Consider the following 57,671-nt stretch of genomic DNA (forward strand, 5'->3'; position numbering starts at 1 on the left):
AATGACTCCGGCAGCATACCGAAGTCATTTAATCGCTGTTTAATGTAGCAAATGGTCTTTTATTAAACTGTCTACTTTATAGGGTTCAGTTCATATTCGTCCTTCAAGGCTTTTTTTATTTATAATAAGCCAATCCACTTCCAGTATGTTGCTGAGAAGAGTAGTACGAGGAGATAGCCAATAATCGTTAATGGAATACCGGATTTTAAGAAATCCTTACCAGTGAATGCACCTGTACCGTAGGCAAGCATATTTTGAGGTGCGCTAATTGGTAATAAGAAGCCGAAGCTGATGACAAATTGTTGGACTAACACGAAGCCAATTTGGTCAACATCCATCGTAATGGTTGTAGCTAGGGCGATAAATACTGGGATGAGTGCAGAAGAAAGACTTGTTGCACTCGCAAAGCCTAAATGGATTAAAATATTGAAAATAGATACGAGAGCAATTGTTGCTAGAATCGGCATAGAGTCTAGACCAAGTGAACCGAATACAGCGTCAGATAACCATTGTGCTCCTTTTGTATCGAGTAAAATCGTACCGAGTGCAATGCCGACTGCGAAGACGATAATTGTACCCCAAGGAATAACTTTTTCAACATCTTTCCATGTATATACGCCAACTTTTGGTGTTAATAAAATTGCGATGGCAACAATTGTTACAGTAGTGGTATCGAATGGATGTAATTTCCCTTCTGTAGCCCAGAAAAATAATAAAATAATAGATGTAGCGATTAACCGAATTTCTGGTCCTTTTAGTGGCCCGAGTTCAGCTAATTGTTTTTTAATGACATTACGTCCACCCTCAATATTATTCGTTTCAGGCTTAATGAGTGTAATCATAATGAAGAATAATGCAATCGACATAATGATTGAGAAAGGCGCTGCATAAATGAACCATGCGCCCCATGAGATATCAATACCGAATTCTTTTTGAATAAAGTTCAATGCAACCATATTTTGTGCAGCGGCTGTTTTAATACCAATATTCCATATGGAAACGGCCTGAACAGAAGTGATGACGAGTAGGGCAGCAAGTTTACTATCACGTGGTAAACCGAAAGCTGCAACCATTCCCAGTAGGATTGGGACAACTGCGCCTGCGCGAGCAGTTGCGCTAGGTACAAAGAATGCTAATACAATCGATACTAAAATAGCACCGAAAACGATCGCTTTTGTTTTTGTACCGACCATCGATAAAACCCATAAGGCCAAACGTTTATGTAGATTTGTGACTTGCATAGCAGCTGCTAAAAAGAGAGCTGCTGCAACTAGTGCTACAGCAGAGTTACTAAAACCGCCGAGTGCCATTTTTAACGCTGCTTTTGTGCCAAGTTCAACTGAAGGATCTTCCATGGAAGGCGCAAGACCGAGTGATACGGCAGAAATTGCAATAATCATCGCAGAACTGACGGGATAGGATACAGCTTCAGTTACCCAAAGTATGATAGCGAAGGCTAAAATAGCTAAAGCTCGTTGACCAACTACAGGTAAGTCCCCATCGTTTGGTAAAAAAGTAATAATAATAAGTGCTGTGAATGCTAAGCCAATCCATAAGGGTTTTAAATTTCTTTTAGGTACTGCCTGATCGGGATTAGACATAATGATTCATCCTTTCTATTCACAATTATAGTTATAACTACCTATAACTTCGGTTAGTTAAATGTTTTATTAAGAAAGTAATTTGTGAATTTTTTATTAATTTTGAAAGGATATAAGATATGCTCTATTCATAGAAAACATGGGTCTTTACGAGAAAATTCAAGGTCACAGAAATGACAAAAGATCTATTTGAATATTATTTATTTTTCTTAAAGGCAGTCGTTACCTTTGGTTCGGTTCCTTGAACGAGCCGCTTAATATTTTCAATGTGCAGAACAATCGCGATGATGAATAGTCCAATTGCGATAAAGGTAGGACCAATACCAGGAATCCATAGATACGTCGCTGTACAAAAGACCAGATAAAACTCAAGTACACCTACGATTAAATAGTTTGTAGCGAAGGATAATATGACGAATAAAATAAGCGCGAAGAGTCCAATTTTCCAATCGACAGCTAGTAAAATACCGATAATTGAAGCAGTTCCCTTACCGCCGTTAAAACTCATATGGTATGGGAAATTGTGTCCTAAAATAACCCCAGCTGCAATCGTATAGGTTAGTAGCCAAATTTGTTCACCTGTAAATAATGATGAATCTGCGAAATATAGATGTATTCCAATTATTGCTGCAACCCCTTTACCAATATCAATAAGTGCTACTAAAATGCCGTACTTCCAACCAAGAGTAAGCGTAGCGTTCGAGGCACCAGCATTGCCATGCCCAGCTTTTTTTAAGTCTACGCCCGATAAAAGATGCGCTATTTTAGAGCCATGGATACAGCCGATTAGGTAACCAACAAGGATACATATTATTACAGCTTGAATCATAAAAAGCTCCTTTCAAAAATATTTAGTTATTAGTAGTATATGTATTTATAGTACGAGATTTAGAGGACAGAAGGTTCAGAAAATATAAAATTTTAGTGTTGACAGAAAAAAATACTAAGTTTATACTGTGTAACAACGATGGAAATTGAATCACATACTCTTATCAAGAGAGGCGGAGGGATAGGCCCGATGATGCTTCAGCAACCAGCAAGTGACGAACTTGCTAAGGTGCTAATTCCTACAGATTCTTTAATTGGATCTGGCAGATAAGGGGAGGAAAACTTGCAACCGCAACCCTCTTCTTAACTGAAGGGGGTTTTTGTTTTCTACACAAAAATCCTCCTCATCTCCGGTACCATCGTAAAAAAACAACCATTTAGGAGGAATTATTCAATGACAAATCTTAGACCAGAAACACTACTACTACACGGTGGCCAAGAGCCGGACCCAGTGACTGGCTCTCGTACAGTACCGGTTTACCGTTCAACAGCATTCGTATTTAAAGACACTGCTCATGCGCAACGTCTTTTCGCTTTAGAAGAAGCAGGCAATATATATACACGTATCACTAACCCAACTGTAGACGTTTTCGAGAAGCGCGTCGCTTTATTAGAAGGCGGTACAGCGGCAGTAGCACTTTCATCTGGTGCAGCAGCTATCGCGTTTTCAATCTTAAACCTTGCAGGCACTGGTGATGAAATCGTAGCAGCAAGCTCTTTATACGGAGGCACATATAATTTACTAGCCAACACATTACCAAACTACGGTATTAAAACAATATTCGTAGACGAAACAAATCCAGAAAACTTCCGTTCAGCTATTAATGAAAAAACAAAAGCGATATTCGCTGAAGGTTACGGAAATCCAAGCTTAAAAGTATTAGACGTTGAGGCAGTAGCGAATATTGCACATGAAAATGGGTTGCCATTAATTATCGATAGCACATTCGCTTCTCCTTATGGCTCAACTCCAATCGAATTTGGTGCAGATATTGTTGTCCACTCAGCAACGAAATGGATTGGCGGTCATGGAACAACATTAGGTGGCGTTGTCGTAGATGCGGGGAAATTTGACTGGACAAAAGGTCGCTTCCCAAGGTTTACAGAACCAGATGCATCATATCACGGCCTACGTTACGGAATTGATACAGCGGCGGCTGCATTTGCCACAAAATTGCGCGTACAATTACTTCGTGATTTCGGGCCAACATTAAGTGCTGATGCAGCATTCAACTTATTACAAGGTTTAGAAACGCTTCATTTGCGTATCCCTAAACACAATGAAAATGCACAAGCAGTCGCTGAATATTTACGCAACCACCCATCTGTGGAATACGTAAACTACAATGGCTTGAAAGATTTCCCAACCCATGATCTAGCGAAGAAATATTTGAAAAATGGCTTCGGTTCTGTGCTTACATTTGGCATTAAAGGTGGACGAGAAGCAGGTCGTCTATTAATTGACAGCGTAAAATTATTCTCCCACGTGGCGAACGTAGGGGATGCGAAGTCTTTAATTATTCACCCAGCATCTACAACTCACCAACAGCTTTCGGCAGAAGAACTAATTCAAACTGGTGTATCGGAGGAGCTCATTCGCTTATCAATCGGTTTAGAAGCAATTGAAGATATTATTGCAGATTTAGAACAAGCTATTGCACAAGTTGTTGCTGCTCAACAAGTAAAGGCTTAATTCGTACTTTGATTTTTAGATAAACTAGATTGATAGTTGTAACGTTTACGTATTTTCTCATTCGAAATGCCTCATTCGGCAATGCGTAAAACGTTGCTATATCAATAGTTCATTCCATTTGATGAGTAATCTAGATTTTTTTAAAATTAATACCAAGTAATTTTATAAGTATTATTGATTTATTTAAAACCTTGTTGTATACTAGGGATTAAGTTGAACGTTAGAAGGTTACCAACCAAAACGAATAACAATACAAATTACGTTTTCATAAGTGCTCCCCCACTTTTGAATATATAGAAAAAAAGGCGAGTAGTTGCATAGCCAGTAACTACTCGTGATCTTGTAGAACTGAAGAAGAAGGAGTGTTTGAAATGGGAAATGTTTATAGTGCACAAAACGTTGCATCGTATCTGATTTATGAATTAAATGAAAGTAATGAATTTGTAAATAACATGTCCATTCAGCACTTACTTTCGTTAGTTGAGACGAGATGGCAACAAGCTTTTGGACACACAGCCTTTAAAGAATTTGTGCATACAAAAGAAGAAGCATATACAGTGAAGGAAGTATTTGAAACATACGCGGTACATAGTGGAAGTCATATTTCATTACCAGCAACAGAATACTATTTAAAATACGGTACATTTCAATTAGTAGAACGCACATATGCAGTACCAAACTTTACACAAGTTGAAGAAAAAATTGTGCAAGCAGCTTTAGCTCAATATCACTATGTACGATTAACTAAAGCAAGCTAGTAAACTTTCATATAATGAATTTATTACTCGTTCTCTAAAATAGGAGAGCGAGTTTTTTGCTCCAAAAATAAATAGACAATTATATAGAAAGAAATAAAGATAATTGGGCACTCTATATGAATAAATGAATCGTCGATATTTATTCAAAATTATATAAGTGCTAAAGTACGTATAGTACAAGGAATGAAACCGATTTCTATTGCACATCTAGAGAAAACAAATGTCCTCTCTAGAGAGATTTTTCTTGTGTAATGTATTTTTTTACGTTACAATTTTCATTAAGTTAAATTTTGAATTGTTTGAATTTGTGCGATGCACAATTCAAAATCTGGACGCAATTCCACCGAGGCGGAATTGATCAAATTTCGAAGCGTATGTTGGAGGGAATGACGGTAATGGCAACAATAAAGGCAGCAATCTTAGGTTTTGGAACAGTAGGCCAAGGGATTTACCATATTTTAAATGAAAAACGAGAAGAACTTAAGAATAAATTAGGCATTGAACTAGAAGTAGCAAAAATTTTGGTAACGGATGCTAGTCGTGAGCGTGTACCGGGGACAGCCCACTTGATGACAACGAGCATGGAGGATGTGTTAGCAGAGCCAGGCATGCAAGTCGTATTTGAAGCGATTGTCAATGAAGAACCAGCGTACAGCTACCTAAAACGTGCAGTAGAGCATAAATGCCATGTAATTACTGCAAACAAAGTAATGTTTGCTAAACGTGGTCTTGAGCTGCAAGAGCTAGCAAAGAAAAATGGAGTCTTTGTAGGTTATGAAGCAACAACAGCGGGTGGCGTTCCTGTTATCAAAACGATGAAAAATATTCTTCTTGTAAACGATGTAAGTCGTATTCAAGGAATTTTAAATGGTACATCTAACTATATTTTAACGAAAATGCGTGCGGAAGGTTGGTCATTTGCGGATGCGTTAACCGAAGCACAAAAATTAGGCTATGCAGAGGCTGATCCGTATAATGACGTATCTGGCCAAGATGCTTTCAAAAAATTAATGATTTTAAGTGCACTCGCATTTGGTGAACAACCAGATTGGGCTGACGTTGAGGTTATTGGTATCGACAGTATTTCAGCGGAGCAAGTGAAGGAAGCAAATGAAAAAGGCTTACGTTATCGCCATGTTGCAGAGGTTGAAAAGCTAGCAGATGGTAAAGTGGTAGCAAAAGTCGGCCCACTATTAGTTGATAAAGAACATCCACTTTACCCAGTTGATGACGTAAACAACGCAGTAGCGTTAAATACAAATTATATTGGCACATTAACGCTAGTTGGTCCGGGTGCAGGTATGTATCCAACGGCAAGTGTTATGGTCGAAGATTACGCAGAAATTATCGGCAAACGCGCAGGCTTTGTCGTAACAATTTAAAAATTCCCGTGCAGGCAAATTAGCTGCACGGGAATTTTTGCTTCGTATTCTTAGTCTTCATCCTTGACGTCAATATCTTCAGGGATTGGTGTGTTGCGCCAAATTTCGATTTCTTCTTTAATTCGCTCAAGCTGATCAAAATAAGTGCTAAATTGACTGCTGTTTATAAGCAATTGTTCGCCGTCGTAAACAGAACGAATCCGTCCTTCATAGATATAGCGAAGCACTTGATCCTCGGGCATCCCCAGCTCGATGGCGGTTTCCTCTAAAGTTTTATACATAGTGTTCGCTCCTTTTTACTGCTTTTATTATAACTTTTTTATGCCACAACGCCTATTATCTTATTGAAAGTAAATATTATGAAATAAAGAATTGTCTGAATGTATTGAAATGGTATAGTTAGAGTTAATAATCGTAAGGATTGAGGTGCAGTTTTTTGAGTATGTACCCATATTTTTTTGTGTTGGTGGCAGCTATCTTATGGGGTATGACTGGTACAACACAAACTTTTTTAGATGATGGTATTTCTCCAGTAGCGGTAGCTGCAGTACGTTCAGCTATTGGTGGAGGATTGTTATTAGTTGTCGCAATAGCACTAGGTAAAATACGTTTACGCACGTGGTCATGGCGTTGGACATTAATGGCTGCAACGAGTATTGCGTTATTCCAAGGGTTGTTTTTCTCATCGATCCGTTTAACGGGTGTTGCTATTGGTACAGTAGTGACGATAGGTAGCGCACCAGTTTTCTCAGGCGTGTTAGAGTGGATGTTGTGGAAAGTACGCCCTACGAAGGTGTGGGGAGGTGCGACTACGTTAGCAATCGTTGGTTGTGTACTACTATTTGTGAATACCGGTGATGCATCAGTACATATAGGTGGCATTATACTGGCATTATGTGCGGGTGTGTCGTTTGCTTTTTACACAAATGTTAGTAAAAAGTTAATGATGTGTGAGGATGCATTACCGGCAGTCGCTATGACATTTTCGCTATGTGCATTATTGTTATTCCCGTTCTCCATTAGTGAAGGTTATAGCTGGCTAACGCAGTCACATAATTTATGGGCCATGCTTTTCATGGGGGTTATGTGTACAAGTGTCGCCTATTTATTGTTTTTAAGTGGTTTGCAAAAAATAAGTTCATCTTCGGCAGTTACATTATCGTTAGCAGAACCTTTAACAGCGGCAATACTTGGTGTCTTTTTTGTAGGGGAATTTTTAAGTGTAACCTCTTGGGGCGGTGTAGTGATGCTGCTCGGAGGTATTTTGGTATTGACGCTCGGAAGCAAAAATACAAAATGATATACTAGAAAAGGGGGAGCTCAAGATTTTTGTAGCGACCTCTTTTTTTCTTAAGAAATTCTTCATTTTTATGATAACTGGATATTAAGAATTGGAAGGTACAATATTACTTGAGAGCGAGGTGTATATCATGACGAAGTTAACAGTTCTAGTAACAGATGATGATCAGGATATTCGTGATGGTATAGAAATTTACTTAAAAAATGAAGGCTATAATGTGATTAAGGCTGCGGATGGTGCTGAGGCACTCGAAAAGCTAGCTAATAATGAAGTACATTTAATTATTTTAGATATTATGATGCCGAATATGGATGGCATTACAGCAACGTTTAAAATTCGTGAAGAGCGTAATATTCCAATTATTATGCTTAGTGCAAAGGCAGAAGACGGCGATAAAATTCACGGGTTATCTGTAGGCGCAGATGATTATGTTACAAAGCCATTCCATCCATTAGAGCTTTTGGCGCGCGTGAAATCGCAACTTCGTCGTTATGTACAACTTGGGACATATAATGACGGAGCTGCAAAGGTGGAAATTGACGGTCTTGTGCTAGATGAAGATGCCAAAGAAGTGATTCTTGAGGGTGAGCCTGTTCGATTAACACCTATTGAATACAAAATTACAGAATTACTAATGAAAAATGCAGGGCGTGTCTTTTCGATTCGGGAAATTTACGAGCGTGTGTGGAATGAGGAAGCGTACAATGCGGAAAATATTGTGGCTGTCCATATTCGTAAAATACGTGAAAAAATCGAAGCGGATCCGAAAAATCCACGCTATTTAAAGGTGGTGTGGGGCGTTGGCTATAAAATGGAGAAATAAAATCGAACAGTATATAACCGTAGCTGGTTTTGTAGCAGGTGTAATCGGGCTAATTTATTTTGGTGTGTATGCGTACCAAGTGGTAAATGCACGCTCACCAGAAATGCTGAAATTACTTGAGAAAATTTTTTAGAAGAAGGGAGTAAATGCTAATGAAGAAATGGAAATCACTCCTTGCACTCATTTGTTTAATTTGGTTTATCTTTGGCGTGTTTTTATTTGCAAATATTGGCTATAAATATATTGGGAAATCATATTTTGATACTGACGATTTCGGATTTAATTTGGAGCAATTTGAAGAGGAATTAGGGCCTTATGTATTGAATGTTCCAAAAGCGGATGAGCTGAAAAAGAAATTGACGGTGTCACAAGAAGAAATAGAGGAACATCGCAATCGTTATGGCTCTTTCGGTAACCAAGTTGAAAATATTAGACAGCAATACGAGGCGCAAATTCAAGAAGCAATTGCAAATAAAGCAGATGAGTTAAAGGCCAAACTTGAGGCAGAACGAGATGACAAAATTAAAGACATTACGAAAAATTTCGAAGATGATGAGTATGTAAAAACGAAAGTCATGAAAGAAAAAGAAGCTGTTATTGATGAATATATAGCAGCAGCGCGACGAGAAGCGAAAAATTTTAAGAAAAGCTTTAACTACTTTTCGTATGAGTTAGTAAATACTGAAAATGGTAAAAAATATGTTTCAGGAGATGTAAGTGAGGATCTCGCTTATAAAGTGGAATATACGGCGCAAAAGCCATTGCGTACATGGAATATTAGTGAAGGTTTAAATGGGATTTCACACCAAGCTTATGTGTATATTAACACCGATCGTGAATTTACGGATGAACACACGTATGTGGATGAGGACCGAGGAATGTTTACTGACTCGATAAAAACAGAAGAAGTAGCGACTAGTCCATACGAAGAGAATCCAACGATTGCGCAGGAATATACGTATACAGGTACAATTGCAATAACGAAATCTTCATTTCTATCAATGGGAAATGAGGAAGACTACAATAAATTTAAACGCAATCAATATGTATATTCTTTCATTTGGCTCACTAGCCTCGTTGCTGCATTTATAGCGTGGCGTTGGCGTAAATCAATTATCACAATTTCTATATGGGGAGATTTTGAAGCAAAGCTAAAAAAATTACGGTTTGATTGGCAAGTAACGAGCGTTTTCTTAACAGGTATTGTGTACTGGCTATCATTTTATTTACTTTTTGAACCGATTGAATATCAATACCATAGTAATTATGTAGAGTTTATAGCTCAATTCCTGACATCGATGGTAGTTATGAGTATATTGGGGATAGCCTTCTTTATTCAAGCTATTTGGTTATACAGACGTATAAATACACTTGATGAACTAGGGAGGAATCTACGAGAAAGTTATTTATGGCATCTAGGTGATTCGATCGCAGATCTATTTTTAAATCGTTCAATCGCACTACACTCGATTGTTGTAGTAGCTGCTGCATTCTTCGGTGGGGGAAGTTTTGTTGCCTCAATGGTAAATGGAGGATTCCCTGTACTAGTATTTGGAGTTTGTGGGATTGTGGGTGTACCAGCATTTGTTGTCTTCCTATCACGCATGGGCTACCTAAACCGCATTATGAAGGATACGGAAGATATGGCAGAGGGACGTTTAAATCGTGATGTAAAGGTGAAGGGGAAATCACCACTAGCTAAGCATGCAGAGAATTTAAATCATTTACGCGAAGGTGTTCGCACGTCAATGCATGAACAAGCGAAAAGTGAGCGTTTGAAAACAGAGCTTATTACGAATGTAAGTCATGATTTACGCACACCGTTAACATCGATTATTACGTATACGGATCTATTGAAAAAGCCGGATTTAACAGAAGAAGAACGAAAACAGTACATTCACATTCTCGATAAAAAATCAGATCGACTGAAGGTACTGATTGAAGACTTGTTTGAAGTGTCAAAAATGGCGAGTGGGAATATCGAGCTTCATAGAAGTCGTGTTGACTTAACACAACTTGTACAGCAGGCTGTGGGTGAGCACGAGGAAGATTTAGCAAAACAACGCTTAGACTTGCGTATGACGATGCCACCTGAATCTATTTATGCTTATGTAGATGGGCAAAAATGGTGGAGACTTATTGATAATCTAATTGTCAATGTCTTGAAATACGCACTTGAAGGTACACGTGTCTATGTAACGTTAAAACGCCATGCAAATGGTGAAGCGGAATTTACTGTGAAAAATGTTGCAAAGTATGAAATAAGTGAAAATGCAGATGAATTATTTGAACGTTTCAAACGAGCAGATGCTTCTCGTCATACAGAGGGCTCTGGATTAGGTTTAGCTATTGCACAATCTATCGTAGATTTGCATGGTGCACGAATGAGTATTGAAGTTGATGGTGATTTATTTAAAGTCATCGTCACAATTCCAACAGTATAAATTGAGAAACAGCGGTAGAAAGTATCTGCCGCTGTTTTTTATCTATAAATAGCTATAAACCAATGTTTTTTGCAATAATCATTTTCATCACTTCGTTGGTACCTGCATAAATGGACATAACGGGGATATCTCGGAATCGTCTAGCAATTTTATATTCTTCCATATAGCCATAGCCTCCGTGAAGTTGCATACACTGTGCTGAGAGCTCTCGTGCATTTTCTGTAATCCAATATTTTGCCATCGAAACTTTTGTAACGACATCTTTACCAGCAATATGGTCTTCGATTAATGAATTTAAAAAAGATTTGCCTAGTTCAATTTTGGTTGCCATTTCAGCAATCATGAATTGTGTATTCTGGAAGTCACTAATATGTTTGCCAAAAGCTTGGCGTGATTTCACGTAGTCGATTGTTAGAGAAAGCATATCTTCAGCAGCGGTTTGTGCCGCAATAGCAACTATTAAGCGCTCTTGTTGTAATTTCTCCATCATATAGCTGAAGCCTTTCCCTTCTTCACCGAGTAAATTTCCAACGGGTACACGACAGTCATCAAAGTATAATTCAGCTGTATCTTGTGCATGCATACCGACCTTTTCCAGTTTACGCCCCTTCGTAAAGCCAGGCGTATCTCCTTCGATCACCAGAAGGCTGACACCTCGATGCTTTTTCTCTGCGTTTGGATTTGTTTTCACAGCTACAACGACTAAATTAGTATGAATACCATTTGTAATAAAGGTTTTTTGTCCATTCACGATATAATGATCGCCGTCACGAATGGCAGTCGTTTGGATGTTTGCTAAATCTGATTCTGTTCCTGGTTCAGTCATTGCGATTGCTGTAATGAATTCACCTGTTACACATTTAGGTAACCAACGCGATTTTTGTGCAATTGTACCGAAGGCCTCTATGTAAGGCACAACAATATCATTATGCAGACCAACACCGATGAGACTTGAGCCGATGCGCTCTAATTCTTCTTGAATAATGACACCAAAGCTAAAATCTAAATCGAGCCCACCATATTGTTCTTCCACTTGGGGACATAAATAACCCATTTCCCCAAGCTTACGCCAAAATACAAGTGGAATGAGACGGTCTTTTTCCCATTGTTCATAATGCACTTCGGCTTCCTCTGCTAAAAATTTACGTAAAGATTTACGAAATAACTCGTGCTCAATGGATTCAAAATTATATTTAGTCATACCGAAAAAAACTCCTTTCTGTTTTTATCTATGCTTTCTCGTATATATGTATAACTTTACAGAAAATTAAGATAAATTATAAGGGGCTTTTGAAATACGATTGCATATGAAAATGATATAATTAACAATTAATATATGGAAATAGGAGTCTATTAGATGGCAAAAATTATAGGAGCGCTTGTAGTTGTAATATATAGCGGCTTAACATTTTATTTGGGATGGAATGCGAGGCGTTGGCTTGTAGCAATGGATTGGTATTACAATACAATCATTTTTTGGACAATCCTGTATGTTGTGTCGTTTAGTATTGTGATTGGACGTTTACATGAGTCACTAAGAATTTTTTCGGTAATCGGTAATTACTGGATGTTTATATTTGAATATGGGTTGCTCCTTTGTTTAATGGCGCAATTTGTCATGTGGGTGACGCCATTTAAAAATGTTCAGTTGATTGGGTGCATTGTGGTTGCTGTGTTGGTTCTATTATTTATCGTTGGATCGTACTTAGCCTATTCACCCGTTGTGCGTAATTTAACAGTAACGATGGATAAAAAAGATAGTGAATTGACGTCAATGCGTGTAGTTGTTGCGTCAGATTTTCATCTAGGTGTTTTATCGAATAAAAGACATCTACAACGTTTTGTTAATGTATCAAATGAAGCGAAGCCGGATGTTGTCTTTTTAGTGGGAGATCTTGTTGATGATGATCCTAAGTGGTTTGTGGAGGATGGCATGGCAGAGGTGATGAAACAGCTTACCTCAACGTATGGTGTATATGGGGTCCTCGGAAATCATGAATATTACGGCAAGAAGATTCCTAAATTCGTTGAGGAAATGGATAAAGCCGGCGTAAAAATTTTACGAGATGAAACTATTCAAGTTGATAAAGCGTTCTTAATAACTGGGCAAGAGGATACAACGAATAAAGAACGGCAGAAATTAAAGGCATTAAGAGTAGATAATCATTTGCCGTGGTTTGTGATGAATCATACGCCAAATGATTTAGTAACGCCAGCGCAAGAAGGTGTGAATTTTCATATGTCAGGGCATACACATAAAGGGCAAATGTGGCCAAATCAGCATATTACTGCACGTGTTTTTGAGCTCGATCATGGTTATAAGTTAAAGGAGCAAATGCATACACTTGTTTCATCAGGCTTTGGCTTTTGGGGACCACCAATTCGTATTGGTAGTCGTTCTGAACTGTGGGTAGTGGATATTACTTTTCGATGAAAAGTATCGAAAAATGAAGATTCTTTTATTCAACTTATATATAATGTAAATTGTGTTTGATACAAAAAAGGTAAGGTGACAAAGTGGAAATTATAGAATTATTAAAGGCGCTCATTTTGGGCTTTGTAGAAGGAATGACAGAGTTTGCACCAGTATCGTCAACAGGGCATATGATTATTGTCGATGATATGTGGCTAAAAACAGAAGAATTCTTAGGGAAATATCCTGCGAATACGTTTAAAATTGTTGTGCAATTGGGTTCAATATTAGCTGTAGTCGTTGTCATGTGGAAGCGAATATTAAGCTTAGTAGGTTTATATAACATTGGTGGACAGTCTAAATCGATGAAGGGACGCTTCAATTTAGCGCATGTCATTGTTGGGATGTTGCCAGCAACTGTAATCGGTTTTGCTTTCAAAGATTTCATTGACGATCATTTGTTTAAAGTAGAACATGTCATTTATGCATTAGTTGCAGGTGCAATTCTAATGATTGCTGCCGATAAATTGGCCCCGAAAAAGCCGAAAGTTGACTCTTTAGATGATATTTCATACGGCTTAGCATTTAAAGTAGGCTTAGTGCAGTGTTTATCATTATGGCCAGGTTTCTCACGTTCGGGAGCAACAATTTCGGGTGGGGTATTGTTTGGTATTAGTCACCGCGTTGCAGCTGATTTCACATTCATTATGGCAGTACCGATTATGGCAGGTGCAAGTCTTGTCTCTGTACTGAAGAATTGGGACACGCTATCAATGGATTACTTAGGTTTCTATGTTGTAGGCTTCATTAGTTCATTTGTGTTTGCATTACTATCAATTAAGTTCTTTTTAGCGCTTATTTCAAAAGTGAAATTAATGCCATTTGCAATTTATCGTTTAGTACTTGCGGCAGTATTAGCTTTCATTATTTTTCTTTAATTAATAAAAGTCACGTATTCTTAAATAGAATACGTGATTTTTTAGTGGAAAAGATTTATGAAATAGCAGATTGTAAGTCACTATGGAATTATTGTGATATATTAAATGTTCATATTGAAGTTATTATGTAGTTCTTAAGACCTTTTATTTTATGTTTTCTCTATATTTAGCCATTTTAAATTAGCTATTTTTATTCAAACTATTGTCACAAAAATATTGGAACTTTATAATTATATTCATAAAGGCTTACTTGGTAAATTTCCCTTTGTTTCAAATTAGAAAATGTATTTAATTAGTAATAATACACTGTATGAGGTGGAGAAATGTTTCAGTTTAGAAGTAAACCTAAAAAAAATACAATTGTTATTAATGAAGTAGCAAACACGGGCATCGTTATTCAAGATTTTGAGCGATTACAGCAGTTAGAGCTTGTAAATTTAACGGAACGTGATTTACAGTTGATCAAAAGCTTGAAGCCTTATGTAGAACAAAGTGTTGTGGACGTTGTTCAAGGGTTTTATAAAGCCGTAGAGAATGTACCTACTTTACGAGAAGTGATTCAAAAGCATAGTTCAAGTGAGCGTTTACGTCAAACATTACGTCATCACATCATAGAGATGTTTGAAGGTCGAATTGATGAGGAATTTATGGAGAAGCGACGACGTGTAGCCAAGATGCACGTGAAAATTAATCTGTATCCCAAATGGTATTTAGCAGCATTCCAAAACCTTGAGAAATCCTTACGTAGAATTGTATATGATTTACAACTGTCTTCTGATGAAGAGGAAGAAATTTGCGATGCTATAAGTAAAATATGCAATTTTGAGCAACAAATTGTTTTGGAAGAGTATGCCAATTACTCGGCGCAATTAATGGAGCAGCAAAGTGGGGCAGTGAAAACTCATGTCAAAGAAGTGATAGGTAGTATTTCCACACAACTGGAAGTACAATCACAAGACACGAATAAGGCTGTAACAGAGCTGATCGCTAGTGCAAAACAAGTAAATAGTTACTTATCAGAAAGTATTACCGAAGCGGAGGTAATGCAACAGGTTTCAAGTGACGGCTATACGAAAATGATTAATTTGAATGAGCAAACAGGAAAAATTAATGAGAAAACAATTGAGATGGCTGAAATGGTGCAGTTATTGGATTCATCTTCTTCTCAAATTAATGCTGTTGTTGTCATGGTAAAAAGTATTGCAGAACAAACGAATATGCTTGCACTCAACTCAGCGATTGAAGCTGCTCGTGCGGGAGAGCATGGTAAGGGGTTTGCAGTTGTCGCTGATGAGGTCCGTAGATTGGCCAATCAAACGAAAGATTCGGTAGAGCAAATTGCCGATTTGATTGGAAAGTCTAATGGTATTACGACACAAGTTATACATGCTATTCAAGATATTCAAGAACTTGTGAAAAGTGGAATTACTCAAAATGCAGAATCTTTAAGGGCATTTGATGAAATTTCTGGATCGGTTGATACGTCAATTGTAAGCTTCCAAAACGTAGGGGACAAAATAGCTGAACTTGCGTATATTGTAGAGTTAATTGGCGAGTCGTCGGGTGAATTAGAACAGGCTGCAACCCGATTAGATACAACGATAAAAAGTTTTTAACATAATAATAAATGGCTATGTACTAAAAAGTAGGTGCATAGCTTTTTTGTTAATGATACGCTTAAGATACTAAGGGGAACTGACTAAAGGGGTGTACGTATATGAAAAAGAAATTATTCATTACACGCAAATTTCCAGCGCATATTGTGGAACCGTTAGAAGAATTTTATGATATAAAACAGTGGCCAGAAGAAGAGATGGTAATACCACGCGAAAAATTGTTAGAAGCGGTCGCAGAATGTGAAGTATTATGGGTGACGCTTGAGGATCTTGTCGATGAGGAATTGCTTTCACATGCTCCAAACTTAAAGCTTGTGACGAATTTAGCAGTGGGCTTTAACAATATAGACATACCGGCACTTCGTAAATATGGTGTTAAGGCAACGAATACACCTGGTGTATTAACCAATTCAACGGCTGATTTAGTATTTGGTTTACTACTAGCAACTGCCAGAAGAATTCCTGAAAGCGAGCGCTACTTACGTGAAGGTAAGTGGAAAAGCTGGTATCCAATGCAGTTGGTAGGCAAGGATGTGTCGTGCACAACCATAGGTATTATTGGTATGGGTAGGATTGGGCAAGCAGTTGCAAGACGGGCTAAGGGTTTTGATATGAAAGTCCTTTACCATAATCGCAGACGTCGACATGAAGCTGAGGAAATGTACGGATTTAGGTATGCTTCACTAGAAGAGTTATTACTTCAATCGGATTTTGTCGTTATTATGACACCCTATAATAAAGACACAGTTGGTCTTATTGGAGCCAAAGAGCTTGCAATGATGAAAGATGATGCAGTATTAATTAATGCCTCTCGCGGTGGCATAATTGATGAGGCAGCGCTTTATGAAACGATGAAGAGTGGGAAGCTATGGGCTGCGGGGTTAGACGTTTTTGAATATGAGCCAATTCCAATGAATCATCCATTACTAACATTACCTAACGTAGTAGCACTTCCACATATCGGGAGTGCATCAATACAAGCAAGAACAGCCATGCTGACGTTAAATTACAATGCACTTGCCGCATATGGGCAAGGAAAAGCCGTATCTAATCGTATAGACTAATAGAAAAAAGAGCTATCTCAATGGAATTTGAGGTAGCTCTTTTTAGACACAATGCCTAACTTATTTATTAAACATATCGAATAATCCACCGATACCGCCTTCACCAGTAGATCTACCGCCACCACCTTGTGAAATAGGTGCAGCTGCAAAGACACGACTCGCTAAACGGCTAAATGGTAATGATTGAATCCACACTGTACCTGGTCCGCGAAGTGTTGCCAAGAAAATACCCTCGCCACCGAACAATGCTGTTTTTACGCCACCTACAGTTTCGATGTTGTAATCTACATCCGATGTCATCGCTACTAAGCAACCTGTATCGACGCGTAGTACTTCGCCGTGTTGTAACGTTTTTCGATGAATTGTACCGCCGGCATGCACAAAAGCAACCCCATCACCTTCTAGTTTTTGCATGATGAAGCCTTCACCACCAAAGAAACCTACACCAATTTTACGTTGAAATTCAACCCCAACAGAAACCCCTTTTGCTGCAGCTAAAAAGGCATCTTTTTGACAAATGATTTTACCTTTATATTGACTTAAATCCATCGGAATGATTTTCCCTGGGTAAGGTGATGCAAAGTATACATGACGTTTTCCTGTGCCTACGTTTGTAAATGTCGTCATAAATAAACTTTCTCCAGTAATAACACGTTTCCCGGCACCAATTAATTTCCCCATAAGTCCACTTTGTGAACTACCTTTAGAGCCATCGCCGAAGATTGTTTCCATCTGAATTTTATCATCCATCATCATTAATGCGCCGGCTTCAGCCACAACAGTTTCCTGTGGATCAAGCTCAACTTGTACGTATTGCATGTCATCGCCGAATAATTTGTAGTCAATTTCGTGGTTATTCATCTTGTCATTCCTCCAAAATATTTTTTATTGTTACTGTATACGATTATACATCACAATAGTTTCCCATATATTTAATTGTTTTAGAAAAAAAGGTAAAAACATAGCGAATGTCGAATATAAAAAACTAGAATGTGTATTATTTATTTACGGGGGTGGTTATGGTGGATATTAAAAATTATATCAACGGTGAATGGGTAGAGCATACAAATTCACAAAAAATAGCAGTGACAAACCCTGCAAATGGAGAGCAATTAGCAACAATTCCATTATCGTCAGGACATGACGTAGATAAGGCTGTTACTGCAGCGAAAAAAGCACAAAAGAAATGGGCACTAGTTCCGGCGCCAAAACGCGCAGATTATTTATATGCAATTGGTCAAAAGATGAAAGAAAAGAAAGAGTATTTAGCGACAGTATTGACGAAAGAAATGGGCAAGGTAATTGAAGAAGCTAGAGGCGAAGTGCAAGAAGGCATTGATATGGCTTATTATATGGCAGGTGAGGGACGTAGATTGTTTGGGGAAACAACACCTTCAGAACTTGCCAATAAATTTGCGATGAGTGTGCGTGCACCAATAGGCGTTGTAGGTTTAATAACACCTTGGAATTTCCCAGTAGCTATTGCAACGTGGAAGTCCTTCCCTGCAATTGTAGCTGGGAATACGTTTATTTGGAAGCCGTCTAATGAAACACCGATGATGGCATATGAAATGGGGAAAATTTTTGAAGAGGTAAATTTGCCAGCTGGTGTTGCTAATATCGTTTTTGGCACTGGTCCAACAGTTGGGACTGCTTTAATCGAACATCCAGATGTGAAAGTCATCTCGTTTACAGGATCCACAGTAACCGGTAGTAAAGTGGCGGAATTAGGTGGTAAGCATCTTAAGAAAATTTCACTTGAGATGGGCGGGAAAAATGCGGTGATTGTGATGGGTGATGCCGACTTAAACCTCGCTACAGAGGGGATTTTATGGAGCGCATTCGGTACAGCTGGTCAACGATGTACGGCATGTAGTCGCGTTATTGTGCATAAAGATGTGAAAGAAGAGTTAGAAAATCGTCTTCTTGAAGCAATGAAGGATTTAACAATTGGTAATGGCCTAGATGAAGGGGTCAAAATCGGACCGGTCATTAGTAAAGCGGCATTAGAGAAAATAAACCATTACGTACAAATTGGGAAGCAAGAAGGAGCAGTATTACTTTCCGGGGGAAGCATTTTAAGTGATGCCCCTTATGATAAAGGATTTTTCTATGAGCCGACGATATTTACAAACGTGAAGCCAAATATGATTATTGCGCAGGAAGAAATTTTTGGACCAGTCGTGTCGCTTATTGAAGTTGAGAGCCTAGATGAAGCGATAGAAGTAAATAATGGGGTAAAGTTTGGTTTATCGAGTTCAATTTTTTCGCAAGACGTTAATACGATTTTCCGGGCTCAACGTGATTTAGATACAGGTATAGTCTATGTAAATGCTGGTACAACAGGGGCTGAAATTCACTTGCCATTTGGTGGGACGAAGGGGACGGGGAATGGTCACCGTGATTCAGGGGTTGCAGCGCTAGATGTATATACAGAGTGGAAGAGTATTTATGTAGATTTTAGTGGTAAATTACAGAGGGCACAAATCGATACAGAATAACGGATCCATGGAAGGGGATGTTCATGATGAAAGTTGTTGTATTAGGTGCAGGTTTGATGGGGAAAGAGGTTGCACGTGATTTAGTGAAAAGTAACAAAGTGGAGAAAGTATTTTTAGGGGATCTAGATGTAAAAACGGCGCAAGCCTTTGTAGAAACGCTAAATACCGATAAGGTTGAAGTTATAGAACTGAATGCAGAACTTGATGAATCGTTGAAGGCTGTTATTAGTAAAGGTGATGTTGTGGTTAACGCACTATTCTATTCATTCAATGAACGCGTAGCAAGAACTGCTATTGAGGTTGGTGTACATTCAGTGGATTTAGGTGGCCATATCGGTGGAATAACAGAAACAATTTTGGAACTACATGAAGAGGCAAAAGCAAAAGGTGTCACGATCATTCCAGACTTAGGGGTGGCTCCAGGGATGGTCAATATCTTGGCGGGGTATGGGGCGACAAAATTAGATGAGGTAGAATCTATTAAACTATACGTAGGTGGTATACCTACTGAACCAGTTCCACCGCTACATTATACACGTGTATTTTCACTAGATGGTGTGTTTGACCATTATACAGAGCCTTCAAAAACGATTCAAAAAGGCAAGTTAGAAGAAGTGGAATCGTTATCAGGCGTAGAACCGATTTACTTTGAGGATTTTGGAGTACTAGAGGCTTTCTATACGTCAGGTGGCATTTCGACTTTATATAAAACTTTCCCGAATGTGCGAGCGCTTGAATATAAAACGATTCGTTATAAAGGGCATGCAGAGAAATTTAAATTATTAGCAGACCTTGGATTCCTAGATAATAGCAATCTAGTGGAAGTGGATAATAGAGAAATACCTGTGCGTGCAGTTGTTCGTGAAGCGTTGAAAAAGAAGCTAGAGCTTGGCAATAAACAAGATGCAGTGTTGCTGCGTGTCATTGTAGCAGGCGAAAAATCACAACAGCAAGTCACATATGAGTATGAAATGGTCGTACGTAAAGATATGACGATTAATGAAACAGCAATGGCTCGTGCAACAGCAAATACGATCTCGGTCGTTGCGCAAATGATTGGCAATAATGTTATTAACAATCGTGGTGTATTCGCGCCTGAAACAATTGTACCAGGGGATGCATATATCGAAGAAATGGCGAAACGCGGTGTTGTGATTAAAGAAACTTCGCATAAATCAGCGATGATTGTGAAATGGTGAGGTGGCGTGATGAATTTTGAATTTACAACTGAGCAAGAGATGCTACGAAAAATAGTACGCCAGTTTGTGGATGATGAAATAGTGCCTCATATTGCAAAGTGGGATGCGGAGGGAGGCTTTAATGCTGCGCTTTGGTCACAACTCGCTGAACTAGGATTAATGGGTGTTTGTGTGCCAGAGAAATATGGTGGTAGTGGTATGGATTACAATGCCCTTGCTATTGTATGTGAAGAATTAGAACGAGGAGATACAGCTTTTCGCACAGCTGTATCGGTGCATACGGGTTTAAATAGCATGACTTTAATGCAGTGGGGGACAGAGACACAAAAAGTGCAATATTTAGTGCCACAGGCGAAGGGCGCGCAAATTGGAGCGTTTGGTTTAACAGAGCCAGGCGCGGGTTCTGATGTTGCGGCTATGTCGACTATAGCTGTACGTGATGGTGAATATTATGTGCTAAACGGGCAAAAAACATGGATTTCTTTATGTGATATTGCTGATAATTTCATCGTCTTCGCCTATACAGATAAAGCGAAAAAGCATCATGGTATTAGTGCGTTTATTGTAGAGCGTTCAATGCCTGGTTTTACATCAAAGGCGATTAAAGGGAAATACGGTATTCGCGCTGGGAATACTGGTGAATTATTTTTCGAAGATGTCCGTGTCCCCATAGGAAATCGTTTAGGTGAAGAGGGAGAAGGCTTTAAAATTGCTATGTCCGCGCTAGACAACGGTCGCTTTACAGTGGCGGCTGGTGCGGTAGGCTTGATTCAGGCATGTATGGAAGCAAGCGTGAAGTATTGCCAAGAGCGTGAAACGTTTGGTAAACCAATTGGGGAGCATCAATTGGTTGGGCAAATGATCGCGAAAATGGAAGCGGGTTATCAAATGAGTCGCTTGCTTGTTTACCGTGTGGGTGAGATGAAAAATAAAGGTGTGCGTAATACGAGGGAAACTTCTTTAGCAAAATGGCAAGCTTGTGATTTTGCCAATAAGGCTGCGGATGATGCACTGCAAATTCACGGTGCATATGGCTATTCAGATGAGTATCCATTAGCACGTTATTTGCGAAATTCAAAAGCTCCTGTCATTTACGAGGGGACACGAGAAATTCATACGATTATGCAGGCCGATTATGTGCTTGGAAAACGCAATGATAAGCTGTTAGAAAAAATGTTACCAAAATGGCCATTTGAAGAATGATTTATCTTTTACAATAAAATAAGACCGTTGATTTTGGCTATGGGGGCTGCTTCCCTCACTAACGCGTGCCTTTACCGACGTATGGGAAGAGTATGGTTGATTAAAATGAAGAATAATGAAAATGCATTGGGAAGTCCATTCTCGATACCTTTTAACGACATTCTACGAGGGGAGAAAATCCCCTCGTTTTTTGTATGTAAAATAATTTTCAGAAAAATGTAACTTTTATCCTTTACTCTAGTCTAATGAATAAATGAGAATTTGAAGGAGTGAGAATCGATGAAGAAGTGGATGAGTATTGGGTTAATTGCTGTACTTGCATTGTTGCCTGCTCTATTGTTTTTCATAGCGCCTAAATCAGAAGCGAAAGCAACGAATACAGTTTTTGTTACACAAAGTTGGCAGGCTCTTTTCTCAAAAGAATTAAAGGCAAATAGTGCAACAAGTGATGATGTTTATGTGACAAACAGTGAGGGAAATAAGGTCTCTGCAACGATAACATTGGGTTCGGATAAAAAATCACTAATTGTTAGTGATTTAAAAGCTGGAAGCTATAAATTACATGTAAAAAAGCTAGCATTTGTACAAAGTGGATTGAACACTAAAGCACATTCGCTGGACTTTACAGTTATTGAGAAGCTTGAGGCAGTTACATCGAAGAAGGAGCTTCAGCAATATTTTGAAGCAATTTTAGCACAAGAGGTTTCGGAATCTCGAAGTGTTATAGAAACTTTTGCCTTAGAGGATAGCGCTGTAAATTTAAAAAATAGCGCTGGAGGAGAATCAACAACGAATAATCAGGTAGAGGGTGTTGAGGAAGGCGATGTTGTCGTCGTTAAAAACGGTACCATCTACACAGCGAAGGATTCAGGTATTGACGTAATTGATGCGACTGATCCAGAAAACTTAAAGTTAGCAACATCCTTGAAGCTAACTGAAAACCGATCTATTTCGAAACTAGCTTTATATGATGATCTTTTGATTGCCATTGGGAATGAGTATTTACAAAAAGAAGGCACAAGTATGACGATTGCATACTTCTATGATATTACAAATCCAAGTGATCCTAGATATGTAAGGAAAGTGGCACAGGAAGGTTCTTTACAGGATATTCGTGTAACAAATGACACGCTGTATTTAATCGGCAATATGCATCCGAATTATTGGATGCTTCGAGAGGGTAAGAATGTCGATTTACAACCGAAAACGTATGATAGTAAGGTAAGTAATACTTATGAAAGTTTACCTCTCAGTAAGATTTCAATCTTACCGAATACGTTAGATAGTACGTACAGTTTAATTACAGCTGTTGATTTGAAGGACGGGGCAAAAACGTCTGCAAATACGAAAGGATACTTAGGTGGTAGCAGTGGGCTATATATGTCTGAAGGGGCGCTATATTTAACAACTCCAGTGTATCAACCAAGTGCATCGATAAATGCCAATAAGCGCACGATGGATGCTATGTGGGTACCGAGGGCAGTCGACACACAAGTATTTAAGTGGGGAGTAAAGGGTACGACGATGAACTTTATGGGTACTACAGAAGTAAAAGGCGCTGTTTTAAATCAATATTCAATGGATGAACATAACGGGCATTTCCGTATCGTCACGACTGAAGGGAATACAAGGGATGAAAAAGCATTATCTCGCAATCACCTGTTTATTTTAGATAAGAATTTACAGCAGGTTGGGGCGGTGACAGATCTAGCACCAGGAGAAAAAGTCTACTCAGCACGCTTTATGGGGGATAAGGCATACGTAGTAACATTTAAGGAAGTCGATCCTCTCTTTGTTATAGACGTAGCAGATCCGACAAAGCCAACTGTCTTAGGAGAGCTGAAAATCCCTGGCTTTAGTAACTATTTGCATCCACTAGATGAGACGCATTTAATCGGTATTGGCTATGATACGGAGCAGCGTTATGAGGGTTACTCAAGGCGCAATATTACCGTAACGACGAATATGAAAATGTCCTTATTTGATGTATCGGATTTTAAAAATCCGAAAGAGCAATCAAGCGTAAAGATTGGAGGTAAAGGTTCTCATTCTGAAGTGCAATACAATCCGAAGGCACTCTTCCGTAATAGTTCATATAACTATTATGGCTTCCCAGTTGTGTTGTATGGGGCAGGTAAAGGTGATGATGTTGTGTATCATGGTCAAGGTGCACAAATTTACGAAATCACTGCTGAAAATGGTATTATTTTAAAAGGGAATTTAGTTAGCAAAGGAAAAAATGATCAGTACGAGGATTGGGAAAATCTTGTGCAGCGGGTAGTTTATGTGAATGATGCATTATATACAATTGCAAGAAATGAAGTGAAGAGCTATCAATTAAGCGATTTCACACCACTTGATACGTTAACAATCAAATAAAAAATAGCGCATGTCTCAATTTCAGAGACATGCGCTATTTTTATGGGCGATTAAGTTTTAGAAAATGGCTCTACACATAATATATGTACTGGACAGTAGACACCACTACTGGTGGACGCTTTCTAGGCGGCGAACCTTGATCAGATTCGTAGGTTCCTGCCGCTGCGCTTTCGTCGCACAACACGGTTTGGCTGTGCTCCTGGAGTGTCTCAAGTTGCTCGCTAATCCCCTAGGAGTCGTCGCCTTCCGTTCCATATGCTTACCTATAGTTGAGGTTATTCTAAATCAAGTACACATTTTGGTGATGTTCAAAAAATGGTTGTACATTACTTACGATATTTCATGATTTCAGAAACAGTGACAAATTCGTAGCCTTGCTCTTGCAAATAAGTAAGGACGGCTTCAAGACCATCTGCTGTTGATTGGTGAATATCATGCATTAAGACGATTGCATTATTGTGCAGATTATTTTGTACATAAGGTAGTAATTGTTGCGCATTACGATGCTTCCAGTCCATTGTATCAATTGACCATAAGACAACAGGTACTGGAATTTGCCCGTTGACAGTTTCGTTTGTTGCGCCATAAGGAGGTCTAAAGACAGTTGGTCCTTGACCAATTGCTTGTGTGATTGCACCAGCAGTTGACGTATATTCTTTGGATACTTGTTCTATAGAAAGTTTAGTTAATACTGGGTGGTTCCAAGAATGGTTTCCAACTTCATGTCCCCTAGCAAGCACATCTTTTGCGATATCAGGATAGTATTGAACGCGACTACCTAGCATAAAGAATGTTGCCTTTGCTTGATATTTATCTAGTAGATTTAAAATTTGTTCTGTGACCTTAGGGTGAGGTCCATCATCAAATGTTAACGCTATACGTTTTATGTTTGGATCATTCGAGTTATCTTGCCCGTTTGTAACAGGCGGTTTCATTTCTTCCATAGCAATTTGGAATTCCGATGCAAGTAAAGGATTGATTAGAGAAAGTGAAAGTTTTACTAACGGTGCACCAACGGCACCAGTGGCAATTTCATATTCATCAAAATATATGACTAGTGAATCTTCAAAAATAGCAAAACGATCAAAGTTTGCCCATATCGGCTCTGTTGCCGCAATAAGCTCTTCTTCAAACAGTTGGTCTTTCAACTTTGGATTTTGTTGCAATTCAGAACGCACATGTGCCGCTAATGTTGCTAAATTATTTTCATCATTTTGTAGCAATGTTTTCATATCGATAATAGTACCGGTTTTGTTATTGAAGAAATACGTTTTCGTGGTAACTTCGTGATTGGCGCCACCTAAATACAACGATTTAGTTAATATAAATGAATAGTAATCCTCATTATAAGGATAAGTTTCAAAGCTTATATTGAGTTCACCAGAGTTATCTTTATTATTTTTGTGTTCTTTCATCGATTTTAAATAATGTTCTTTTGAAGATTGGACGTACTGAGTCACTTCTTCATTAAAAGACTTGCTTTCTGTTTGCGGGTAATTAATCGCAAAAGGTGTACGTTTATCGTTAGATACATCAGTGACAATACGTATGCCAGGGAAAGCAGAACTTTCAGTGGAAAGATTGCTATCATTGGCACTTGTTTTTTGGAATTTAAAGTCGTCATTTGATAGGATAATGACTAAGATAATGGATGTTAAAGCGATGATGAGGCCTATTAATAATAAATCAATTATTGGGCCGCGTCGTTTTTTTCTTTGCTGCGTCATGGTGAATGCGCTCCCCCTCTATGGAAAAATATTATTCTATAAAATTAGACGTGATAGACGTTCAAAAAGTTATACATTTTTTTGGTACTTTTTTGAATGCCAAGACATTCGTGCCAAATATATGAGATTGATTAGCCTTTAGTTTGGGAATACGTTTTTATAACTTGGGTGTATGAATTTAAGAGTTGAGTTTTTACTTTCTGTTCGATACTATTGGCAAGGAGACCAAAGGAGGTAGGAACAAGCAATGAAATTAAAAGAGCAAAATAATGAATTTACAATTGACTGCTTGTTGCTGGCAGGGCGTATTATGATTGAAAGCGGTGCTGAAACATATCGTGTAGAAGATACGATGCTTCGCATGGCCGGATCACAAAACATGCCCGATGCACAATGTTATGCTACACCAACAGGTATTATTTTTTCTTTAGGAAAAACACAACCGACAAGAATCACTTCAATCTCGAAAAGAAATACAGATTTACAAAAAATTTCCTTGGTAAATTCAGTCTCTCGTAGACTCACATCTCACATAATAACACTAGAAGAGGCTTATGACGAGTTAAAGTCGATACAAAAAACAAATTATTTTTTACCAAATTACGTTCAGGTTTTAGCTGCCGCTTTAGCAAGTGGTTGCTTCCTAATTTTATTCAACGGAATTTGGATGGATATACCAGCGGCGGTTCTTGCAGGAGGACTAGGATTTGCTACATTATTGTTAATGAACTATTTAACGAAGGTAAAATTCTTTTCTGAGTTCACGGCGTCTTTAATGATTGGTCTAGTCGCGTATGTTGCGGTTAACTTTGGATATGGTGAACAAATAGATAAGATCATTATAAGCTCTGTAATGCCCCTGGTACCGGGGATATTAATTACAAATGCGGTGCGTGATTTAATGGCAGGTCACCTAATGTCAGGGTTATCAAAAGGGGCAGAGGGTTTTTTGACAGCTTTTGCAATCGGTGCAGGTATTGCGGTCATTTTATCATTTTAGGGGGTAGTTGAGATGGACTATATTTTACAATTTGTTGCTAGTTTTATTGCTACAGCGTGTTTTGGCACCATTTTTAACGTGCCACCGAAAACATATTTTCATTGTGGATTAGTTGGAGCATTAGGCTGGATTATTTATTATGTGCTAACCCAAAATGGTTTGGATGTTGTAGAGGCGTCGTTTTTCGGGGCTTTTGTCATTGCTATCGTAGCGCATACGTATGCACGTCGCTTTAAAATGCCAATGCTGATTTTTAGTGTTGCAGGAATTATACCGCTCGTTCCAGGAGGGATGGCTTATAATTCGATGCGGAATGTTGTTGAAGACGACTATATACAGGGCTTGCAGTATGGCATGAAGGCATTTTTAATAACAGGGGCTATTGTTATAGGATTAGTTTTTGCAGAGGTATTGGTGCAATTGGTATTTCGAGCGATGCACGCAAGTAAAGAGAAAATACTAATTGCTAAAAAGAATAAAAGCTAGGCACTTTCAATGCTTTCTTAAAGGGCATTGAGGTGGCTAGCTTTTTTTATTTATCTTGATAATAAGGTCTCAATTTCTTCTGGTGTGACAGGTTTACTAATGTGATACCCTTGAATAGTATCACAGCCGAAGCTTTTGAGTAGCTCAGCCTGTTCAGCAGTTTCAACGCCTTCTGCGACAACAGTTAGCTCCATTGATCTTCCTAATTGAACCATACCATGCATTAATTTTTGTGTCTTTTCAGATTTCAATAATGATTTAGTAAATGACTGATCAATTTTCAATGTATCAATCGGTAAGATTTGCATATAACGGAATGAACCGTAGCCTATCCCGAAATCATCTAATACGAAGACAATGCCTTCATTTTCTAGTTTACGCATTTGCTGCGTAATAAATGATGCAGCTTCTGCTTCAAGCGCAAATTTCTCTGTAATTTCGATTTGTATTAGATTTGCAGGGCATCCTGTTTTCGCTAATGTGTCGAGTACAGATTTGGCCATGTTTTTATCGCGGAATTCACGTACAGATGAGTTAATGCCTACTTTTATATCAAAGCCTGCTTTTTTCCAAATTAACGCCTGTTCACAAGCCTTTTCAAGCATGAAAGAGCCGATGTTGTTAATGAGACCTGTCTCTTCGGCAACTGGAATCAGTTCATCTGGAGAAACAACACCAATTTCTTCATCTTCCCAACGGACAAGTGCCTCAACTGCTGTGATTTTTCCAGACGCTACATCTACTTGCGGTTGATAAAGTACTTTCAGGTTTTTTTGATCAAGTGCCTGTAGTAAGCGTTTCTCAATTAAAGCTTTACGATTTAATGCTTTATGTATAGCTTTTGATAATGAAACAATATTGTCACCACCCGCTTCACGAACGGTACTAATTGTGGCAATGGATGCTTTCATCAATTGTGAGAACGTCGATTGGTCTTCAGGGAAGCGTGTAATACCACCGCTAATGGAGATTGGAACCGCAACGCTACCATTGTAAATCGGATGCTGTTGCAAATATGCTAGGAACCCTTGGATAAACCATTCGCTTAATGGAGTAATAACAACAAAGTCATTTTCATTAATACGTGCCATTGTACTATCTTGGAAATACATTTTCATACGGTTTGTAAATTCAATAATGAGATTGCGCTCACTTGGATGATCCTGTAACTCTTTAAGTGTATAAAATTTATCGATACTTAAATAAACGAAAGAGAAGTGTCTCTGTTCTTCAATCATTTCAGTAATAATTTTCTCTAAACGATGCGCATTCATTAAGCCTGTCTCTGTATCGATATAAGCAATTTTTTCAAGTTGATGTTGGATTGTTTTCGCTTTCGTTATATCTTTTTCAAGTAACATATACTGTTGCTCATTCGTTTCAAAATTGAATGTCGGGATAGCTGTTAACAGTACCCAATATGGAAGACCTGATTTGGAGATTTTTTCGACTTCACCCTGCCATGTAAGACCGTGGTTTAGATTACGCCAAATTGTGTTCGTGATTTTCTCACCAGTACTATTGTCAGGGAATAGTTGCCAAAATGTTTTGCCGATTACACGTTTTGGTGTCCATTGACTGATTTTTAAGAAATTTTGGTTGCATTCTACTATAAATCCATCTTGATCTAATGTAATTGTCATGAAAGTGGACTCTAAATTTTGCTTTAAGTCTTCAAGTGCACGATTTGCAGAAGGTGGATTAATCATGAAATTTGATAAAACAAACATAATTAAAATATAGCTTTCGTCTTGCTCTGTAAAAGATTTTGCAAGAAGTGAAGTAGTTATTTCATCATTTGCTTGCGTGTATACTTGGATATTTTCTAAATAAGTAAAATTTTCATTTTGAGCAATTTGCTCTAAGGTTTCTTGTGAAATCTGGCGAAGTAGATTTTCAGTAACTGGGGAGGAAGCCTGTCCTGTAATATCAGACATTGAAAAGCCAAACTGTTGTTCAGCGAATTTTCCCCATAATGTTACGCGACCACTATTGTCCATTACCAATGCAGGGAAAGGCAGTGAATTTAAATAACGTTCATCAATTTTTATCGAGTTGTGCATAAGACTCATGATTATTCTATCTCCTTGAGTAATGAATATATACTACTATTATAGTGAACTATCAGAAATTAGTCATTATGAATATAACAATGATTCTCTTGGGTAAAAAGATAATAGTTCCTTTGTAACGGTTTTTTAGAAAAGGATGGAATAAAAGTGATAAATTTTAATACATAAATTAGAAAGTAGGATTTAAATGGAACGCTTAAAAGGAATCATTTTAATTATTTCAGGTTCAATGTTGTGGGGAGCAACAGGTCCATTAATGGAATGGCTGCTTAACCACACTGTGTTAACAGTTTCTTTTATGTTAACAATTCGCCTGTTCGTAGCAGGAGCGTTACTACTCATGTATTTACTACTAACAAAGCAAGATATTTTCGGGATTTGGCAACACAAAATATGGGGTAGACAGCTTATTATTTTCGGAATGGCTGGAATGTTAGGGGTACAATATGCCTTTGTTGCAGCAATAAATGAGAGTAATGCAGTACTTGCCACGCTGCTACAATTTTTAGCGCCAATTTTTGTTGTTGCTTATGTCTCTCTTAGTTTAAAGAAATGGCCACCTAAATATCAAGTGTTAGGTATTATTGGTACATTAGGGGGTTTATTCTTATTACTAACGAACGCCTCTTTTGACGAATTGTTGGTTAGTCGTAAAGCCTTATTATGGGGTATAGCGGTTGGTTTAACATTTGCCTTTTACACATTATATCCAGCACGCCTTATGAAAGAGTGGAGTGTATTGCTCGTAGTTGGCTGGGGTATGCTAATAGGTGGTTTAACTTTAGGTATTGTCAGCCGTGTTTGGCAATCTAATGAATGGGTTGCTTTTACCGATCTTAAAATAATAGCTTTAATGACTGCACTAATATTTTTCGGCACGATGGCCTTTGTATTATTTTTAAGCAGTATGAAATATATCTCTGCAGTGGAAACAAGCATCTTGTCGAGTGTTGAACCTTTGACAGCGATGGTCATTTCAGTAATTGTCTTTAGTACATCCTTAGGTGTATGGCAATTGGTAGGTGTGTTCATCATGCTTGTCTGTGTAACTGGGCTTTCGATAGCGGGTGAAAAAGCGTAAAAATACTATAAACTCGATATGAGTATTAAGTAAATATTAAGCATAGTTAGGCAGGATATGAAAAAAGAGAAAGTTCTTCATAGATAAGGTGGTGGTAAAAGTGAAAGTTGTTTTTTCGTATGTAAAGCCATATAAATGGCCTGCTTTTTTTGCAATGCTTTTAATGTTAGTTGAATTATTCGTCGAACTAATACAGCCACTTATTATGGCAAAAATTATCGATGATGGCATACGGGCTGAAAATAATCAGTTGATTATACAGTGGGGATCTTTATTGCTTGTATTATCCTGTATTGCTTTTTTATCAGGTGTTGCCAATTCTTATTTTTCATCACATACGGCTCAAAGTTTCGGTTTTGACTTACGAAATGCGTTGTTTGAAAAGATTCAATCATTCACACTGGCTACGTATCAAAAGTTCCCGGCATCATCACTCATTACGCGCTTAACCAATGATGTGGCGCAAGTACAAACTGTACTTTTCATGAGCCTACGAATTATGTTACGTGCACCACTTGCTGTAGTGGGGAGTATTATAATGGCCTTTTACGTAAATGCCAAGCTTGCGTTGTTTTTAGTGATAGGTGCACCGATCATCGTTATTTTTTTAGTATTTATGGTAGCCAGAGGGATTGCATACTTTAGTAAGGTACAACATCGTGTAGACCGATTAAATCGTGTGCTACAGGAAAACTTACAAGCAATTCGACTAGTAAAAGCTTATTTACGTGGTACATATGAGGCGTCAAGATTTGAAAAAGTTGCAGGGCAGTTAAGAATAGATACAGTGACGGCGCTTCGGACAATGGAATATATTATGCCTGTACTTTTATTTATTATGAATATGAGTTTATTGGCTGTGCTTTGGTTTGGTACAAAGCAGATCGCTGATGGTACGACGCCACTAGGAGATGTTGTGGCAATCGTAAACTATGCGATGCGCATAACTGGTTCGTTTTCAATGTTTGCTTTCATTATTATTTTTTATGCGCGTGCAAAAGCATCAGCGGAGCGAATGGAAGAAGTGTTAACTGTTGAAAATGAAGTCGAGAAGAAGACTTCATCTGAAGTTATTTCTGACAAACTAAAATTTGGAGAAGTTGTATTTGATAATGTGAGCTTTAAGTATCCGAAGGCCGATCATTTTGTTTTACAAAATGTAAGTTTCCATGTGAGAAAAGGAGAAAAGCTTGCCATTATGGGGGCAACTGGTGCTGGAAAATCGACATTGCTACAGTTAATTCCTCGTTTTTATGATGTGACAGCAGGGCGGATTTTAGTGGAAGGACAAAATGTTAAAGCGTGGGATATCCAACAACTACGTGAAGTCATTGGGTACGTACCACAGCAATCGATGCTGTTTACAGGAAGCATTGCAGATAATATTCGTTGGGGGAATGTAGAGGCAGAGATGGATGCTGTTCTTCAAGCGACAATGCAGGCACAAATACACACATCTGTTGAAGATTTCCCGAAAGGCTATAACACGAAAGTTGGGCAAAAGGGCGTCAATTTATCAGGTGGACAGAAGCAACGTTTGTCAATTGCACGTGCGCTTCTTCGAAAAGCGCATATATTAATGCTAGATGACAGTACGAGTGCATTAGATGTAGACACCGAGCAAGCGTTATGGGATGCATTAGAAAGTGAAAAGGCAACGATGCTTGTCGTGACACAAAAAGTTCGTACCGCAAAAGAGGCAGACAAAATTTTATTGATTGATTCAGGACAAGTTGTTGCATATGGCACACACGAAGATTTATTAATATCTTCTGCTTTATATAAAAGAATTGCTATCTCACAGCAGGAGGTGGAGCAATAGTGGCGTTTTTCCAAAAACCTTTTGGCTATGAGCCGATTTTGTCCAAAGATGATTTGAAGCAAGCGGAGCAGAAAAAGAAGGGACCTCGTGCATCTAATTGGAAAAGTACGCTTGGACGTATATGGCGAATTGTTGATGAACAACGAGGGCTATTAGTTATTGTGTTAATTATGGTGATGGCAAGCTCTGCATTGGCGTTACTGGGACCGTTTATAATTGGCAAAATGATTGATACATTTGTGATGAATGGTAAGCTTGTTGGCTTAGGAAAAATGATTTCCATGTTAATAGTTATTTATGCAGTACTTGCAGTGACATTGTTTTTACAAAATTACTGGATGATTGGTATTGCACAGCAAACGATTTATCGATTAAGGACGAGCGTTTTCTCACATTTGCAAAAGTTACCCGTGTCATTTTTTGATCGCCGTCAGCATGGGGAATTAATGAGCCGAGTGACAAATGATATTGAAGCAGTAAGTTCGACATTAAATAGTTCATTTATTCAAGTATTCTCGAGTGTCTTGACATTAAGTGGCACACTCATTATTATGCTGTCCTTAAGTCCTTTGTTAACGGTGTTGACAATGACGATTATTCCGACGATGTTTCTAGCAATGCGCTGGATTACACGTCGTACAGGACCTCTTTTTAAAGAGCAACAAGCGGCATTAGGCACACTTAATGGCATGATTGAAGAGACGATTTCAGGTCAGCGAATTGTGAAGGCTTTTTCGCAAGAAGAACGAGTCTTAGCGGAATTCCGAGAAAAGAGTTTACGGTTAAAAAGGACTGGCTTCTGGGCGCAAACGTATTCTGGTTTTATCCCTAAAGTGATGAACTTTTTAAATAATATGAGCTTTACTATTGTTGCAGGAATTGGAGGTATATTAGCACTTACTGGTCATGTGTCGATTGGTGTAATTGTTATTTTTACAGAATATGCAAGACAGTTTACACGTCCTCTGAATGATTTAGCGAATCAATTTAATACGGTGTTATCGGCAATTGCTGGTGCTGAGCGAGTTTTTGCATTGTTGGATGAACAGCCTGAAGTAGAGGGAACTTCTGCGCAACCCCATAAACTCCAAGGGAAAGTAGATTTCAATCATGTGTACTTTAAATACGAGCAGGTTGAAGAGGCCTATATCCTTAAAGATGTTCATTTTTCTGTAGAACCTGGACAAACAGTGGCATTAGTAGGCCCAACAGGTGCAGGGAAAACGACTATTTTACAGCTTATTGCTAGATTTTATGATGTAGAGAAGGGCGAAGTGCTTTTTGATGGTGTGAATGTTCAACAAATTGACCGTAAAGCGTTGCGATCGCAAATGGCATTCGTGTTACAAGATCCGTTTCTGTTTGAAGCAACAGTTCGCGAAAATATTCGCTATGGTCGGTTAAATGCGAGTGATGCAGAAATTGAGGAAGCCGCGAAACGGGCAAACGCGCATGATTTTATCATGAAGTTAAAAGACGGCTATAATACAGTGCTAGCAGCAGATGGACAAGAGATTTCGCAAGGGCAGAAGCAGTTGCTGTCCATAGCACGTGCGTTCATTGCGGATCCTAAAATCTTATTATTAGATGAGGCAACAAGTAGCATAGATACTGTCACAGAGTTAAAAATTCAAGAGGCACTTGATACGTTAATGCACGGAAGGACAAGTTTTGTTATTGCCCATCGATTAAATACAGTACGTAATGCGGATATAGTGCTTGTTATGCAAAAGGGTGAGCTTGTCGAAGCTGGGTTGCAGCAGACTTTAATTGAAGCAGGTGGTATTTATGCACAAATGCTAAGCTCTTCCTCGTATCATTTGAAATAATAAAAATGTTAGAAAAAGTCCCGGTGAAATGTGCTACAATGAGGCTATAGTATTAAAAAGAACGAGGTTTATGATGAATATTTCAGTTATTACGGTGTCTTTTCCTTTAGATGGAGAAACATTAGAAGAAGTACGTGCGTTGTGCGAAGAAGCGACAACAAATGATTATCGTGTATATGAAACAATTATGAATTTGCCAGTAGCTGGCTCTTTTGATTCAAAGGGCTTTATGGTGCTAGCATATGATGATGACCAAGATAAGGTCGTTGGTGCAGCGAGTGCAATTGATTTAATGGGTTTGCATACTTATGAATGGTCACTAGTGGTCGCACCGATGTATCGAAGAATTGGAATTGGTACGGCACTAACGGAAGTTCTACAGGCAGGGCTTGTAGAACGTGGTGCTGAAGGTCAACTGGCTTTAGTTGTTGAAGGTGCTCCATTTAGCCAAGTATTTATTGAAGGTAGCGGCTATGCGTACAGTTTTTCAGAAGCGACGCTAGAAACAAAGGCAGAGCCAGTAGATTTGTGTGAGGATATTCAAATTGAGATATATAATGGCGAGAAGAATCAACTTGTTGAAATTTATAGTGAGGCATTTGGCGATTTACCAGAGGAATCCGAGGAGCTGATCCTTTTCAATACGTCTAATGATGGTCGTAAGTTGTGGGTAGCACGTCAAGATGGAGAGATTGTCGGTACAGTAACGACGGCTGAGGAAGGCAATGTGCAGTGGGTAACGGCATTAGCGGTTCATCCAAGGCATGAGGGGCGAGGTATCGGTACAGCATTACTAACGCACACGAAAGACTTTGCTAGTCAATCTGGAGCGAAATACGTCATGTTGGATGTTGAGATTGAGAATTGTAAGGCACTTTCTGTCTATGAAAAAGCCGGCTTTATGAAAGCTCAGCAAATTGATTATTACGTAAAAAAATTATAAAAATGGCCATGCAAAAAGTATATGCTTTTTGCATGGTTTTTTCTTTTCGTACGGGGGCACTAACTCTAGTTAGTAGTTTCTTTTAGTCATAAATAGTGGTTTCGACCATACATTGTAGTAAGTTTGCAAAAAAGGAGTCGGTTGGATGCGTATCCCTGCGTTAAGTAAAAAGAGGCCTTCTGAGAAAAGAGATAGAAGTTCGTGGTGGAGGGTTGTGAAAGTGTATTTAGCAAAAGGGAAATATTATCGTTTACCTCCCCGGAAATAGAAGAAACGGCTGGTATTATTTACTCCTATCACGAAAAAGAGTTTTGCTTACAAGTTTTAACTGTGAGCAGAACTCTTTTTGATGTTCTTGGATTTCGTAGGGGAAGTGAATGTAAAATTATAGTAAATAAATTATAAATTTTCAAATTTTCTGATAAATAGAGAAGGAGAAATTTTGGGTATGTAGAACTATTAAATATGTTAGGTTTTTTTTGCTCATCAACAAAAGGTGGGGGTGACATTTTAAATAAAGTGTTTGTTGATTGGAGTGGAGCCAGCGTAGCGAGTGAAGCGGCTTAATAGACGTCCCCAGGAAAGTACGCTGGCGGAACGGAAATCAACCCCTAGTTATGGTGAAGAGTCGGTTTTTTACATAAACAAAATGATAAGGGGATGGGAAAAGTGGGGAATGGTTTACGTGTATTAATTTGTGATGATTCTATTTTAATTCGAAAAAAATTAAGAAGTGCATTGGAAAAGTGCAAATGTAAAGAAATATTTGAAGCGGTTAATGGAAATTTGGCTATAGAACAAGTGAAGGCTCAAAACCCTGACTTAGTATTTATGGATATAGTAATGCCTGAAAAAGACGGCATTGAAGCGCTAAAAGAAATTATGGAATTTAATCCGAATGCTAAAGTCGTAATGGCTTCATCAGTTGGGACAAATGACCATCTCAAAGAAGCTCTTGCGTATGGCGCATATGATTTTATCCAGAAACCGATTTCTCTTGAGGCCATTACGAATCTAATTGAAAAGGTGATAAAGGAGGATACAGCGAATGTTTAGCCAATACTTTGGTCATTACTTATTGAATCGTGAATTAATAACGAGAGAACAATTAGCGGACGCTTTAGAGTTTCAGAAATCTGTCCATGTCAAATTTGGAGTGATTGCAGTCGATGAAGAGTATATGACACCAGTACAAGTAGAAGAAGTACATGAGAAACAAAAACAGATGGATAAACGCTTTGGTGAAATTGCTGTAGAACTGGGCTATTTAACGAATGAGCAAGTGGACAAGCTTATTTCCAGTCAAAAACAAGGTCACTTATTTTTAGCACAAGCACTTGTGAATCGAGGATACATGACAATTGAGCAATTCGCAGATGCCTTAAATGATTATAAGAGAGAAAATAGCCTCTCAGATGATCAGTTTGAAGCAATTAGAAACGGTAGCATTGAATTATTAGTTGAAAATATTCTTGATGTAAAAGACATTGAGAAGAAAGCGAAATTTGGACAGTATCTTTCTTTATTTGCTAAAAGTATGATCCGATTTATCGATGATCAAGTATTTTTAGAGATAGCTAAGCTTGAAGATAAGTATCCAGAAAGTTGGTTAGTTCGCCAAGAAATATTGGGGAATGCACCACTGTTTACAGCGATAGATGTTAGTGAAGAAGTATTTTTACACATGGCTTCGATCTATGCGGAAGAAGAGTTAACCGAAATAGATGAATTTGCTGAAGATGCTGTCAGTGAATTTTTGAACTTGCATAACGGTATTTATTTAGTGAATATGTCCAACTGGGGGACAGAACTGACGATGAATCCTCAAGAAGTAATAAAAAATGCAACTGTTTCTGGGGATACGTTTTTGGTGTCAGTAAATACGTCAAAAGGTTCTTTCCAATTAATTCTATCAGACAAACCTGAAAAAGTTTCAGTTGTTCATTAAAAAACGTTTGTGACATGTACAAAACACCTTTGATTTATAAGTCGAAGGTGTTTTGTGCCGTTTCAATAAGGTTATGTTGTTAGTTTTCGAGTAAAAATGTTTTTTTAGAAGGACCCACTAAATAGAGTTCATGCATAGCGCGTGTTAAAGCAACATATAGTAGCTTTCGATCAATCTTTGTATCGAAAAATGGTGTATCAAATGCTGCTACGATAACAGCATCAAATTCAAGCCCCTTTGCCAAATGACTAGGCACGACTAGCAGTACCTGTTGATTGATCGACTCGTCCTCGGTTAAGAGCTGTACGGGGATATTACTTTGTACTAATGCTTCTTGCATGTTTTTGGCTTCCGCTGTTGTTTTACAGATGAGTGCTACCGATTGATGACCGTTTGCACGAATTGCTTCAAAAATTAAACCGATTTGTTGAGCATTAAAAGTGTCTGCTTGTATAAAGGTTGGATCATTGCCATGACGAACAACAGGCTCGACTAGCGGAAGTTGTTCGTCCATTTGAGCCAAAATTGTATTAGCAACTTCCATAATTTCAATCGTTGTTCGGTAACTTTTTTGTAATGTTCGGAAGCTTGCGCGTGGGAATAAATCTTGTACCGGCTCCCAAGCTGTAAGTGAGCGATAGCTATGTATGCCTTGAGCTAAATCACCCACCATTGTAAACATATCGGTTTCGAGCCCTGTTTTTAATGCAGCAAGTTGGAATAAGCTATAGTCTTGCACTTCATCGATAAAAACAACGCGCATTTTCCACTCATCAGCAATACCTTTAATACGTGCATGTAAATAGTAGAGCGCAGCTAAATCTTCTAATGCCCAAACTTCTTTTGTATGCATCTGGATAAACTGTTGTTGTTCGATATAATGCCATTCAGGTGTAAGTTCCTCAAGTAGCTCACGATGCGTTAAAAATTTACGATATAGTGATTTAATATTATATTTTGTGAAGCGGCGCATATAGACTGTAGCAGTCGATTTTGCCTCTTTCTCAATAGCGGGAATACGTTCATCACGCTCATCGATAAATTTTGTGACGATACGGCGCCTTTTATCATCGTCACGAATCCCGTTTAATGCTTTGCCAAGCGCTTCATCATATTTTGCATTAAGCACATTAAGGACAGCCTGTTTTTTCTGACGGACATGACTGGCAAGTACTTTTTTTATATGTGTCAGTCGTTTTTCAATCGGCATATAAGAAAACTCATATAAAAATAGTTTCTTTAAATGGGAGCCGCGCATAATCAAGTACTTTTCGATAAATACATCTTCAAATTGGGCCGCAATTTCTTGTTCGATTTTTTGAAGATAACGCTCCATCACATCTCGATAATAGAGGGAGCCTTTCATTTCAGAAATCCAAGCAGTAGGGTGATCAGTACCACCTGCCACGAGTGATTCAAGTTGTTCGTTGGGATTGCATAGTTTGAATTTTAGCTTTGTTGCGGCCATTACGTATTCAGCGTAAGTCGTTTGGCAAATTTTATCGACGCCGAGTTCTGGTAGTACGTCGCCAATATAATCAATAAATAATTTATTTGGTGCTAAAATCATGAGTTGCTCAGGATTAAAGTTTTCACCCATTGTGTATAAAAAATATGAAATACGATGGAGGGCAATGGTCGTTTTTCCACTACCAGCAGCACCTTGTACAATAATCGGTTGACGTAGATGTGCACGAATGATTTCATTTTGCTCTTTTTGTATAGTGGAGACAATTTCGGTTAAACGGACATCTGCCTTGCCTTCCAGGGCTTCTTGCAGTAGCTCGTCATTTGTCGTTAAATCAATGTCTCGAATGTCGAGTAATTCACCATCTTCAATTTTGTATTGCCGCTTTGCAAATAGATGACCCTTATGTGTTTCACCACGAACGTCATATTCCATTTCGCCAAGGCGGCCATCATAATAGACGTTAGCGACAGGTGAGCGCCAATCCACGATAATCGGTTCATGTGTTTCACGATGGAAAAGAGAAGTCTTTCCGATATATAAAAGTTCTTCAGGATCTCCTGTTTTTTGAAAATGAATACGGGCAAAATAAGGCTTTTTTTGGACAGATTCTAAGCCCTCCTTTTGGTTCCGTGCCATTTCAAAAAATCTGGCATTCGATAAAATGTTTAAATAGCTTAAACTCGAATCTAAGTAGTCGAGATCAGCCATCGATTTGCGAATATTGTCTTGGGCAGATTTTAAATCTCTTTGCGATTCTCTTAAAATTTGTTGCATATACTCTTTCGTATAAGCAAGACGTTCTTGTTCAACGTTAAAATCCGGATGCCGTACAGTCATTTGTTGCACCTCCTAAATATGTACAAAATATAATTAAGTTTTGGTTAAGTTCTTCTTTTACGTAGAAACAATCGATTCTCATTATTACTATACAAAAAATCTGGCTATAAGTGAAAGCATAGGAAGTGTTTGGTTGGGTATTCGTATACTTGAGATAATAAAGGGAGGTTTTCCATATGGATATATTTGCGCATCGCGGTGTGTCAGAACACTACCCCGAAAATACAGGTGCTGCTTTTTACGCGGCGTCGAAATTGCCCATTGCAGGTATTGAACTAGATGTACATTTATCTGCAGATGGTGAGTTAGTGGTGATTCACGATGAAACCATTGATCGTACATCCAATGGGGAGGGATATGTCAAAGATTTCTCATTGCAGCAGCTCCGTGCATATGATTATGGCTCATGGTTTTCAAAAGAATTTACCGGTGAAAATATTCCGACGCTTGGTGAAGTATTAGAGTTATTTGTAGGGACAGCTCACCTTATTAATATTGAACTGAAAACAGATGTTTTTCCGTATGAGGGTATTGAATCTCTAGTGATCAAGGAAGTAGCTAAGCATCAAATGACCGAACGTGTTATTATTTCTTCGTTTAATCACGAGTCACTTCAGATTGTAAAACAGATTGCCCCATATATTGAAACAGCAGCGTTATTTGCAGAAATACTCACTGATTTTACGACCTATACGTCACAAATACCAGCAAATGCGATTCATGTCAGTTTGCCTGCAGCAGCTCGGAAATCCGTGCGTACAGCACTTGAAGAGGGAGCTACTATACGCGTCTATACAGTAAACGACATCGAATACGTAAAACCATTGCAGCAGCTCGGAGTACATGCCATTTTCACAGATGACCCTGTAAAAATAGCAGAGAAGTTACATGGGGAATGAAAATGGCTATCCAAAAAGGAAGTAGTATGCGGATAGTACTTTTGAATTGTTGTTTTTGATATACAGGTAAAAAATCGCGTAGACTCCTGCGGGAACATTTTCCGACGAAAGCGTGAGTGAAATGTAGCGGCAGGAGCACGCACAAGACGTAAGGCGCGACAAACCACGCGTAGCGAGGGTTGCGACTTACGTTGTGCCCGCGGAAAGTGAAGTGGATTTTTACCATATAGAAAGCTAAATGTTCTACTTAAAGGAACTTATTTGACAACACCTTTCACCATTTAGCGATGTGTTCTTCGATAGAGCCAAGCATTTGCTGAATGACAAGTGTTTCGCCGTTTTCAAGTAGTATTCTACCATCATAATAGCCAAACATTTGATGTACTTCGGATTTAATAAGTTTGGCATTTGAAATTGCTACACGCTCGAAGAACGGGGAGAATGTTAACGTTACTTGCTTAGAGAACTTCGATTTTACATGCCATGGTTGCATGTAATCCTCACTATCATATTCGAATAACACATCTTCATGAATTTTTGTCATTTTACCATCCACAATTACAGCATTTTCCGTCATTCCTGTACCATCTGTCCATTTACCACCGAGGTTTAGGCCGATACGACGTCCACGTACTAGTTGCGACGCCATGCCCCAATTCCAGGTTGCTTGTCTTGGCCATACGCCTCTACCATAATCGAGAACCGCGAAACTTTCTTGAGGTGAAAAGATAAAGCGGCGATTACCAATTGTCACATGGCCGGAAGTTGGAAGAGTATGATGCTTTCCAGTGAATTGGAATGTTTTACGATTCCAAGGGATGACCACGTTTAGAGACTCATCTGATGGTGGATGGTGAATAACAAGGTCAGCTCGTAATACTTCACCGTCAAAGTTGGGAATAGATACAACTAAATGTGTTTCGTTTTGAATATACGTGATGTTAATGCTCATCTCGCTATTATTAAAACTGACCGTTTCAAGCACCTGAGTTGGCATTTTTAGCTTGCCACCAAGTGGGAGGGTAATTGTTTTTTCGAAATAGCGTTGTGTTTCGTACTCAAGGAAATACACGAAGCAAACTGATGCATAATCAAGATGACTAATCGTTGCAGAGAATAATATTTCATCACCATATACACACCAGTAATTCCATTTCTTTTTGCGCATCATATGGCCAGTTAAATTACTATCTATGATAGGCTTGCGTGCAAATCCGATAGCTGCAGGGTTCAAATTACCTTTTTTATCGCATAAAAGAGTAGGGAGTAGTATTTCCTTCTCAGCATGCTGCTTCACATTTAACATCCCTTTCCTTGTGAAATTTCAAATTTTTGCATCTTTTCTTCTATTGTAACAAAAAAAAACTCGAAAATGGAAAATATAGCGTTAGATAATAGAATGTTATTAACAAACATAAGATGGCATAAGGGGGTTGTTGCAATTACGTATAATAGACAGGCAGCGGTACAGTATGCGAACTTATGGTGGAATAGAAGTAACCCTGCATTTCCTTTTTTTGATGTGGATTGTACCAATTATATATCTCAATGTTTACTTGCTGGGGGAGCACCAATGCGAGGGGCTCCAAGCAGAGAAAAAGGGTGGTGGATACAAGGGCGGAATTGGAGTTATAGTTGGACTGTAGCACATTCGTTAAGATGGTATTTAGAAGGCTCGACTAGAGGATTGAAAGGGCGACGGGTTCAATCTGCTGAGGAACTAAATCTTGGTGATGTCATTTTTTATGATTTTCAAGGAAATGGGAAAATAGATCATTCGGTGATTGTTACAAGCATACAAAATGGGATTCCATTTGTGAATGCTCATACTTCAGACAGTATCAACCGTCCATTTTTTTACGAAGACTCAACAGCATACACACCGAACATGACGTATTATTTCTACCATATCAACGATAGTTTTGCTTAGAGCACTACCGGTTTTAAAGTGCGCTGAATTATGATAATGTTGGAGAGAGGTAGAGTTTACTAATTCGAATTTTCGAAACACTCACAAAGGGAGAGACAATAATGAATGAACAATATTTAACTGTAAAAGATGCAATTACCCAACGCCGTTCGATAAAAAAATTCAATGGGCAGCCAGTAGATCGAGAAGATTTACTAGAAATAATAGAAGATGCTGTGTGGGCGCCAAATCACGGTAACCGTGAACCTTGGCGTTTAGTTGTAGCATGTGGCAAGGAATTATTTGCCCTTCATGAGTTACTACGTGACCTAGCTGTTCCGAAATGGCAGGAACTCTCTGGCGAAAATTTAGCTAAACAAATGGAAAAATTCACATTGCCGGGTGGTTATGTATTTGCCATTGTGCCAGAAGATGCTCGTCAAAAAGAACGCCTAGAAGATTATGCTGCGGCAAGCTCAATGCTTCAAAATATGCAACTGCTAGCTTGGGATAAAGGCATCGGCGCATGCTGGAAAACACCTGGATTTTTAGATAATCCAAAGTTCCGTGAAGCATTAAAGGTGCAAGCGGGTGAACGTGTAATCGCAATGGTACAAGTAGGTTATTTTGATGAACTACCAAAGGCAAAAGAACGTAAAAAATCAACGGATATCGTGACAATTTTCGGTGAATAAAAGATAATAAATCCCCTCGCAAGCATATGCTAGCGAGGGGATTTATTTGTTGACATGTATTTAAAAAAAGGTAAACATGACAAGGGTTAAACTTCGATCAATCATTTATTTTGTAATTTAGCAACTTCATATAGGTAGTCTCCTAATACGCGCAATCCCTTGTCAAAGTTTTCTAGATGGAAGTGCTCGTTTGGCGCATGGAAGTTTTCGCTTGATAAGCCGAAGCCCATTAACACAACAGGTAAGCTTAAAATCTCATCGAAGGCAGCCACTATTGGAATCGAACCCCCACCACGAGTATAAGCTGTCGGCACATTATATACTTTTTCGTAAGAGCGCCCAGCTGCTTGAATGAGTGGATGATCAAATGGTGTTAAATATGGACGACCTTTATCAAATTCAGAAATTGTCACTTCTACGCCTGCAGGTTTATGTTTTTCAATATGAGCTCTCAGTAATGCTACGATTTCTTCTGGTTCTTGGTTCGGGACTAAGCGGCACGTGATTTTTGCGCCAGCTTCAGCAGGTAGTACTGTTTTAATCCCTTCGCCTGAGAAGCCACCAAAGACACCGTTTACTTCTAATGTAGGGCGAGCCCATGTTTGTTCTAAATATGAATAGCCAGCTTCTCCGAATAATTCTTTTACGCCAACCTCTTTTTTCAAATCATCTTCATTAAAGCCCAATGCTTTGTAAGCCTCTTGTTCCTCAGCTGTTAATGGTAGTACTTTGTCGTAGAATCCCTCAACTTGAATCGTGCCATGCTCATCGCGGAATGAAGCTAAAATCTCTGCTAGTGCATGAATCGCATTTTGTACGCCACCGCCATAGAGACCAGAGTGAAGGTCGCCTTTAGCTCCTCGTACGTCAATTTGGAGCCCAGTTAATCCACGTAAACCGTAACATACAGCTGGTTTACCAGGAGCATATAGACCTGTATCCGAAATGACAATTAAATCAGCGGATAACTTTTCTTTATGTTCTTCCACAAACGCAGGAAGGTTTGGACTGCCAATTTCCTCTTCACCTTCATAAATGAACTTAACATTTACTGGTAGTGTCCCCGTAGTAGCAAATAAAGCTTCAATCATTTTCAAATGCATAAATACTTGCCCTTTATCATCACTTGCCCCACGCGCAAACAATTTGTTGTCACGGATGGTCGGGTTGAACGGTTCACTTTCCCAAAGGTGTAATGGGTCTACTGGTTGCACATCATAATGTCCGTAGAAAAGAATTGTCGGTTGTCCTTCGGCGTGTAACCAATCTGCGTAGACAACAGGGTGTCCAGCTGTTTGTGTAATTGAGATGTTTTCTAAGTTTAATTTTTCAAAGGCTGTCATTAACCATTTTGCTGCATCTTGGATATCTTCTTTATGCTCGGATAATGAGCTGATACTTGGAATGCGTAAAAATTCATTTAATTCGTGTAGATGTGCCTCACGATGACTTGTAAAGTAAGCGTCTAATGCCTGTAAATGCGTCATAACGGTACCTTCTTTCATTATTTGAATTATTTAGATAATAGAAATTATAGCACAAAGTAGGGAAGTAGCAGCACTGGGGGCCTATGGTTTGTAGAAGTTATCGTAAGAAAGCTTTTATCGAATATTACAAGTAAAAGCAATTAAGCTTACATCATTGTAATGGAATTGAAAGCCAATCCGATAGAGTGTAAGGCGATCTTTTGCGAGAATGTGTATAGAAGCAAGAACATGAAGCGGAGGAATACACAATGAATGAAAAATTAGAAAGCGTTTATCAAGAATATAACCGGTACATCTATCATTTATGTTTAAAACTAACTCGCAACAATACGGAAGCTGAAGATTTGATGCAGGAAGTTTGGGTAAAAGTTGTGCGCTATGAAGATAGCGTTTCAGAAGTAGAGCATATTAAGGCTTGGTTAACAACGATTACAATGAATACATTTAGAGATCGTTATCGTAAAAAAGTACGTCGAAGTAAGTACATGATAAACCAACCTGAAACATTAGACGTACCGATCTTAGATTTGGTTCCCAATAATGATATTTCTACAGAAGAAAAAATTGAAAAAGAGGTCGTTACAAAATTAGTGCAAGAGAAGATGGGGCAATTAGATGCAATTTACCAAAAAACATTGTGGTATTTCTACATCGATCAATATTCACTAGCGGAAATTTCTTCCCTTATGAAAGTATCAATTGGTACTGTAAAATCACGTTTATTCCGTGCAAAAGCGCGTTTGAAAGAAATGCTAATGGCAGACGTATCAGTAGTAGAAGCAGTGCTACCAGCGTAAGTGAAATCTTATTGGTTGCACTTGCAAAATTACTTAGTCAGAAGTATTCGTACGACCAATCAAAAAAAGGTACGCCACAAATCTATGTTTGTGGCGTACCTTTTTTATGCTAACGGTTAGGATCAAGTAAACATTTTGCAAAAATATCACGTAGTGTTTGAACCTCTTCAGCTGTGAGCATACCAAACATATTGTTAATGATTTCACTCACTTGTTGACGAGACTTCTCTAAGATTTCTTCTCCCTCTGAAGTAATTTTCAACTGTGAAGCTCGGCGATCTGTCGCATGCTGTGTTTTTTCGATAAAACCAGCATTAATGAGCTTCGTAGTTAGGACAGTGACGCCGCCAGTAGTGACTTTTAAGCGATCTGCAATAGCAGAAGGGCGTTTAGGTCCCTCCTGCGATAAGTAGTCTAAAATTAAAATATGGGATTTTGAAAAGCCGAGTACATTATGATTATTCCACTCGTTTGCCCATTTTCGTTCGATTGAAGATACAACTTCAAACAACGAGGAAATGGCTTTTTGTTTTTCTTGATCCATATATGTCATCTCCAAAACAGTTTTAGCTTTCTTGAGCCAATTGAGTCATCGCGTTTAATTCATACGCACGCACTTTTCGTGGGATAAAACGGCGAATGTCCATTTCATTATACCCAACTTGGATGCGTTTTTCGTCAATTAAAATTGGGCTACGTAGCATTCTTGGGTGAGCTTGAATAATGGCATATAATTCTTGGATAGAAAGCTGGTCAATATCGATGTTTAAATTCTTAAAGTCATTAGAGTTAGTCGCGATAATTTCATCTGTACCATCTTCTGTCATGCTCAAAATTTCTTTAAATTCAGCTAATGTTAATGGATGTGATGTAATACGCTTTTCTTTGTACTGGATATCATTCTCTTTTAACCATTTTAATGCTTTTCTGGATGAAGAACAGCTTGCCTGTGAGTAAATCGTTACTGTCATTCTTCATTCCTCGCTTTCTTTTTAGATTATATTTTATGGATAGCTTATTAGTAAGTTAGTTTATATTAATATCTTACTAGTAAGATATATATAAATCAATAGGTAGTTAGTAAATTCCTTGAAAATTTTTTTAATCTATGACTTTTCGAATATATTAAAATATACGCATAAAAGAGCGGAAAGTTTCGTTTTTTAAGCTTACAATGATGTAAGTTTAGTGTTTTTGGTAGTAGAAAATCAAAAAAACCATACGCTTCATTTATATAGAAGCGTATGGTGGATTATCGTATTAGCTTTGTTGTCCTGTCGTAAACCAATCTTGTACATTCCAAACTTTAGTTACTAAACCTTCGTAAAACTCTGGTTCATGGCTGACAAGAACGATTGTGCCTTTAAATTCTTTCATAGCACGCTTTAACTCTTCTTTTGCATCAACGTCTAAGTGGTTTGTAGGTTCGTCAAATAGAAGCCAGTTTGTTTCATCCATCATTAGTTTACATAGACGCACTTTAGCCTGCTCGCCCCCTGATAGGGAATTAAGTGGACGTGTAATATGATCAGTTTTTAAGCCTGCACGCGCTAGAGCAGCACGAACTTGCGCTTGTTCCATAGAAGGGAATGCATTCCATACATCATCAATCGGTGTGATTTTATCTGCCTTTACTTCTTGTTCGAAGTAAGATGGTTCTAAGTAATCCCCGCGAATAACTTTTCCGCCAAGTGGATTAATTTTACCAAGCATTGTTTTCAGTAATGTCGATTTACCAACACCGTTCATACCGACTAAAGCGATCTTTTCTCCGCGTTCAATCATAAATGAAAGGGGCGGTAATAACGGCTTGTCTTTATCGTAACCGATGACTAAGTTTTCAGCTTCCACAACATAACGGCTAGGTGTGCGTGCTTCTTTGAAGCTAAATTCAGGCTTCACTGCTGTTTCAGGGCGATCAATACGCTCTAAACGGTCAAGTTGTTTTGCACGCGATTTGGCACGACCTGTAGTAGAGTAGCGTGCTTTGTTTTTTGCAATGAAGTCCTCTTGTTTTTTAATGAATTCTTGTTGCTTTTCATAAGCATCGATATGTTGACGCTTGTTAATCTCAGCTAGCTCTAAAAATTTCTCATATGTTGCTGTATAGCGAGTTAGTTTCGAGAATTCTAATTGGAAAATAACATCAACTACGCCATTCATAAATTCAGTATCATGTGAAATAAGTAGGAATGCGTGTGGATAGTTTTTTAGATAATTTGAAAGCCATGTAATATGCTCTTCATCCAGATAGTTGGTAGGCTCATCTAGTAATAATACTTTTGGTTTTTCTAGTAACAGTTTTGCTAGTAAAACTTTTGTACGTTGACCACCAGAAAGGGCAGCTACATCACGTTCTAAACCAATTGCATCAAGACCTAATCCGCGTGCAACTTCTTCGATTTTCATATCTAATGAGTAGAAATCGCCTGCATCTAAGGCATCTTGCACTTCGGCCATTTGCTCTAATAATTCTTCTAATTCTTCAGGTGTCGCATCGGCCATTTTGCCAGTAATTTCATTAAGCTCTTCTTCTTTTTTATAAAGAGATAGAAATGCATCACGTAATACATCACGCATTGTGCGACCAGCTGACAATACAGTATGTTGATCTAAATAGCCATAATGTGTGCCAGGTAGCCATTCAACACGACCTTCATCATGGATTGTTTGGCCTGTAATAATGCCCATCAGTGTTGATTTACCAACACCGTTAGCACCAACAAGTCCAATGTGATCGCCTTCTACCAAGCGGAATGAAACATCTTTAAAAAGCGTGCGGTCACCAAAAGAATGACCTAAATTTTCAACTGTTAATATTGCCATATATATTTATTCCTCCAAATAATTATCTCTTATAGTCTATTTGTTGTCGTTATGTTCTTGCGCGAATATTATAGCTCTGCTAATTGTTTATTCAGTTCTGCTAATTTCGCTTCCATATCGGCTAGACGTTGTTCTGCTTTTGCCACTTGATCGTTATGACCTGTAGATTCTAACTTTTCAATGTCGCCTTGTAAATTCATATAATCCATCTTTAATTCAGTAATTTGATATTGGATATCACTTTTTGTTGACATGATACATACTCCCTTATGTGTAAATTATTATGACGAAAGCGAATTAACGCTGTATAAAACGAAAGTGAAAAAATTCTTATACATTGTATCATATACAAACAAAAAGAAGCACTAAGTTGAAGGGATATTGTGACGGTCGTAAGCGAAATCAAGTAATAAATTTTCAAGTGTCTCATTATTACTTGCTAGGTTTAGCTGTCGTTGTTTTTTAATAGCTCGTTCACTTCTAGCTTCATGTAACAGTAATTCCATGACTGCATTTTGGATTTGCGACTGCTTCATTTTACGACCAAGCCCAAGGTGGATAAAGCCATTATGCTCGCGTGGGAAGGCATGTAAAAGTTCAACTTCATTTTGTGCAAGGGTAATACAAGGTACACCATAAGAAGCAATTTTATAAGGTGTATAGTTGGCATTACAAATAATTACATCGGCTTTTGGCAATAGTTTTAGGAGTGCGTCTTTATCGCGAAGAATAGCCGTGTTGCGACGACTAAGCACCATCATTTGTAAGTCGTCAGTTGCGTGTTGGTAGCTTTCATCAATCATTACGGTGATTTGTAGTGGAATGTGTAACTGCGTTAAATGGCGAAGTGTACGATATGTTAAGTTATGCTCGTCCCCATCCTCAAAAGCTACAACTATATGTGGGGGGTCCTCGACTTTTTTTATATCAGGTAGTGGTGTTGAATGGTTGTAAGCTGTCGGTAACGCAAATGCGAAACTGCCACCGATATAGTGCGACGGTAAATAATCTTTAACTTCATGATAGAGTGATAGTAAAACACAATCACAGGCTTGGCCACCATCACCAAAGTCATCGAAATGAAGTATGGTGTTACAAAATGGTCGTAAGTTTTCCACTTGCCAAGATTCGGAATTACGACCGTCTCTTACAATTAAATCTGGCTGCAATCCTTTCATATGTTTTTGTAACTGGTCAAAATGATCGAATAATACAGGCGTTAATTTTTCGTTCGTTAAAATTTGAATTGCATCCTTTGAAGAAGCTTTCGCGAATATGAAAACTTTTTCATCTGAAAGCAGTTTAGCGAGTGTTGCGACCCGCTCAAAAGGATAAAGTCCTTTTTCAATACAGCTTTCAATAATGAAAACAATTGTCTTTTTAGGTTTGATTGTTTGTGATTCGTTATGCAAAAGTATCCCATCCTTTCTTCTGTCTACTTAAATTATGGTGAAAAAAGGCTAAGTATGTGTAAAAATTAAGAATAGCTAAAATGTTATACAATTATCTAAGCTTTGTAGAAAGGGGTAAGTGACAATGGGAATGCGTGCTGCAATTGTAGTTGGAGCCACGGGTTTAACAGGTAGAGCCCTTGTTAAACAGTTATGTGAGAATGAGGAATATAATTCAGTGACCGTTATCGCACGCCGAAAGCTAGATTTTGTGCACCCGAAATTAGAAGTGAAAATACGAGAATTTGACCGACTTGAGGAAAGTGATATTGAATTTGCAAATGAACTATATTGTTGTTTAGGTACAACGATAAAAAAAGCAGGCTCGAAGGAAGCGTTTGAAAAAGTAGATTTTGAATACCCACTTTATATTGCGTCATTAGCGAAGAAGCGAGGAATTCCACACATGCTTGTGATAACAGCAATGGGGGCCAATGAAAATTCTGCGTTTTATTATAATCGAGTAAAGGGGAAGCTCGAGCATGATCTCATAGAGCTTAACTTACAGCGTTTATCGATTATTCGCCCTTCTTTATTGGTAGGAAATCGAGATGAATTTCGTTTTGGTGAAAAAACGGGTGAAGTCGTCTTGAAGATAGCAAAGCCGTTTTTAGTAGGACCGTTGAAACGTTCACGTGCCATCGAAGCATCACAGGTAGCAAAGGCAATGATTGTCATTGCGTTACATGGCAAAAAGCAACCGGTGACAACGTATCCCTCACAGGAACTTGCAGTAATGGATTTCCCGGAAGTTTCAGAAGAAGGAAATTCAAAGGATACTGTATTTAATTGGGATAAACGTACAGCGACTGAAGATAAGGACAAGATAAACCGTGACGTTGTGATTAATCGTGATAAGTTTAAAATCGAGGAAACGGTTGTAGATAAAGATGTTCACTTTAAACAACGAAAGAAAGATGATAAGTAGTAGGCAAAAAAGTAAAAGTTGAAAGAATTTTGGCTCTTCACTAAAAGCAAAGGATGACATTTTGTTATAGTGCTCAGCTGCAACGGAAATCAACTGAAGTTATAGTGATGAATCAGAACTTTTGAGAACAAAACTTCTTCCGTCTAAAGGCTGAATTTATGTTTTTAACCTCTATGCTCCTTTTCGTGCTTTCATTCCTTTGTTACAATGTTATTGTAGAAAACAAAGGTGGAGGCAAATTATATATGAAAATTTTACTTGTAGATGGCACAATGTTTGGTCGTAAAACAGGTGCTATTTTAGAGCAAGTTGAGCAATACATTCAAGAATTCGATGCTAGTTTCGACTTAGAAATTATGCATTTTAGTGAATATAAACATCAAATTGTCGATGGTTCACCATTAAATGATGATATGAAAACAATGATACAAAAATTTGAGGAAGCAGATGCGTATATTATTGCAACACCGATTTTCCAAGCATCTATTCCAGGGGTATTGAAAAATGCATTTGATTTCTTACATCCTAAAACAATGCGCTATAAACCTGTATCAATTGTTGCAAATGGTGGTACTTATCAGCATCATTTAGTAGTAGAAAATCAACTAAAGCCCATTTTAGACTACTTCCGTGCGTTGGTAACACCAAACTATGTGTATACACATACTTCTCATTTTGATGCGGAGAATAATATTGTAGACGAGGATGTTCACAATCGTTTACGCGAAATGGCTCGTGTATTCGTGCAATATTGCGAAATGAGCAAATCTTTATCTAAAGAAACAATCGATCAACATTAATAAAATTTCACATCCCTTGTGCAGTGGAAGTAAATCACTGTACAGGGGATTTTTCATGTTAGGTAACGTCATTAATTATGATAAAATAGAGCTTTAGTGAATCGAAAAGGAGGGTTGCTTGTGCAGGACATTGCTTTACTGGAAAAACAACGCTGTAGCCTCATTTTGACGAATAAGGCAAAGGAAGCGATAGAGGAATGCTCTGCAAATGAGCATGCCTTTTTTACGTTACAAAAAAATATAACGGTCTATATTGAAAAAAGGAAGGCAAAGACACCTGGCGAAACGTTTTTGTCGATTTTTTTCGATGGTGAGCAAAACGAAAAATTAGCAGAAGTACTAGCTGGGAAAACGGCTATTATGGATTGTGTTCTTAAGGCAGAGGGCTTCTTAGCAACGAATATTCGCTTCGTGCATATGCGTGGACCTGTCAGTACAAATCGTCGTTTAGCGGCAGCTTTACAATTTGTGACCAAGCCGAATAACGGGGCTGGTATTCCGCTTGATCTGCATACAAAAATACGTCAGCTACCTATCGCTGAAGAACGTACAGAATATGTGAAAAAGAGGATTGCGAGTTGGGAAGGGTATTTAAAAATCCAAGAACGCGATGCAACGATTGATGACATTCATAGCGAATTTAAACAATTTTATTACAACGAAGATTTCACGCGGCTAACACTTATATGTCCGTATGTAAAAGCAAAGGAATGGAAGCAACTTGAAGGATTAAGTGTCAGTATTCAGGGCGTACGTGGAGAAATTGGTCAGGTGTTAAAGGCAAGTGCTCAAAAGCAATCGGTGGAAATTGATTTAAAGCCTTTTGCACAGGATCAAGCTCGAAAGGATCAGCTGAATTTACGTTCAAAACAGGCAAGCTTTAGTAATTTTGCGACACTTAGTCAAATCAGGCGTTTGCGAAATGGCTTCACAAAGCTTGAAAAAGGTGAGGCCGTTAATCCGAATTTAGAGACGATATTATTTGAAAAGCGTCCTACAGTCCGAATGACTAAATTACGTGATGATATAGTGTTCCACAATAACTTAAACGAGTATCAGCAGCGAGCAGTTACCGGGGCATTATCTGTTGAAGATTTGTTTGTCATTCAAGGTCCTCCAGGGACAGGGAAAACAACTGTGATCTCAGAAATCTGTCAGCAAAATGTCAAAGCAGGTTTAAAAACACTTGTTGCCTCACAATCGAATTTAGCAGTAGATAATGCACTAGGTCGTTTACTATCCAATCAGGAAATTCGAATTTTACGCTATGGTCGTACAGAAAGTATCGAAGAAGAAGGAAAGAAATTCATCGAAGAAAATGTGGCCTTACATTGGCGTGAGCAAACACTTATAGCTATTGAAGAGGAAATTGCAGCTTTTACTGATCGCGAAAAAGAACTGCAAGCGAGCATTGTAAAGGCAAAAGATGAGTTAGAGAAACTTGAGGTTTGGCTTGAAGAACTGGCAAAGGAAATTAAAGCTAAGGAACAAGCTGCCCATGACGAGCCAGTTTTACAGCAAGAGATTCAAGAGCTAAAAAAAGGGCTAAAGGCTGCTAAAACTGAGCAACAAGAAGCTGAAGCGCAAAAAGAGCATTATGAGAAACAAGTCGCACAAATTGAGCCTGCTGTACAAGCATTCGAGGAAACACTTTCGGATAATCCTTCGCTAGAACAATTACAGCTTACAATACAGGAAATTACGCAAAAGATAGAGCAATACCAAGCCGTGATTCAATATAAAGAATTACAAGAACAAAAACAGCAAATGACAGCGCAGTTCCAAGATCTTCAGCAGAAATATGATGAAGAAAATAGCCGTCTTCTACTCATGAAAGAGGCAGAAAAGTTTGTGGGTTCACTAACTACCTATGAGAGAATTCAGCGTTTTTTACAGCATTATATGATTCAACCATCGCATGTCCTTGCTCAACAGATTGGACGTTTACAGCATTTAGAGGATGCTAAGGATTTAGAGGCATGGGCAACTATAAATTCACGTTTGCAAAAAGCTATTGCAAAGCTTGAAGCACTTTTACCACCTGAAGCAAAAGAACAAGCATTGACAAAAAGTCGTCAACAGCCTGTTCAGTCATTTTCTTTACAAAATTTAACCGGTGTTTTTGCACAGTTAAATGCAGCTTTCCAGGAGGATCAACAGCCAACAACGACGCAAATTGAAGGCTTTTTATTAGGGCTTTATATGCGTAGAGATTTTGTCTGGCAAAAAGGTGTTGCATTGAAAAAACAACAAGACCACAAAAATCAGGAATTTGCGTCGCTTCGTCAGAATGTAGCAAGTTTACTACATCAGGAATGTGCAATTTCAAACTTCAATGTACAAAGCATGCATCGACAATTGCAGCCATTTGCTGATCATACGACGCGCCTTCAGCAGTTAGCAGAAACGCTCCAAACACAATGTGGTGTTATTCCTGAAGAGAATGTTGCTCAATTAAAACTATTTATCTCAGAGGCACAGCTTGAACTTCAAACGACCAAGCAAAAGCTACAAATTGTAGAACAAGCTAATGCGCAGCTCGTGCCAAAGCGAGCTTTATTACAAACGGCACAGACAAGCTTACAAGATGTTGAACAACAACTTACACGGTTAGAGGAAGCGATAAAAGACATCAATGTGTCCGGTTTGAAAAAAGAGAAGCAGCTAAAGGCATTAACGGAGCTTTTGCAATCAACACCTGAACGTACACATGAAGAGGTTTCAGAAGCAATTGTTGTGGCGAAAGAACACTTAGAAGAACTAGGTCGCAAAGAAAAGCAATTACCACTAAGAAAGAAATTACAAGAACGGTGGCGTGAAAAACTGCTAAGTGCAACGGAGTATGATTTAGATGAAATTCGTAAATTGTACGTTCGTCATGCAAATGTTATCGGAACAACTTGTGTGGCCTCAGCGAGTAAAGAATTTATGGAGAACTACCCAACGTTTGATGTCGTGATTATCGATGAGGTTTCAAAAGCAACTCCACCAGAATTACTCCTACCGATGTTAAAAGGTAAGAAGATTATTCTAGTAGGGGATCATCATCAACTACCACCATTGTTAGGTGACGATACGCTTGAAGAAACGTTAAAGTCGATGTTAGATGAAAATCCGAATTTCGATGGGGCACAGGAACTGAAGAGCCTATTACGTGAATCATTGTTCGAGCGATTATTCAATAATTTACCGGCAACACATAAACAAATGCTTGCTATTCAGTACCGTATGCACGAAAAAATTATGAATAGTATTACACCATTTTACGCCCGAGAGGAAAATGGCTTACAATGTGGTCTACCCGATTCGGATGCAGCGCGAGATCACGGTTTAGAAGGTCAATTTGTCAGTCGAGAAGATCATTTGATGTGGATTGATATTCCAGATGAGAAGCCATTCTTTGAAGAACAAATGAAAGGCGGCACAAGTCGCTATAATGAAGGTGAACTGCAAACAATTCGACGCATTTTAACGGACTTAAATCAAGCCGTTATAAATGCTAAAGAAGCAGGAAGAATTCCACAGAATGTGCAAAAGAGCGTCGGGGTTATTAGTTTTTACGGCGAGCAAGTAAAGAAAATTAATCGTCTCATACAGCAGGAATTAAATTTACCGCATTTACAGTTTAGAACAGGTACTGTTGATAAGTTCCAAGGGATGGAAATGGACGTTATTTTAGTGAGTATGGTACGTAATTCACTAAAGGGTGGAGATATAGGCTTTGCTCGTGATTATCGTCGTGTCAATGTCGCTCTTTCTCGTGCACGTGAGCTACTAATGCTTGTTGGTAGTGCAGATATGTTTGCTAAGCGAGCAAAACTTCCAGATACGCGTGAGATGTATAGTAAATTGCTGACGACAGTAAAATCTTATAATGGTTTACGCAACCATGAAGGAATGGTGAAGTAAATTGTCAAAATTAGAGCAACGCTTAATAAAGGAAATACAACAAAATCACCGTGTGAAAATTGTTGAGCGTAAGCAATGGTGTATTCCGATTCGTACACTTGAGGTAACGTATGAACCAATTCGCCGCTCAACAATGGACGTTCTGATGACAATGCTCTTGATTAGTATGCAGGAAGCGGATTTCCACGATGCTAAGGAGTTAAGTGAATTGCTACTAGTGGACCCATTATTTATTGAAGATTTGGTATCAATCATGATGCGGGTCCGCTTAATTGAGAAGGTTGATGATTTTTATCGACTAACTTCAAAAGGGGAGTTGCAGTTAGAACGAGGGGTTTTCGAGGAAGAGTTAGAGCTAGAGTCGGCGAGTTTATTGTATAGTCCGTGTCATGAAGCTTTTTTAACAGGTGACTTAGAGAGAATAGAGGAGTTTGATGAACTACCACCACTTTATCGCTATGTTGTTGAAGATGCAGAGCGTAAAGATACATTTGAAGACGATGAAGTCATTGCGGCACTAACAAAAGAGGATAATGAGGAAGATGATGTACCTTCAGTATCACAAACAATCATTTCCACAATTACTTCTTCAACTGCCACGCAGATTAATGATATTCCTTGTTTTGAATTTATTGTCTATGATAAAGAACAGGATATCTACTATGCACGTGTTTGGAATACATTATTAGCTCATTGGGATGAAGTTCTTGAGCAGCAATTGAACGGAAAAGAGCGTCTGCAATGGCGCGAGGTTAATCACTAATAAGAAAAGGCTGATAAAAAATCGATGGAAATTGATTTTTTATCAGCCTTTTTATGTGAAGCAATGTTCAAGTAAAGCGTTCGACTAGTTCATGCATCCGTTCTGCTTCTGTATGTAGTTCCACGGAGGAATGCATAATGGAAGTGATCGCAGCTTTTTGTTCATCAATAGATGCATTAACTTGCTCAGAAGCCGCTGCCGATTGTGTTGCGACACTTGAAATCTCGTTGATGGCGTTGACAACAACAAGGCGATTATCGGTCATTTCCCTCATGCTGCTATCGAGAGAAGAGAGGTGAGTTGTTATGCCTTCAATTGAAGTAGACAGTGAGACAAAGGCATCTTTTACTTCGGCAATTGCGTTCACTTGGACTTCTGAAAGTTGAAGTGTATGCATCATCTTCGAGTCCGAATTAGCTGTATCTGCTTCAATTCGATTTAGTAAATTTCGTACACGGCCAGTCGCTTCATGTGTATCCTCTGACAACTTGCGTACCTCTTCTGCTACAACGGCAAAACCTTTTCCATGTTCTCCAGCACGAGCGGCTTCGATACTTGCATTCAAAGCTAAGAGATTCGTCTGTTCAGAGATAGAGGTGATTGTTTGTACGACATTATGAATTTCATGCATTTGTTTTGTTAAATTGGAGAAGTTTGTTCGTAATTCTTCAATGACTTGCGTAAATTCATCGGAATTTTGCTCCAACTCGTTCACTTTTAAACTACCATTTCCTTGTAATTTCTCAACATCGCCCATTTCATGAATAATTTCAGTGTATTTATCTGTTGTCTTCGAAATTAGAAGAGATAGATTTTCGACTTTGCCAATTGCAATTTCTGCTTCCTCTGCTTGAGCAACGGCACCATCAGCAACTTCGGTAATCGCATGGTGAACTTCATCGGCAGAGGCGGTCGTTTCTTCTGTGATAGCACTAAGCAGTTCAGATGATACCCTCATTTGTTCAGCAGAATCCCTAGTGTTACTGACCATTTCATGCAAGCTTGCTTTCATATTGTTAACGTTGTTAGCAAGTATACCGAGTTCATCTCGCGTAATGACTGGAATATCTTCACCCGTTAATTTCCCTTTAGCGATATCTGAAGTCATTGCCATAATTCGGCGTATGTAAGAAGTCATTCTTCCTGAGAAGAACCAATAGAGTGCCACGCCGATACATGTTGCAATAAATGTCATTCCTAATGTATAAAGAAGTACTTTTTTAGCCCCAATATTGAAGTCCATCTCATAGGTTCCAGCAGCTACAATCCAACCCCAATGCTCATCCAATGCGGCATATGTAATTTTAGGCGCTACCTCGTCGGGATTGGTCGGCGTTGGCCAATCATAACGAACAAATCCGCCTCCATCTTTTGCTACATCGATTAATTCACGAATAAAATAGCGCCCATCGCCCGTTTGGAAATCATAAGCATCGTCTCCCTCGATGTTTGGATGGCCTTTTATAACGCCATCATCGGTAAACGTGTAGAAATAAAAGTTATCTCCATACTTTACAGGGTTATCGATTGACCTTGTTTTTTCTCCTGTTTTTTCGCCAATAATTTGTATTCTTGCTTGCTCTTGGGCTTCATCTAAGGTTAACTGACCTTTTTTTACTTGTTTATCAAGCTCTGCAATCATATTAACCATTGCAAATGTCCCGTTTTCTAGCCCTAATCGGCCTGCTTGATCGAGCTCACTTTTTGCTACAAAATAACTGATGATGCCAACTAATAACGTGGGTATTAAAATAACAATTAAGGCCAAGCTGACAAGTTTATTTCGCACTGACTTCATGATGACCACATCCCCATTTCGTTTATGTATATTTGTTTTTACATAAATAAG

The 57,671-nt window shown here is 38.5% G+C and carries 47 protein-coding genes and 1 riboswitch; of the genes, 31 read left to right on the top strand and 16 right to left on the bottom strand.

From position 1 onward, the window contains the following. Positions 1-119: 119 nt before the first annotated feature. Together ACIQZG_RS13600 and ACIQZG_RS13605 are read right to left on the bottom strand one after the other, a co-directional pair. On the bottom strand, positions 120-1,601 hold the full coding sequence (locus ACIQZG_RS13600; RefSeq protein ID WP_402755822.1) for a DASS family sodium-coupled anion symporter: 1,482 nt from the start codon (positions 1,599-1,601) through the stop codon (positions 120-122). A gap of 196 nt (positions 1,602-1,797) precedes the next feature. Further along, complete coding sequence (locus tag ACIQZG_RS13605; RefSeq protein ID WP_402755823.1) at positions 1,798-2,430, bottom strand: glycerol-3-phosphate acyltransferase; 633 nt, start codon at positions 2,428-2,430, stop codon at positions 1,798-1,800. A gap of 157 nt (positions 2,431-2,587) precedes the next feature. Next, a riboswitch (SAM riboswitch) is annotated at positions 2,588-2,703 on the top strand. Positions 2,704-2,823: 120 nt separating this feature from the next. Here ACIQZG_RS13605 and ACIQZG_RS13610 point away from each other — a divergent pair. The 3 genes from ACIQZG_RS13610 to ACIQZG_RS13620 all read left to right on the top strand — a co-directional run bounded on the left by ACIQZG_RS13610 (position 2,824) and on the right by ACIQZG_RS13620 (position 6,262). Beyond that, a complete protein-coding gene (locus ACIQZG_RS13610) occupies positions 2,824-4,122 on the top strand; it encodes an O-acetylhomoserine aminocarboxypropyltransferase/cysteine synthase family protein (RefSeq protein WP_402755824.1) in 1,299 nt (432 codons plus the stop codon). Between the two features lie 371 nt (positions 4,123-4,493). Next, the gene (locus tag ACIQZG_RS13615; protein ID WP_402755826.1) at positions 4,494-4,880 is read left to right on the top strand and encodes a hypothetical protein; all 387 of its coding nucleotides are present in this window, start codon (positions 4,494-4,496) and stop codon (positions 4,878-4,880) included. A gap of 395 nt (positions 4,881-5,275) precedes the next feature. Continuing rightward, a complete protein-coding gene (locus ACIQZG_RS13620) occupies positions 5,276-6,262 on the top strand; it encodes a homoserine dehydrogenase (protein WP_402755828.1) in 987 nt (328 codons plus the stop codon). 50 nt (positions 6,263-6,312) lie between these two features. On the opposite strand, the gene ACIQZG_RS13625 is transcribed toward ACIQZG_RS13620, so the two are convergent. Continuing rightward, positions 6,313-6,543 (bottom strand): DNA-binding protein, encoded by a 231-nt coding sequence (locus ACIQZG_RS13625; protein WP_402755829.1) that lies wholly within the window; start codon positions 6,541-6,543, stop codon positions 6,313-6,315. A 161-nt stretch (positions 6,544-6,704) separates the two neighbouring features. On the opposite strand from ACIQZG_RS13625, the gene ACIQZG_RS13630 reads away from it, so the two are divergent. The 4 genes from ACIQZG_RS13630 to ACIQZG_RS13645 all read left to right on the top strand — a co-directional run bounded on the left by ACIQZG_RS13630 (position 6,705) and on the right by ACIQZG_RS13645 (position 10,829). Further along, a complete protein-coding gene (locus ACIQZG_RS13630) occupies positions 6,705-7,562 on the top strand; it encodes a DMT family transporter (protein ID WP_402755950.1) in 858 nt (285 codons plus the stop codon). A 130-nt stretch (positions 7,563-7,692) separates the two neighbouring features. Continuing rightward, entirely contained in the window at positions 7,693-8,385 is a 693-nt protein-coding gene (locus ACIQZG_RS13635; protein WP_402755831.1) for a response regulator transcription factor, read from the top strand. Then, positions 8,363-8,518: a hypothetical protein gene (locus tag ACIQZG_RS13640; protein WP_402755833.1), complete on the top strand. Its 156-nt coding sequence runs from the start codon at positions 8,363-8,365 to the stop codon at positions 8,516-8,518. Before ACIQZG_RS13635 ends, ACIQZG_RS13640 begins: the two co-directional genes overlap by 23 nt. Before the next feature lie 19 nt (positions 8,519-8,537). Beyond that, positions 8,538-10,829 (top strand): sensor histidine kinase, encoded by a 2,292-nt coding sequence (locus ACIQZG_RS13645; RefSeq protein WP_402755835.1) that lies wholly within the window; start codon positions 8,538-8,540, stop codon positions 10,827-10,829. A gap of 52 nt (positions 10,830-10,881) precedes the next feature. On the opposite strand, the gene ACIQZG_RS13650 is transcribed toward ACIQZG_RS13645, so the two are convergent. Further along, a complete protein-coding gene (locus ACIQZG_RS13650) occupies positions 10,882-12,030 on the bottom strand; it encodes an acyl-CoA dehydrogenase family protein (RefSeq protein WP_402755837.1) in 1,149 nt (382 codons plus the stop codon). A 156-nt stretch (positions 12,031-12,186) separates the two neighbouring features. On the opposite strand from ACIQZG_RS13650, the gene ACIQZG_RS13655 reads away from it, so the two are divergent. The 4 genes from ACIQZG_RS13655 to ACIQZG_RS13670 all read left to right on the top strand — a co-directional run bounded on the left by ACIQZG_RS13655 (position 12,187) and on the right by ACIQZG_RS13670 (position 16,860). After that, the gene (locus ACIQZG_RS13655) at positions 12,187-13,263 is read left to right on the top strand and encodes a metallophosphoesterase (RefSeq protein ID WP_402755839.1); all 1,077 of its coding nucleotides are present in this window, start codon (positions 12,187-12,189) and stop codon (positions 13,261-13,263) included. Positions 13,264-13,346: 83 nt separating this feature from the next. Further along, a complete protein-coding gene (locus tag ACIQZG_RS13660) occupies positions 13,347-14,180 on the top strand; it encodes an undecaprenyl-diphosphate phosphatase (RefSeq protein ID WP_402755841.1) in 834 nt (277 codons plus the stop codon). Positions 14,181-14,503: 323 nt separating this feature from the next. Then, positions 14,504-15,796 carry a protoglobin domain-containing protein gene (locus ACIQZG_RS13665; protein WP_402755842.1) on the top strand — a complete coding sequence of 431 codons (1,293 nt, stop codon included), beginning with the start codon at positions 14,504-14,506 and terminating at the stop codon, positions 15,794-15,796. A 101-nt stretch (positions 15,797-15,897) separates the two neighbouring features. Next, positions 15,898-16,860 carry a 2-hydroxyacid dehydrogenase gene (locus ACIQZG_RS13670; protein WP_402755844.1) on the top strand — a complete coding sequence of 321 codons (963 nt, stop codon included), beginning with the start codon at positions 15,898-15,900 and terminating at the stop codon, positions 16,858-16,860. A gap of 60 nt (positions 16,861-16,920) precedes the next feature. Here ACIQZG_RS13670 and ACIQZG_RS13675 read toward each other — a convergent pair whose 3' ends face one another. Then, complete coding sequence (locus ACIQZG_RS13675; protein ID WP_402755846.1) at positions 16,921-17,721, bottom strand: TIGR00266 family protein; 801 nt, start codon at positions 17,719-17,721, stop codon at positions 16,921-16,923. Positions 17,722-17,879: 158 nt separating this feature from the next. Here ACIQZG_RS13675 and ACIQZG_RS13680 point away from each other — a divergent pair, with 158 nt between their 5' ends. The 4 genes from ACIQZG_RS13680 to ACIQZG_RS13695 all read left to right on the top strand — a co-directional run bounded on the left by ACIQZG_RS13680 (position 17,880) and on the right by ACIQZG_RS13695 (position 24,142). After that, on the top strand, positions 17,880-19,361 hold the full coding sequence (locus tag ACIQZG_RS13680) for an aldehyde dehydrogenase family protein (RefSeq protein WP_402755848.1): 1,482 nt from the start codon (positions 17,880-17,882) through the stop codon (positions 19,359-19,361). 26 nt (positions 19,362-19,387) lie between these two features. Beyond that, a complete protein-coding gene (locus ACIQZG_RS13685) occupies positions 19,388-20,560 on the top strand; it encodes a saccharopine dehydrogenase family protein (RefSeq protein WP_402755850.1) in 1,173 nt (390 codons plus the stop codon). A gap of 9 nt (positions 20,561-20,569) precedes the next feature. Further along, complete coding sequence (locus tag ACIQZG_RS13690) at positions 20,570-21,763, top strand: acyl-CoA dehydrogenase family protein (protein WP_402755852.1); 1,194 nt, start codon at positions 20,570-20,572, stop codon at positions 21,761-21,763. 279 nt (positions 21,764-22,042) lie between these two features. Continuing rightward, positions 22,043-24,142, top strand: a complete 2,100-nt coding sequence (locus tag ACIQZG_RS13695; protein ID WP_402755853.1) for a beta-propeller domain-containing protein — start codon at positions 22,043-22,045, stop codon at positions 24,140-24,142. Positions 24,143-24,468: 326 nt separating this feature from the next. Here the strand turns inward: ACIQZG_RS13695 and ACIQZG_RS13700 are convergent, their stop codons facing one another. After that, entirely contained in the window at positions 24,469-25,869 is a 1,401-nt protein-coding gene (locus tag ACIQZG_RS13700) for a polysaccharide deacetylase family protein (RefSeq protein ID WP_402755855.1), read from the bottom strand. 247 nt (positions 25,870-26,116) lie between these two features. Between ACIQZG_RS13700 and ACIQZG_RS13705 the strand changes: the two genes are divergently transcribed. Both ACIQZG_RS13705 and ACIQZG_RS13710 read left to right on the top strand, forming a co-directional pair. Beyond that, positions 26,117-26,869, top strand: coding sequence for a threonine/serine exporter family protein (locus tag ACIQZG_RS13705; protein WP_402755856.1), 753 nt, complete (start codon positions 26,117-26,119; stop codon positions 26,867-26,869). 12 nt (positions 26,870-26,881) lie between these two features. Continuing rightward, the gene (locus ACIQZG_RS13710; protein ID WP_402755858.1) at positions 26,882-27,355 is read left to right on the top strand and encodes a threonine/serine exporter family protein; all 474 of its coding nucleotides are present in this window, start codon (positions 26,882-26,884) and stop codon (positions 27,353-27,355) included. Positions 27,356-27,405: 50 nt separating this feature from the next. Here ACIQZG_RS13710 and ACIQZG_RS13715 read toward each other — a convergent pair whose 3' ends face one another. Then, positions 27,406-29,427, bottom strand: coding sequence for an EAL domain-containing protein (locus ACIQZG_RS13715; protein ID WP_402755860.1), 2,022 nt, complete (start codon positions 29,425-29,427; stop codon positions 27,406-27,408). 187 nt (positions 29,428-29,614) lie between these two features. Here ACIQZG_RS13715 and ACIQZG_RS13720 point away from each other — a divergent pair, with 187 nt between their 5' ends. From ACIQZG_RS13720 to ACIQZG_RS13745, 6 genes are all read left to right on the top strand, one after another. After that, a complete protein-coding gene (locus ACIQZG_RS13720) occupies positions 29,615-30,508 on the top strand; it encodes a DMT family transporter (RefSeq protein ID WP_402755862.1) in 894 nt (297 codons plus the stop codon). 100 nt (positions 30,509-30,608) lie between these two features. Further along, a complete protein-coding gene (locus ACIQZG_RS13725; protein ID WP_402755863.1) occupies positions 30,609-32,330 on the top strand; it encodes an ABC transporter ATP-binding protein in 1,722 nt (573 codons plus the stop codon). After that, positions 32,330-34,159 carry an ABC transporter ATP-binding protein gene (locus ACIQZG_RS13730; RefSeq protein WP_402755864.1) on the top strand — a complete coding sequence of 610 codons (1,830 nt, stop codon included), beginning with the start codon at positions 32,330-32,332 and terminating at the stop codon, positions 34,157-34,159. Before ACIQZG_RS13725 ends, ACIQZG_RS13730 begins: the two co-directional genes overlap by 1 nt. Before the next feature lie 73 nt (positions 34,160-34,232). Beyond that, complete coding sequence (locus ACIQZG_RS13735; RefSeq protein ID WP_402755865.1) at positions 34,233-35,102, top strand: GNAT family N-acetyltransferase; 870 nt, start codon at positions 34,233-34,235, stop codon at positions 35,100-35,102. A 660-nt stretch (positions 35,103-35,762) separates the two neighbouring features. Then, positions 35,763-36,158 carry a response regulator gene (locus ACIQZG_RS13740; RefSeq protein ID WP_402755866.1) on the top strand — a complete coding sequence of 132 codons (396 nt, stop codon included), beginning with the start codon at positions 35,763-35,765 and terminating at the stop codon, positions 36,156-36,158. Continuing rightward, positions 36,151-37,050: a cyclic di-GMP-binding domain-containing protein, MshE-related gene (locus ACIQZG_RS13745; RefSeq protein WP_402755867.1), complete on the top strand. Its 900-nt coding sequence runs from the start codon at positions 36,151-36,153 to the stop codon at positions 37,048-37,050. Before ACIQZG_RS13740 ends, ACIQZG_RS13745 begins: the two co-directional genes overlap by 8 nt. A gap of 79 nt (positions 37,051-37,129) precedes the next feature. Here the strand turns inward: ACIQZG_RS13745 and helD are convergent, their stop codons facing one another. Next, a complete protein-coding gene (gene helD, locus ACIQZG_RS13750; protein WP_402755868.1) occupies positions 37,130-39,358 on the bottom strand; it encodes an RNA polymerase recycling motor HelD in 2,229 nt (742 codons plus the stop codon). Positions 39,359-39,534: 176 nt separating this feature from the next. Here helD and ACIQZG_RS13755 point away from each other — a divergent pair, with 176 nt between their 5' ends. Next, the gene (locus ACIQZG_RS13755; RefSeq protein ID WP_402755869.1) at positions 39,535-40,257 is read left to right on the top strand and encodes a glycerophosphodiester phosphodiesterase; all 723 of its coding nucleotides are present in this window, start codon (positions 39,535-39,537) and stop codon (positions 40,255-40,257) included. A gap of 274 nt (positions 40,258-40,531) precedes the next feature. On the opposite strand, the gene ACIQZG_RS13760 is transcribed toward ACIQZG_RS13755, so the two are convergent. Next, positions 40,532-41,554: a DUF2804 domain-containing protein gene (locus ACIQZG_RS13760; RefSeq protein ID WP_402755951.1), complete on the bottom strand. Its 1,023-nt coding sequence runs from the start codon at positions 41,552-41,554 to the stop codon at positions 40,532-40,534. Between the two features lie 102 nt (positions 41,555-41,656). Here ACIQZG_RS13760 and ACIQZG_RS13765 point away from each other — a divergent pair, with 102 nt between their 5' ends. Together ACIQZG_RS13765 and ACIQZG_RS13770 are read left to right on the top strand one after the other, a co-directional pair. Continuing rightward, the gene (locus ACIQZG_RS13765; protein WP_402755952.1) at positions 41,657-42,187 is read left to right on the top strand and encodes an amidase domain-containing protein; all 531 of its coding nucleotides are present in this window, start codon (positions 41,657-41,659) and stop codon (positions 42,185-42,187) included. A 101-nt stretch (positions 42,188-42,288) separates the two neighbouring features. Further along, a complete protein-coding gene (locus ACIQZG_RS13770; protein WP_402755870.1) occupies positions 42,289-42,861 on the top strand; it encodes a nitroreductase family protein in 573 nt (190 codons plus the stop codon). A 101-nt stretch (positions 42,862-42,962) separates the two neighbouring features. Here the strand turns inward: ACIQZG_RS13770 and ACIQZG_RS13775 are convergent, their stop codons facing one another. Further along, entirely contained in the window at positions 42,963-44,348 is a 1,386-nt protein-coding gene (locus ACIQZG_RS13775) for a dipeptidase (protein ID WP_402755871.1), read from the bottom strand. 248 nt (positions 44,349-44,596) lie between these two features. On the opposite strand from ACIQZG_RS13775, the gene ACIQZG_RS13780 reads away from it, so the two are divergent. Continuing rightward, the gene (locus tag ACIQZG_RS13780; RefSeq protein WP_402755873.1) at positions 44,597-45,145 is read left to right on the top strand and encodes an RNA polymerase sigma factor; all 549 of its coding nucleotides are present in this window, start codon (positions 44,597-44,599) and stop codon (positions 45,143-45,145) included. 109 nt (positions 45,146-45,254) lie between these two features. On the opposite strand, the gene ACIQZG_RS13785 is transcribed toward ACIQZG_RS13780, so the two are convergent. The 5 genes from ACIQZG_RS13785 to ACIQZG_RS13805 form a co-directional block, all read right to left on the bottom strand. Then, positions 45,255-45,689, bottom strand: a complete 435-nt coding sequence (locus ACIQZG_RS13785; protein ID WP_402755875.1) for a MarR family winged helix-turn-helix transcriptional regulator — start codon at positions 45,687-45,689, stop codon at positions 45,255-45,257. Between the two features lie 22 nt (positions 45,690-45,711). Further along, a complete protein-coding gene (spx, locus tag ACIQZG_RS13790; RefSeq protein ID WP_402755877.1) occupies positions 45,712-46,116 on the bottom strand; it encodes a transcriptional regulator Spx in 405 nt (134 codons plus the stop codon). A 289-nt stretch (positions 46,117-46,405) separates the two neighbouring features. After that, a complete protein-coding gene (locus ACIQZG_RS13795) occupies positions 46,406-47,971 on the bottom strand; it encodes an ABC-F family ATP-binding cassette domain-containing protein (protein ID WP_402755879.1) in 1,566 nt (521 codons plus the stop codon). 68 nt (positions 47,972-48,039) lie between these two features. Further along, positions 48,040-48,225 (bottom strand): SE1832 family protein, encoded by a 186-nt coding sequence (locus ACIQZG_RS13800; RefSeq protein ID WP_402755881.1) that lies wholly within the window; start codon positions 48,223-48,225, stop codon positions 48,040-48,042. Between the two features lie 111 nt (positions 48,226-48,336). Continuing rightward, the gene (locus ACIQZG_RS13805) at positions 48,337-49,383 is read right to left on the bottom strand and encodes a PseG/SpsG family protein (RefSeq protein ID WP_402755883.1); all 1,047 of its coding nucleotides are present in this window, start codon (positions 49,381-49,383) and stop codon (positions 48,337-48,339) included. A gap of 124 nt (positions 49,384-49,507) precedes the next feature. On the opposite strand from ACIQZG_RS13805, the gene ACIQZG_RS13810 reads away from it, so the two are divergent. From ACIQZG_RS13810 to ACIQZG_RS13825, 4 genes are all read left to right on the top strand, one after another. After that, positions 49,508-50,350, top strand: a complete 843-nt coding sequence (locus ACIQZG_RS13810; protein ID WP_402755885.1) for an NAD(P)H-binding protein — start codon at positions 49,508-49,510, stop codon at positions 50,348-50,350. A gap of 245 nt (positions 50,351-50,595) precedes the next feature. Beyond that, complete coding sequence (locus tag ACIQZG_RS13815; protein WP_402755886.1) at positions 50,596-51,150, top strand: NADPH-dependent FMN reductase; 555 nt, start codon at positions 50,596-50,598, stop codon at positions 51,148-51,150. 120 nt (positions 51,151-51,270) lie between these two features. Then, positions 51,271-55,059, top strand: coding sequence for an AAA domain-containing protein (locus ACIQZG_RS13820; protein WP_402755888.1), 3,789 nt, complete (start codon positions 51,271-51,273; stop codon positions 55,057-55,059). A gap of 1 nt (position 55,060) precedes the next feature. Then, on the top strand, positions 55,061-55,822 hold the full coding sequence (locus ACIQZG_RS13825; RefSeq protein WP_402755890.1) for a hypothetical protein: 762 nt from the start codon (positions 55,061-55,063) through the stop codon (positions 55,820-55,822). A gap of 67 nt (positions 55,823-55,889) precedes the next feature. Here the strand turns inward: ACIQZG_RS13825 and ACIQZG_RS13830 are convergent, their stop codons facing one another. Further along, positions 55,890-57,620 (bottom strand): methyl-accepting chemotaxis protein, encoded by a 1,731-nt coding sequence (locus ACIQZG_RS13830; protein ID WP_402755892.1) that lies wholly within the window; start codon positions 57,618-57,620, stop codon positions 55,890-55,892. Positions 57,621-57,671: the final 51 nt, after the last annotated feature.

The sequence above is a fragment of the Lysinibacillus sp. NPDC096418 genome (assembly GCF_044762775.1).
Lineage (GTDB): Bacteria > Bacillota > Bacilli > Bacillales_A > Planococcaceae > Lysinibacillus.

Bases quoted from the DNA above. Each gene is read 5' to 3' on its own strand.
- helD (WP_402755868.1), bottom strand. From the start codon at position 39,358: ATGACTGTACGGCATCCGGATTTTAACGTTGAACAAGAACGTCTTGCT.
- ACIQZG_RS13740 (WP_402755866.1), top strand. From the start codon at position 35,763: ATGGGAAAAGTGGGGAATGGTTTACGTGTATTAATTTGTGATGATTCT.
- ACIQZG_RS13695 (WP_402755853.1), top strand. From the start codon at position 22,043: ATGAAGAAGTGGATGAGTATTGGGTTAATTGCTGTACTTGCATTGTTG.
- ACIQZG_RS13700 (WP_402755855.1), bottom strand. From the start codon at position 25,869: ATGACGCAGCAAAGAAAAAAACGACGCGGCCCAATAATTGATTTATTA.
- ACIQZG_RS13675 (WP_402755846.1), bottom strand. From the start codon at position 17,721: ATGAATAACCACGAAATTGACTACAAATTATTCGGCGATGACATGCAA.
- ACIQZG_RS13830 (WP_402755892.1), bottom strand. From the start codon at position 57,620: ATGAAGTCAGTGCGAAATAAACTTGTCAGCTTGGCCTTAATTGTTATT.
- ACIQZG_RS13785 (WP_402755875.1), bottom strand. From the start codon at position 45,689: ATGGATCAAGAAAAACAAAAAGCCATTTCCTCGTTGTTTGAAGTTGTA.
- ACIQZG_RS13670 (WP_402755844.1), top strand. From the start codon at position 15,898: ATGAAAAAGAAATTATTCATTACACGCAAATTTCCAGCGCATATTGTG.
- ACIQZG_RS13645 (WP_402755835.1), top strand. From the start codon at position 8,538: ATGAAGAAATGGAAATCACTCCTTGCACTCATTTGTTTAATTTGGTTT.
- ACIQZG_RS13810 (WP_402755885.1), top strand. From the start codon at position 49,508: ATGGGAATGCGTGCTGCAATTGTAGTTGGAGCCACGGGTTTAACAGGT.
- ACIQZG_RS13665 (WP_402755842.1), top strand. From the start codon at position 14,504: ATGTTTCAGTTTAGAAGTAAACCTAAAAAAAATACAATTGTTATTAAT.
- ACIQZG_RS13615 (WP_402755826.1), top strand. From the start codon at position 4,494: ATGGGAAATGTTTATAGTGCACAAAACGTTGCATCGTATCTGATTTAT.
- ACIQZG_RS13755 (WP_402755869.1), top strand. From the start codon at position 39,535: ATGGATATATTTGCGCATCGCGGTGTGTCAGAACACTACCCCGAAAAT.
- ACIQZG_RS13735 (WP_402755865.1), top strand. From the start codon at position 34,233: ATGAATATTTCAGTTATTACGGTGTCTTTTCCTTTAGATGGAGAAACA.
- ACIQZG_RS13650 (WP_402755837.1), bottom strand. From the start codon at position 12,030: ATGACTAAATATAATTTTGAATCCATTGAGCACGAGTTATTTCGTAAA.
- ACIQZG_RS13610 (WP_402755824.1), top strand. From the start codon at position 2,824: ATGACAAATCTTAGACCAGAAACACTACTACTACACGGTGGCCAAGAG.
- ACIQZG_RS13710 (WP_402755858.1), top strand. From the start codon at position 26,882: ATGGACTATATTTTACAATTTGTTGCTAGTTTTATTGCTACAGCGTGT.
- ACIQZG_RS13795 (WP_402755879.1), bottom strand. From the start codon at position 47,971: ATGGCAATATTAACAGTTGAAAATTTAGGTCATTCTTTTGGTGACCGC.
- ACIQZG_RS13655 (WP_402755839.1), top strand. From the start codon at position 12,187: ATGGCAAAAATTATAGGAGCGCTTGTAGTTGTAATATATAGCGGCTTA.
- ACIQZG_RS13720 (WP_402755862.1), top strand. From the start codon at position 29,615: ATGGAACGCTTAAAAGGAATCATTTTAATTATTTCAGGTTCAATGTTG.
- ACIQZG_RS13800 (WP_402755881.1), bottom strand. From the start codon at position 48,225: ATGTCAACAAAAAGTGATATCCAATATCAAATTACTGAATTAAAGATG.
- ACIQZG_RS13705 (WP_402755856.1), top strand. From the start codon at position 26,117: ATGAAATTAAAAGAGCAAAATAATGAATTTACAATTGACTGCTTGTTG.
- ACIQZG_RS13605 (WP_402755823.1), bottom strand. From the start codon at position 2,430: ATGATTCAAGCTGTAATAATATGTATCCTTGTTGGTTACCTAATCGGC.
- ACIQZG_RS13780 (WP_402755873.1), top strand. From the start codon at position 44,597: ATGAATGAAAAATTAGAAAGCGTTTATCAAGAATATAACCGGTACATC.
- ACIQZG_RS13685 (WP_402755850.1), top strand. From the start codon at position 19,388: ATGAAAGTTGTTGTATTAGGTGCAGGTTTGATGGGGAAAGAGGTTGCA.
- ACIQZG_RS13680 (WP_402755848.1), top strand. From the start codon at position 17,880: ATGGTGGATATTAAAAATTATATCAACGGTGAATGGGTAGAGCATACA.
- ACIQZG_RS13770 (WP_402755870.1), top strand. From the start codon at position 42,289: ATGAATGAACAATATTTAACTGTAAAAGATGCAATTACCCAACGCCGT.
- ACIQZG_RS13715 (WP_402755860.1), bottom strand. From the start codon at position 29,427: ATGAGTCTTATGCACAACTCGATAAAAATTGATGAACGTTATTTAAAT.
- ACIQZG_RS13815 (WP_402755886.1), top strand. From the start codon at position 50,596: ATGAAAATTTTACTTGTAGATGGCACAATGTTTGGTCGTAAAACAGGT.
- ACIQZG_RS13745 (WP_402755867.1), top strand. From the start codon at position 36,151: ATGTTTAGCCAATACTTTGGTCATTACTTATTGAATCGTGAATTAATA.
- spx (WP_402755877.1), bottom strand. From the start codon at position 46,116: ATGACAGTAACGATTTACTCACAGGCAAGCTGTTCTTCATCCAGAAAA.
- ACIQZG_RS13775 (WP_402755871.1), bottom strand. From the start codon at position 44,348: ATGACGCATTTACAGGCATTAGACGCTTACTTTACAAGTCATCGTGAG.
- ACIQZG_RS13620 (WP_402755828.1), top strand. From the start codon at position 5,276: ATGGCAACAATAAAGGCAGCAATCTTAGGTTTTGGAACAGTAGGCCAA.
- ACIQZG_RS13765 (WP_402755952.1), top strand. From the start codon at position 41,657: ATGTTATTAACAAACATAAGATGGCATAAGGGGGTTGTTGCAATTACG.
- ACIQZG_RS13630 (WP_402755950.1), top strand. From the start codon at position 6,705: ATGTACCCATATTTTTTTGTGTTGGTGGCAGCTATCTTATGGGGTATG.
- ACIQZG_RS13635 (WP_402755831.1), top strand. From the start codon at position 7,693: ATGACGAAGTTAACAGTTCTAGTAACAGATGATGATCAGGATATTCGT.
- ACIQZG_RS13600 (WP_402755822.1), bottom strand. From the start codon at position 1,601: ATGTCTAATCCCGATCAGGCAGTACCTAAAAGAAATTTAAAACCCTTA.
- ACIQZG_RS13690 (WP_402755852.1), top strand. From the start codon at position 20,570: ATGAATTTTGAATTTACAACTGAGCAAGAGATGCTACGAAAAATAGTA.
- ACIQZG_RS13625 (WP_402755829.1), bottom strand. From the start codon at position 6,543: ATGTATAAAACTTTAGAGGAAACCGCCATCGAGCTGGGGATGCCCGAG.